This is a genomic window from Rhodoferax sp. (genome assembly GCF_034519335.1).
Taxonomy (GTDB): Bacteria; Pseudomonadota; Gammaproteobacteria; order Burkholderiales; family Burkholderiaceae_C; genus Allorhodoferax.
The window spans coordinates 1-55,344 of sequence record NZ_JAXHOL010000021.1; the positions used below are offsets into that span (position 1 = coordinate 1).

General features: G+C 62.0%; 56 protein-coding genes (1 of these 56 only partly in view). 34 read left to right on the plus strand and 22 right to left on the minus strand.

Features of this window, described 5'->3' with window-relative positions; all coding sequences use genetic code 11:
• Positions 1-88 precede the first annotated feature (88 nt).
• Both trmB and U5O12_RS08645 read left to right on the plus strand, forming a co-directional pair.
• A complete protein-coding gene (gene trmB, locus U5O12_RS08640; protein ID WP_416221470.1) occupies positions 89-880 on the plus strand; it encodes a tRNA (guanosine(46)-N7)-methyltransferase TrmB in 792 nt (263 codons plus the stop codon).
• 10 nt (positions 881-890) lie between these two features.
• Positions 891-1,805 (plus strand): pseudouridine synthase, encoded by a 915-nt coding sequence (locus tag U5O12_RS08645; protein WP_322578243.1) that lies wholly within the window; start codon positions 891-893, stop codon positions 1,803-1,805.
• 75 nt (positions 1,806-1,880) lie between these two features.
• Here U5O12_RS08645 and U5O12_RS08650 read toward each other — a convergent pair whose 3' ends face one another.
• Positions 1,881-2,936 (minus strand): rhomboid family intramembrane serine protease, encoded by a 1,056-nt coding sequence (locus U5O12_RS08650; protein WP_322578244.1) that lies wholly within the window; start codon positions 2,934-2,936, stop codon positions 1,881-1,883.
• A gap of 191 nt (positions 2,937-3,127) precedes the next feature.
• Between U5O12_RS08650 and U5O12_RS08655 the strand changes: the two genes are divergently transcribed.
• On the plus strand, positions 3,128-3,661 hold the full coding sequence (locus U5O12_RS08655) for a PEP-CTERM sorting domain-containing protein (RefSeq protein ID WP_322578245.1): 534 nt from the start codon (positions 3,128-3,130) through the stop codon (positions 3,659-3,661).
• 54 nt (positions 3,662-3,715) lie between these two features.
• Here the strand turns inward: U5O12_RS08655 and U5O12_RS08660 are convergent, their stop codons facing one another.
• Genes U5O12_RS08660 through U5O12_RS08670 form a run of 3 tightly spaced genes read right to left on the minus strand, consistent with a single transcriptional unit; the run spans position 3,716 to position 7,664 of the window.
• Positions 3,716-4,762, minus strand: a complete 1,047-nt coding sequence (locus U5O12_RS08660; protein WP_322578246.1) for a TIGR03790 family protein — start codon at positions 4,760-4,762, stop codon at positions 3,716-3,718.
• The gene (gene pabB, locus U5O12_RS08665) at positions 4,740-6,482 is read right to left on the minus strand and encodes an aminodeoxychorismate synthase component I (RefSeq protein ID WP_322578247.1); all 1,743 of its coding nucleotides are present in this window, start codon (positions 6,480-6,482) and stop codon (positions 4,740-4,742) included. Before pabB ends, U5O12_RS08660 begins: the two co-directional genes overlap by 23 nt.
• A 30-nt stretch (positions 6,483-6,512) precedes the next feature.
• Entirely contained in the window at positions 6,513-7,664 is a 1,152-nt protein-coding gene (locus tag U5O12_RS08670; RefSeq protein ID WP_322578248.1) for a transglutaminase domain-containing protein, read from the minus strand.
• Positions 7,665-7,792: 128 nt separating this feature from the next.
• On the opposite strand from U5O12_RS08670, the gene dinG reads away from it, so the two are divergent.
• Positions 7,793-9,952 (plus strand): ATP-dependent DNA helicase DinG, encoded by a 2,160-nt coding sequence (dinG, locus tag U5O12_RS08675; RefSeq protein WP_416221468.1) that lies wholly within the window; start codon positions 7,793-7,795, stop codon positions 9,950-9,952.
• Positions 9,953-10,139: 187 nt separating this feature from the next.
• On the opposite strand, the gene U5O12_RS08680 is transcribed toward dinG, so the two are convergent.
• Together U5O12_RS08680 and U5O12_RS08685 are read right to left on the minus strand one after the other, a co-directional pair.
• Positions 10,140-11,585 (minus strand): IS1182 family transposase, encoded by a 1,446-nt coding sequence (locus U5O12_RS08680; RefSeq protein ID WP_322576666.1) that lies wholly within the window; start codon positions 11,583-11,585, stop codon positions 10,140-10,142.
• 222 nt (positions 11,586-11,807) lie between these two features.
• Complete coding sequence (locus tag U5O12_RS08685) at positions 11,808-12,551, minus strand: hypothetical protein (protein ID WP_322578249.1); 744 nt, start codon at positions 12,549-12,551, stop codon at positions 11,808-11,810.
• Positions 12,552-13,106: 555 nt separating this feature from the next.
• On the opposite strand from U5O12_RS08685, the gene U5O12_RS08690 reads away from it, so the two are divergent.
• On the plus strand, positions 13,107-13,322 hold the full coding sequence (locus tag U5O12_RS08690) for a hypothetical protein (protein ID WP_322578250.1): 216 nt from the start codon (positions 13,107-13,109) through the stop codon (positions 13,320-13,322).
• Here U5O12_RS08690 and U5O12_RS08695 read toward each other — a convergent pair.
• Genes U5O12_RS08695 through U5O12_RS08705 form a run of 3 tightly spaced genes read right to left on the minus strand, consistent with a single transcriptional unit; the run spans position 13,312 to position 14,624 of the window.
• Positions 13,312-13,662 (minus strand): single-stranded DNA-binding protein, encoded by a 351-nt coding sequence (locus U5O12_RS08695; protein ID WP_322578251.1) that lies wholly within the window; start codon positions 13,660-13,662, stop codon positions 13,312-13,314. The genes U5O12_RS08690 and U5O12_RS08695 overlap by 11 nt on opposite strands.
• A gap of 2 nt (positions 13,663-13,664) precedes the next feature.
• On the minus strand, positions 13,665-14,213 hold the full coding sequence (locus U5O12_RS08700; protein WP_322578252.1) for a lipocalin family protein: 549 nt from the start codon (positions 14,211-14,213) through the stop codon (positions 13,665-13,667).
• 51 nt (positions 14,214-14,264) lie between these two features.
• Positions 14,265-14,624, minus strand: a complete 360-nt coding sequence (locus U5O12_RS08705; RefSeq protein WP_322578253.1) for a DUF2237 domain-containing protein — start codon at positions 14,622-14,624, stop codon at positions 14,265-14,267.
• Positions 14,625-14,757: 133 nt separating this feature from the next.
• On the opposite strand from U5O12_RS08705, the gene U5O12_RS08710 reads away from it, so the two are divergent.
• From U5O12_RS08710 to U5O12_RS08720, 3 genes are read left to right on the plus strand one after another with little or no spacing between them, the layout of a single operon-like run.
• Entirely contained in the window at positions 14,758-14,934 is a 177-nt protein-coding gene (locus U5O12_RS08710) for a hypothetical protein (protein ID WP_322578254.1), read from the plus strand.
• Positions 14,931-15,377, plus strand: coding sequence for a DUF3429 domain-containing protein (locus U5O12_RS08715; protein ID WP_322578255.1), 447 nt, complete (start codon positions 14,931-14,933; stop codon positions 15,375-15,377). Before U5O12_RS08710 ends, U5O12_RS08715 begins: the two co-directional genes overlap by 4 nt.
• Positions 15,374-15,637, plus strand: a complete 264-nt coding sequence (locus U5O12_RS08720) for a TIGR03643 family protein (RefSeq protein ID WP_322578256.1) — start codon at positions 15,374-15,376, stop codon at positions 15,635-15,637. Before U5O12_RS08715 ends, U5O12_RS08720 begins: the two co-directional genes overlap by 4 nt.
• A 56-nt stretch (positions 15,638-15,693) precedes the next feature.
• On the opposite strand, the gene U5O12_RS08725 is transcribed toward U5O12_RS08720, so the two are convergent.
• A complete protein-coding gene (locus U5O12_RS08725) occupies positions 15,694-16,470 on the minus strand; it encodes a ferredoxin--NADP reductase (protein WP_322578257.1) in 777 nt (258 codons plus the stop codon).
• Between the two features lie 134 nt (positions 16,471-16,604).
• Here U5O12_RS08725 and U5O12_RS08730 point away from each other — a divergent pair, with 134 nt between their 5' ends.
• A complete protein-coding gene (locus U5O12_RS08730) occupies positions 16,605-16,970 on the plus strand; it encodes a thioredoxin family protein (RefSeq protein ID WP_322578258.1) in 366 nt (121 codons plus the stop codon).
• Here U5O12_RS08730 and U5O12_RS08735 read toward each other — a convergent pair.
• Entirely contained in the window at positions 16,949-17,494 is a 546-nt protein-coding gene (locus U5O12_RS08735; protein ID WP_322578259.1) for a TlpA disulfide reductase family protein, read from the minus strand. The two genes, U5O12_RS08730 and U5O12_RS08735, sit on opposite strands and share 22 nt — an antisense overlap.
• A 76-nt stretch (positions 17,495-17,570) precedes the next feature.
• Complete coding sequence (gene alaS / locus U5O12_RS08740) at positions 17,571-20,228, minus strand: alanine--tRNA ligase (RefSeq protein WP_322578260.1); 2,658 nt, start codon at positions 20,226-20,228, stop codon at positions 17,571-17,573.
• Positions 20,229-20,361: 133 nt separating this feature from the next.
• Between alaS and U5O12_RS08745 the strand changes: the two genes are divergently transcribed.
• The 6 genes from U5O12_RS08745 to U5O12_RS08770 are packed head-to-tail and all read left to right on the plus strand — an operon-like array spanning position 20,362 to position 26,035.
• Positions 20,362-21,111, plus strand: coding sequence for a GntR family transcriptional regulator (locus tag U5O12_RS08745; protein ID WP_322578261.1), 750 nt, complete (start codon positions 20,362-20,364; stop codon positions 21,109-21,111).
• Entirely contained in the window at positions 21,108-22,025 is a 918-nt protein-coding gene (locus U5O12_RS08750; RefSeq protein WP_322578262.1) for a dihydrodipicolinate synthase family protein, read from the plus strand. Before U5O12_RS08745 ends, U5O12_RS08750 begins: the two co-directional genes overlap by 4 nt.
• A 44-nt stretch (positions 22,026-22,069) precedes the next feature.
• Positions 22,070-23,071, plus strand: a complete 1,002-nt coding sequence (locus U5O12_RS08755; RefSeq protein ID WP_322578263.1) for a sialic acid TRAP transporter substrate-binding protein SiaP — start codon at positions 22,070-22,072, stop codon at positions 23,069-23,071.
• Positions 23,072-23,083: 12 nt separating this feature from the next.
• Positions 23,084-23,563, plus strand: coding sequence for a TRAP transporter small permease (locus U5O12_RS08760; protein ID WP_322578264.1), 480 nt, complete (start codon positions 23,084-23,086; stop codon positions 23,561-23,563).
• Entirely contained in the window at positions 23,560-24,858 is a 1,299-nt protein-coding gene (locus tag U5O12_RS08765) for a TRAP transporter large permease (protein ID WP_322578265.1), read from the plus strand. Before U5O12_RS08760 ends, U5O12_RS08765 begins: the two co-directional genes overlap by 4 nt.
• 7 nt (positions 24,859-24,865) lie before the next feature.
• Complete coding sequence (locus U5O12_RS08770) at positions 24,866-26,035, plus strand: fumarylacetoacetate hydrolase family protein (protein ID WP_322578266.1); 1,170 nt, start codon at positions 24,866-24,868, stop codon at positions 26,033-26,035.
• 6 nt (positions 26,036-26,041) lie between these two features.
• Here the strand turns inward: U5O12_RS08770 and U5O12_RS08775 are convergent, their stop codons facing one another.
• On the minus strand, positions 26,042-27,463 hold the full coding sequence (locus tag U5O12_RS08775; RefSeq protein ID WP_322578267.1) for a PLP-dependent aminotransferase family protein: 1,422 nt from the start codon (positions 27,461-27,463) through the stop codon (positions 26,042-26,044).
• A 171-nt stretch (positions 27,464-27,634) separates the two neighbouring features.
• Here U5O12_RS08775 and gabT point away from each other — a divergent pair, with 171 nt between their 5' ends.
• The 7 genes from gabT (at position 27,635) to U5O12_RS08810 (ending at position 35,767) form a co-directional block, all read left to right on the plus strand.
• Complete coding sequence (gabT, locus tag U5O12_RS08780; RefSeq protein ID WP_322578268.1) at positions 27,635-28,927, plus strand: 4-aminobutyrate--2-oxoglutarate transaminase; 1,293 nt, start codon at positions 27,635-27,637, stop codon at positions 28,925-28,927.
• A 33-nt stretch (positions 28,928-28,960) separates the two neighbouring features.
• On the plus strand, positions 28,961-30,055 hold the full coding sequence (locus U5O12_RS08785; RefSeq protein WP_322578269.1) for an ABC transporter ATP-binding protein: 1,095 nt from the start codon (positions 28,961-28,963) through the stop codon (positions 30,053-30,055).
• Positions 30,056-30,099: 44 nt separating this feature from the next.
• Entirely contained in the window at positions 30,100-31,131 is a 1,032-nt protein-coding gene (locus U5O12_RS08790) for an ABC transporter substrate-binding protein (protein ID WP_322578270.1), read from the plus strand.
• A 27-nt stretch (positions 31,132-31,158) separates the two neighbouring features.
• On the plus strand, positions 31,159-32,400 hold the full coding sequence (locus tag U5O12_RS08795) for an ABC transporter permease (protein ID WP_416221469.1): 1,242 nt from the start codon (positions 31,159-31,161) through the stop codon (positions 32,398-32,400).
• 11 nt (positions 32,401-32,411) lie between these two features.
• Positions 32,412-33,230: an ABC transporter permease gene (locus tag U5O12_RS08800; protein ID WP_322578271.1), complete on the plus strand. Its 819-nt coding sequence runs from the start codon at positions 32,412-32,414 to the stop codon at positions 33,228-33,230.
• Between the two features lie 19 nt (positions 33,231-33,249).
• On the plus strand, positions 33,250-34,194 hold the full coding sequence (gene speB, locus U5O12_RS08805; RefSeq protein ID WP_322578272.1) for an agmatinase: 945 nt from the start codon (positions 33,250-33,252) through the stop codon (positions 34,192-34,194).
• Between the two features lie 100 nt (positions 34,195-34,294).
• The gene (locus U5O12_RS08810; protein WP_322578273.1) at positions 34,295-35,767 is read left to right on the plus strand and encodes an NAD-dependent succinate-semialdehyde dehydrogenase; all 1,473 of its coding nucleotides are present in this window, start codon (positions 34,295-34,297) and stop codon (positions 35,765-35,767) included.
• 118 nt (positions 35,768-35,885) lie between these two features.
• Here U5O12_RS08810 and U5O12_RS08815 read toward each other — a convergent pair whose 3' ends face one another.
• Genes U5O12_RS08815 through U5O12_RS08825 form a run of 3 tightly spaced genes read right to left on the minus strand, consistent with a single transcriptional unit; the run spans position 35,886 to position 37,779 of the window.
• Positions 35,886-36,377 carry a hypothetical protein gene (locus U5O12_RS08815; RefSeq protein ID WP_322578274.1) on the minus strand — a complete coding sequence of 164 codons (492 nt, stop codon included), beginning with the start codon at positions 36,375-36,377 and terminating at the stop codon, positions 35,886-35,888.
• Positions 36,378-36,430: 53 nt separating this feature from the next.
• Positions 36,431-37,069, minus strand: coding sequence for a CoA transferase subunit B (locus U5O12_RS08820; RefSeq protein ID WP_315480087.1), 639 nt, complete (start codon positions 37,067-37,069; stop codon positions 36,431-36,433).
• A 2-nt stretch (positions 37,070-37,071) separates the two neighbouring features.
• Positions 37,072-37,779, minus strand: a complete 708-nt coding sequence (locus U5O12_RS08825) for a CoA transferase subunit A (RefSeq protein ID WP_322578275.1) — start codon at positions 37,777-37,779, stop codon at positions 37,072-37,074.
• Between the two features lie 80 nt (positions 37,780-37,859).
• On the opposite strand from U5O12_RS08825, the gene U5O12_RS08830 reads away from it, so the two are divergent.
• Positions 37,860-38,417 (plus strand): PAS and helix-turn-helix domain-containing protein, encoded by a 558-nt coding sequence (locus U5O12_RS08830; RefSeq protein ID WP_322578276.1) that lies wholly within the window; start codon positions 37,860-37,862, stop codon positions 38,415-38,417.
• A 7-nt stretch (positions 38,418-38,424) separates the two neighbouring features.
• On the opposite strand, the gene U5O12_RS08835 is transcribed toward U5O12_RS08830, so the two are convergent.
• Positions 38,425-39,057 (minus strand): LysE/ArgO family amino acid transporter, encoded by a 633-nt coding sequence (locus U5O12_RS08835; protein WP_322578277.1) that lies wholly within the window; start codon positions 39,055-39,057, stop codon positions 38,425-38,427.
• Between the two features lie 81 nt (positions 39,058-39,138).
• On the opposite strand from U5O12_RS08835, the gene U5O12_RS08840 reads away from it, so the two are divergent.
• The gene (locus U5O12_RS08840) at positions 39,139-40,038 is read left to right on the plus strand and encodes a LysR family transcriptional regulator ArgP (protein WP_322578278.1); all 900 of its coding nucleotides are present in this window, start codon (positions 39,139-39,141) and stop codon (positions 40,036-40,038) included.
• Between the two features lie 482 nt (positions 40,039-40,520).
• Here the strand turns inward: U5O12_RS08840 and U5O12_RS08845 are convergent, their stop codons facing one another.
• Positions 40,521-40,826 carry a DUF1330 domain-containing protein gene (locus U5O12_RS08845; RefSeq protein WP_322578279.1) on the minus strand — a complete coding sequence of 102 codons (306 nt, stop codon included), beginning with the start codon at positions 40,824-40,826 and terminating at the stop codon, positions 40,521-40,523.
• 17 nt (positions 40,827-40,843) lie between these two features.
• Positions 40,844-41,650 carry an IclR family transcriptional regulator domain-containing protein gene (locus U5O12_RS08850; protein ID WP_322578280.1) on the minus strand — a complete coding sequence of 269 codons (807 nt, stop codon included), beginning with the start codon at positions 41,648-41,650 and terminating at the stop codon, positions 40,844-40,846.
• 179 nt (positions 41,651-41,829) lie between these two features.
• Between U5O12_RS08850 and U5O12_RS08855 the strand changes: the two genes are divergently transcribed.
• The 10 genes from U5O12_RS08855 to U5O12_RS08900 all read left to right on the plus strand — a co-directional run bounded on the left by U5O12_RS08855 (position 41,830) and on the right by U5O12_RS08900 (position 50,228).
• Complete coding sequence (locus U5O12_RS08855) at positions 41,830-42,513, plus strand: shikimate dehydrogenase (RefSeq protein ID WP_322578281.1); 684 nt, start codon at positions 41,830-41,832, stop codon at positions 42,511-42,513.
• An 11-nt stretch (positions 42,514-42,524) separates the two neighbouring features.
• Entirely contained in the window at positions 42,525-42,764 is a 240-nt protein-coding gene (locus tag U5O12_RS08860; protein ID WP_322578282.1) for a hypothetical protein, read from the plus strand.
• A 59-nt stretch (positions 42,765-42,823) separates the two neighbouring features.
• On the plus strand, positions 42,824-44,029 hold the full coding sequence (locus U5O12_RS08865; protein ID WP_322578283.1) for an ABC transporter substrate-binding protein: 1,206 nt from the start codon (positions 42,824-42,826) through the stop codon (positions 44,027-44,029).
• A 69-nt stretch (positions 44,030-44,098) separates the two neighbouring features.
• Complete coding sequence (locus U5O12_RS08870; protein WP_322578284.1) at positions 44,099-44,974, plus strand: branched-chain amino acid ABC transporter permease; 876 nt, start codon at positions 44,099-44,101, stop codon at positions 44,972-44,974.
• A gap of 18 nt (positions 44,975-44,992) precedes the next feature.
• Complete coding sequence (locus tag U5O12_RS08875; RefSeq protein WP_322578285.1) at positions 44,993-45,976, plus strand: branched-chain amino acid ABC transporter permease; 984 nt, start codon at positions 44,993-44,995, stop codon at positions 45,974-45,976.
• The gene (locus U5O12_RS08880) at positions 45,977-46,735 is read left to right on the plus strand and encodes an ABC transporter ATP-binding protein (protein ID WP_322578286.1); all 759 of its coding nucleotides are present in this window, start codon (positions 45,977-45,979) and stop codon (positions 46,733-46,735) included.
• A 3-nt stretch (positions 46,736-46,738) separates the two neighbouring features.
• The gene (locus U5O12_RS08885; RefSeq protein WP_322578287.1) at positions 46,739-47,491 is read left to right on the plus strand and encodes an ABC transporter ATP-binding protein; all 753 of its coding nucleotides are present in this window, start codon (positions 46,739-46,741) and stop codon (positions 47,489-47,491) included.
• A gap of 23 nt (positions 47,492-47,514) precedes the next feature.
• A complete protein-coding gene (locus U5O12_RS08890) occupies positions 47,515-48,402 on the plus strand; it encodes a 4-hydroxyphenylpyruvate dioxygenase (RefSeq protein ID WP_322578288.1) in 888 nt (295 codons plus the stop codon).
• A 5-nt stretch (positions 48,403-48,407) separates the two neighbouring features.
• Positions 48,408-49,310 carry a sugar phosphate isomerase/epimerase family protein gene (locus U5O12_RS08895; RefSeq protein ID WP_322578289.1) on the plus strand — a complete coding sequence of 301 codons (903 nt, stop codon included), beginning with the start codon at positions 48,408-48,410 and terminating at the stop codon, positions 49,308-49,310.
• Positions 49,311-49,316: 6 nt separating this feature from the next.
• Positions 49,317-50,228, plus strand: a complete 912-nt coding sequence (locus U5O12_RS08900) for a 3-carboxy-cis,cis-muconate cycloisomerase (protein ID WP_322578290.1) — start codon at positions 49,317-49,319, stop codon at positions 50,226-50,228.
• Positions 50,229-50,420: 192 nt separating this feature from the next.
• Here the strand turns inward: U5O12_RS08900 and U5O12_RS08905 are convergent, their stop codons facing one another.
• The 3 genes in view from U5O12_RS08905 to U5O12_RS08915 are tightly spaced (at most 16 nt apart) and all read right to left on the minus strand, a layout consistent with a single transcriptional unit that may run on beyond the window.
• Entirely contained in the window at positions 50,421-51,581 is a 1,161-nt protein-coding gene (locus U5O12_RS08905) for a two-component system response regulator (protein ID WP_322578291.1), read from the minus strand.
• Between the two features lie 16 nt (positions 51,582-51,597).
• Positions 51,598-54,573, minus strand: coding sequence for a PAS domain-containing hybrid sensor histidine kinase/response regulator (locus U5O12_RS08910; RefSeq protein ID WP_322578292.1), 2,976 nt, complete (start codon positions 54,571-54,573; stop codon positions 51,598-51,600).
• A gap of 10 nt (positions 54,574-54,583) precedes the next feature.
• Positions 54,584-55,344 carry the 3' portion of a hypothetical protein gene (locus tag U5O12_RS08915; RefSeq protein WP_322578293.1) on the minus strand. Its footprint extends 424 nt past the window's final position, so 761 of the gene's 1,185 nt are visible here — the last part of the coding sequence; its start codon lies beyond the right edge, outside the window; its stop codon occupies positions 54,584-54,586.

Here is a 55,344-nt window from a genome sequence, read left to right on the forward strand (position 1 = left end):
CCAACCCGCCCTTCCCGGCCCCAAAACCGCCCGCCCATCGCCCCTGCCTACAATGCAGGCCCTGGCCTTTTTGCCGCGACTGCTGACCATGACTACCTCCACGCCCGACACCACCCCGCCCCAGAACCCTGCCGAAGAAGGCGCCAAGCCCTTCATGCGCACCGTGAAAAGCTTTGTGAAGCGCGCGGGCCGCATGGGCAGCGGGCAGATCAAGGCTCGGGAGGAGTTGGGGCCCAAGTTCTTGCTGCCTTACCAGCCAGGCGCTATCAATTTCGAAGCTGCTTTCGCAGGTGTGGCGGGGGCTAGTGGCCAAAATGATGCAAATACTGCAGCCCAGCGCCCGGTGGTGCTGGAGATTGGTTTTGGCATGGGCGAGGCCACGGCGCAAATTGCGCTGACGTTGCCGGGCACCAATTTCTTGTGCTGCGAGGTGCATGAGGCCGGTGTGGGCGCGCTGCTCAAGCGCATTGGCGAGCACCACATTCCCAACATCCGCATCTGCAACCACGACGCGGTGGAAGTCATTGACCACATGCTGCCAATGGGCAGCCTGGACGGCGTGCACATCTTTTTCCCCGACCCCTGGCACAAGACCAAGCACAACAAGCGCCGCCTGATCCAGAGCCCGCTGGTGGCCAAGCTCGCCGCGCGCCTGAAGGTGGGGGGCTACCTGCACGCCGCCACCGACTGGCAACCCTACGCCGAGCAGATTCTGGAAGTGCTGAGCGCCGAGCCCAAGCTCAAGAACCGCGCCCTGCCTGACCACCCCGAGCTGGCCGGCTACGCACCCAAGCCGCACTACCGCCCGCTCACCAAGTTTGAGAACCGCGGTATCAAGCTCGGCCACGGCGTGTGGGACGTGGTGTTCGAGCGCGTCTAAACCCGCTGGCATGGCCCGCCCCCGGCCCAACGCCCCGCCCGCGCGCCATGGGGTGAGCCCCAGCTGTGTGGTGCTGCCCGCCGGGCCGTGGCCCACGCTGCTGGATTTTTTGCTGGAGCGCTTCCCCTCCGTGCCCGCAGCAGACTGGCAGGCCCGCCTGGACGCGGGTGAGGTGGTGGACGCCGAGGGCCACGCCGCCAGCGCCCACGACGCGCCCACGCCGGGGCGGCGCCTCTACTACTACCGCGGCGTGCCCGCTGAGCCGCGCATTCCCTTCGAGGCCACGGTACTGTGGCAAGACGAACACCTGCTGGTGGTGGACAAACCGCACTTTCTGCCAGTCATTCCCTCGGGCAAATACGTGCAAGAGACTTTGCTGGTGCGGCTCAAGGCGCAGCTGGGACTCGACGCCCTCTCGCCCATCCACCGCATTGACCGTGATACGGCCGGGCTGGTGCTGTTTTCGGTCAACCCCGCCACGCGCAATGCCTACCAGGCGCTGTTTCGGGATCGGGTGGTGGACAAAACCTACCAGTGCATTGCCCCCAGCAACCCCGCCCTGCCCTGGCCTCTTCACCGCGAGAGCCGCATTGGCCAAGGCGCCCACTTCATGCAGCAGGCCGAGGTGCCGGGCCCCGTGAACGCGATCACCGACATCGACGTGCTGGAGACCCACGGCGCCTGGGCCCGCTACCAGCTGCGCCCCCTGACCGGCCAGCGCCACCAGCTGCGCGTGCACATGGCCGCACTGGGCCTGCCGCTGCTGTTTGACGGCATTTACCCCACCCTGACCCCCGAAGACGCCACCGACTACCGCCGCCCGCTGCAGCTGCTGGCGCAGCAAATTGCCTTCACCGACCCGATCACGGGCGAAGCCCGCAGCTTTGCCAGCGAGCGCAACCTGCTGGCACTCCAGAATTTATAAAGAAAATGGCCATTTAGGCCGTGGATACTGCGCGAGCAGCTCCTAATTCAATAGCAATATTGCGCCCCAAGCGGGCTAAGGTGCGCTCGCCGGGGCTGATGCGGCGGGCTGGGCGGGCTGCAGCGCGGTGGCATCGCCCCGGCGCAGCCCCTCTGACTGGGCGCGGGCCGCCTCGGCACGCTGCACGGCATAGGCCTGCAAGGCCTCCAGGGTTGCGGCCGATGGTGCCTGGCCGGCTGGGGTGGCGGCGGCCAGCTGGTCGAAGCTGCGTTCGTAAACCGCCGCCACTTCTGCGTCAATGCGCCCCGCCAGTTGTTCAAAACTTTGGCCACCCTGCTGGCCACTCTGCACCAAGCTACCCCAGCGTTGGCTGATACGCTGATCATCTTGCAGAAACTGGGCAATGCCGGCCCGCGCCTTGAGTTCTTCGCCCATCAGGTAGGGCGGCGCAGGCAAGGTACGCCACAGCACCACCCCCAGTGCCACCAAACCTGCGGCACTGACGCGCCGCCAAGTGCGCACGGGCGGGCTCTGGGCTGTCCACGGCTGGGCCAGCAGGCCACCCAGCAGCGCGCCGGCCAGCAGGCCACCCGCGTGGGCCGCGTTGTCAATGCCGGGCAGCACCAGACCCAGCCCCAGCATCAAAGCGGTAAACACCAGCGCTCCACCAAACAACCAGCGGAACTCAGACCGGTCCACCTGCCGCCGCTCACGCCACAAGAACACCAGCAAGGCGCCATACAGGCTAAACACCGCGCCAGACGCCCCACCCGACACCGCCTGGTTACCCTGCACCACCAGCGACACGCCGTTGCCCAGCACACCGCTGCCCAGGTACAGCGCCGCAAAGCGCCAACGGCCCAGCAGGCCCTCCATCAGGCGGCCCACATCCCACAGCGCCCACATGTTCAGCGCCAGGTGCATCACCCCAAAGTGCACAAACATGGCAGTAATCAAACGCCACCACTGCCCGTCTTGTGTGGCGGGCCCAAAGTTAGCGCCCCAAGCCAGCGGCACACCTTGCGCCGCATGCCACCAGCCAGCACCTGCCAGCAGCATGGCCAAGAACACCGCCACATTGAGCGCGATGACCACGCACAGCACCGGCGCGGCAGACGCCGGGGCGCGCATCAGATCTAGCAGACTGGAATGTGTTGTTACAGGTGGTGACACAAAATTGCCGGGAGAGGAAATGGGCTATTACACACGTACACGCTTGGAAAATGGGCCCGCATGCAGCGAAGGCTAGTCCGATTGGACCATTGGTTGCTCAAAAAGGCTGATCTACAGTCCTCCCGCTTTAACTAACCTTAGGGAGACACATGAAACTGCACAAAATCATTCTCGGCGCCGTACTGGGCCTCGCCGCGACGCTGGCCAGCGCGCAAACCTACGTTGGATCATTCACGACCAACGGCAACACTATTACGTTTGCCAATGGCACCACCACCAGCCTTACTGCGCCCCGATGGGAAACCAACCCTGCCGTGTTTTCAGGCCTGGATGCAGCGGCATTGATTTTTGGCGGCAGCGCCAACCAGTACGCAGTTTCCACAGATCGCCAAAGCATCAACAACATGGCTTGGTATGACGGCTGGGGAGATCACGCCGGACGCCAATACGCAAGCAATTACAAGCTGGACAACACGGGGCTGGGTTACAACGGTTGCGCCACCGCCGGTACAGCATGTACCAACTCTGCCTACTCTGCCTACATCACCGACGGCTTTTCCAGCACCAACTATGTCTTCCTGACTGCGGCTGTGCCCGAACCAGAGACTTACGCCTTGATGTTGGTGGGCCTCGGATTTTTGGGTGCTGCAGTTCGCCGCCACAAACTGGCTGCCCGCGCCTGAAAACTTCTGCTTTGCAGTCGAAAAAGGGAGCCTTTGGCTCCCTTTTTAATTTGCTCAGCGGCCAAACGGCGCCGCCAGCGGTTCGCCTACAAACACGCCTTGAGCGGGCCAGGCTACGCTGCGCCAGTAGGCCTCCAACGCACTGGCGCCCTGCGCGTAGTGGGCCAGCAGCAGGGCTGGATGTGGAAACTTCTGCAGGTGGTTGCAAGGTTCGCTCACTGTGCCGTAGCTCGCAGTGGCACCAGCCTCCAGCCAGTCCAGCACGCTCATCTGACCCTGGCTGTTGAGCAGCTGCCCACCAAACGAGGTCAGGTGGTCTGCCAGCGCTCCGGGCACCCATGCGATACGCGCCATCTGCTCCTCGCGCACGCTGCCGGTTTGGTAGAGCACCACACGTGGCAGCGGCTCAGCTTGGTTGCTGTCCACGCGGTCAATCTGCACGCCCAGCGCGGGCACAGCGGCCGCGGCGGGAAACAGTGGCGCGCGCACGTTGCGTGCCTTGTCGGGGGTGGACACAAACACGGCGTGGGCCAGCGGCACACCGCGCTTGCCCAGTTGCTGGTCTGCAGCAACGCCGCGGTCAATCAGCGCCTTGGCACTCTCCAGGCTGCGGGCGGCCAGCAGCATGGAGGGGCGCAAGCCTTCTTCCGTGTGGGCTTGGGTGAGTATCCGGTTGAACAAGGGCGAGGGTTTACTGGGTGCACAGGTATTGCTGCACACCTCCGGGGCAAAGCCCAGGGTCACGGCGGCGGTAATGCCATTGCACTCCACCGCATAGGGCTGGGCCCACGCAAGTGCCAAGGCGCGGACCTTGCCACCCAACGCCGTTTTCAGTTGCGCCTGCAAAGGCTCAAACTCCGCTGCGCTGAGCACGGGTTTCACGGGTATGTCCACATACAGCACGAGGCTCGCATCCAGGCCCCGCTGGCGCGCGTAGTAGTCGCCCACTTGCACCGAGTAGGGATCGGCCAGATTGATGACGACCCCCATGTCGGCTGCTACCAAGCGCTTGGGGTTGTGAACCGCGACCTGCGCGCCTACACCTGCACTGAGCCAAATCAGCAGCGCACCCAGCGCCTTACGTGGCCAGCAACTCGGCATCCAGCCACCCTCGCAAACTATTGATAAACGCCAGCCCTAGGGCACGCTGCAGGTCTTCCACCCGCACCACGGCCTCGGTCAGGCGGCCGCTTTGCAGATGCACCGCGCGGCCTATGCCGGGCAGCAGGCCACACGCCAGCGGTGGCGTCACCCAACGGCCGTCCAGCAGCACGGCAATGTTGCCGCGGGTGCACTCGGTCAGCTCGCCTTGCGCGTTGAACAGCACGGTATCAAACACTGCCGCATCGTCGGGTGTGAAGGCGTCGTAGTGGGCGCGGCGTGTGGTCTTAAAGCGCACAAACTCGCTGTGCGCCTCGGCAATCGGCGCCTTCGCCAGCTGCAGGCGCACGGGCTGTGGCGTGTCCGCCAGCGCAAAGGCTTGGGCCTGAAAGTGCCCGTTGGCGGGCAACAGCAGACGCACGCGGTACGCGCCCTGGGGGTGCGCTGCCGCCAGGGTCTGCAGAGCCTGCAGCGCGCGGGCGCGGTCCCACTGTGTGCCGAAGTGCTGGGCTGCTGTGGCCATGCGGTCCAGGTGCAGATCGACGTGCGGCAACACGCCGTCGTGCAGCGCCAGCGTTTCCAGCAGCGCAAAGGGCTGGCTGGCGCGTTCCAGAAACATGCGTTTGCTGCGCCATTCGTTCCACTCGCCTTCGGCCTGTGCATCAAAGGTAATGCCACTGCCAATGCCACAGCGCGCGGTGTCGCCCTGCACGGTGACGGTGCGAATCGCCACATTGAAGGTGGCATGTCCACCGGGCCGCACCACGCCCACGGCGCCGCAGTAAACGCCGCGCGCTTCGGGCTCCAGGGTTTTGATCATGCGCATGGCTTGCACCTTGGGCGCGCCGGTGATGGAGCCGCAAGGAAACAGCGCTGTGAATACATCCAGCAGCGTGGTACCGGGGCGCGTGCTCGCTTCCACGTCCGAGGTCATTTGCCACACGGTGGGCAACGCCTCCAGATGAAACAGGCGCGGCACTTTCACGCTGTGCGGCTGGGCAATGCGCGAGAGGTCGTTGCGGATCAGGTCCACGATCATGACGTTCTCGGCACGCTCTTTGGGGGTGTTGCGCAGGTTCGCGGCGTTGGCGGCGTCCTCCACCGGCGTGGCACCGCGCGCGGCCGTGCCCTTCATGGGGCGACTCACAATCCGCGCGCCATCCCAGTCAAAAAACAATTCGGGCGAGACCGACAGCACCTGCTCCACACCCGCATCGATAAATACGCTGTAGGCCCGTGGCTGGGCACGGCGCAGTGCCCCAAAGTACGCCAGCGCACTACCCGCAAACCCAGCCTGCAGTGGCGCCGTGTAGTTGACCTGGTAAAGCTCACCAGCGGCAATGGCGCGGTGGATCTCGGCCATGTTTTGGTCAAACACTGCGCGCTCCACACCGCCATCCCAGATGACAGTGGGCTCGGGGGTGCTTTCTGCGGTGGCTTGCAGCAAGGGCTGCGTATGCACCCCAAACCATACCAATGGCCCATCGGCCGCATGCACCTGCAGCGCGGCATCAAACGCAGGCGCCGCCTCGTATCGCACATAGCCCACACACCAGCACCCCTGGCGGCTCAGCGCATCCACCTGCGCCAGCACGGCGGCCACCTCGTCCACCGCATGCGCAACCAACACCTGATCGGGCGGCCCAAACGCCAGCCGCAGCGGGGCTGCACCGGCATTGAGCGGAATACCAAAATCAATCAGGGCATGGGGCTGGGGCATAGGCAGAGTGTGGGCCAGTGGTCAGGCGCTTCAGGCCGCAATTTCCCTGGCGCTAATTTGGTACTTGAAGTCGTCCGGCGCGTACGAGTCCAAGCGGCCCGCAGCCGTCTCGGCGGCGGGGTACATAAAGAAGCCCAGCTTGGGGCCGGTGGACTGGGGCAGCGTCACATCGTGCGCCACGTTGTAGGCCATCCAGTTGCCTTCCCAGCCGCCAAACAGACCCTTGTTGACCGGGGCCACCAGCGGGTTGCTGGCGGACTTGATCCACTCGGGGGTTTCCTGGCGCATGACCTTGGCCACATCGGCCGGGTCCATGCCCACCCAACCGTGGCCCTTGAGATAAACCTCGGCACGGCAGTGCTGTGCGCCTTTGAGGCTGGCGGAGTTGCCGCCCAGCTCGCGGTAACCAAAGGCACTGGGCGCCACGCGCAGGCCATACACATCGCGCGCAGGCACACCCACGGCGCGGCATAGGCCCACAAACAGCGCGTTCAGGTCGGCACACTTGCCGCCCAGGTTGTTGGTCTCCAGCATGGTCTTGATGTCGCCTTCGCCGCAGCCGCGCACCTTGGGCTCGCGGAAGGTATTGGTGACGATCCAGTCGTACAACTTCTGCACCTTCTCCACATCGGTCTTGGCGCCACGGGTGGCTTCCAGCGCTGTGGTGCGCACAATGCCGTCGGTGGGCAGCAGGTCGGTGGGCTGGGTCCAGTACTTGAGGCTGGCGGCGTCTTCGGTGGGGGCAGACTTTTGGGTCCAGTCCTGCGCGCGGTTTTGCGTCTGGATGCGGCTGGTCAGCTCCACAAAGGGCTTGGCCTGATCGGCCGCAAACTCGACGAACAACATACGTGCGCCGTAGGTGTTGTCGTCTTCCATGCGGGCTGTGCCATTGGTCTGGTAGCTGCTCTCCAGTGACTTTTGCCAGTCGCTGTTGACCGAGGGAATCGGCAGCCACAGGCGCGTGGCGCCCTGGGGTTTGGCAATGTCTACGCGGGTGGTGACTTCAAAGGTGCGCCAGGCACCCGGCTTGGGGCTGAACTGGCGCTCGGGGGTGCTGGCCGATTGTGCAAAATTGATAGCAGGTAGCGCAGTACCTACGAGGGCTATAGCCGAATTGGCCATAAATTTACGGCGCGAAGCCACGCGGGCAGCCACGGGGGCAGAAGAGGTAACGGGGGTCATACAGAGATCTCCGGGTGGATGAACAGGCGGCGCGTACGGCGTAACACAAAGTACCCCGGGGTGGCGCAGGCCCGATTATCCCTGCTGCCTGTATATTCAGCCCTCCCCCGCGCCCAAGGTCCTTCCGTTTGTCCGACTTTTCTTCCCTGCCACCTGCCAGCGCCGCCCTGGCCCAGCACGCCCTGCATGCATTTGAGCGGGTGGTGGGCAGTACGTCCGGCTTTCGCCGCCGCCCCGGCCAGCACCAGATGGCCGAGACGGTGGCCGCCACGCTGGCCCAGGCAGACATTGGCGAGCACCCTACCCCTACCAAGGCCATTGCCGTCATCCAGGCCGGCACCGGCGTGGGCAAAAGCGCAGCCTATGCCAGCACTGCCATTGCCATGGCGCTGGAGCGCAAGACGCGCGTGATCATCAGCACCGCCACCGTGGCCTTGCAAGAGCAGCTGATGACCAAGGACCTGCCCGCCCTGGCGCGCAGCATGGACCAGCCCTTTGCCTACGCGCTGGCCAAGGGCCGCGGGCGCTATGTGTGCAAGGTAAAGCTGGAGCGCTTGGTAGGCAGCGGCGCGGCCGAAGACGACATGTTTGACGACGACCTACCGCAGCCCAAGGTGAGTGCCTTATCGCAAGAGGCCATCGAGGAACGCCGCCAGTCCCTCTACGAAAGCATGGCCCACAAGCTGGCGGTGGCCAGCTGGGACGGCGACCGCGACAACCTGCCCGACACGCCCGACCCGCGTGACTGGTCGGTCGTCGCCGCCGAGCGCCACACCTGCACGGCGCGCCACTGCCCACGCTACAAGGAGTGCAGCTACTACAACGCGCGCACCAAGCTGGCCGAGGCCAATGTCATCGTTGCCAACCATGACCTGGTGCTGGCCAGCCTGGGCATGAAGACCCTGCCCGACCTGGACAACTGCCTGGTGGTGTTTGACGAAGGCCACCACCTGCCCGCGGTGGCGCTGGACCAGTTTTCCAACGCCATGGACCTGAGCAACCTGCGCTGGCTGGACAAGCTGCCCAAGGCCATGAATGAGGTAGCCGGCAAGCTGGCCCTGCATGTGGGCGAAGACGTGCAGACGGTGACCAGCCAGCTCAAGGGTGCGCTGACCACGCTGGCCCGTATGGCCATGGACCTGGTGTGGGCCCACACCGGCCAGAACGCGCGTGGCGAAGGCAACGACGGCACGCTGCGCTTTGCCATGGGCGTGCTGCCCGAGGCCCTGCACGAGCCGGTGACGCAGATCCACGCGCAGGCCAATGGCCTGTCCAAAGCGTTGGAAGCGCTGGGTGTGGACGTGAAAGCCATTGCCAAGGACGATCCGTCGCAAGCCGTGCTGTGCGCCCAGCTCTATGCGCAGTTAGGTGGTATTGCGCCACGCCTTGGCAGTTTGGTCAGTACCGCGCAGCTGCTGCTGGAGCATGGCGAACAACCGCTGGCCAAGTGGCTGCAGGCCGAGAGCGAAAACGGCTACCTGACCATGACCGCGCACGCATGCCCCATCGTGCCGGGCGACCTGCTGCGCCAGTTCTTGTGGAGCCAGGTGCGTGGAGCCATCGTCACCAGCGCATCCCTCACGAGTTGCGGCAGCTTTGACTACTTTTTGAAAGAAGCTGGCCTGTCCAACAAGCCCTACGTGACAGCGTTGGAAGTGGCAAGCCCTTTCAACTACGCCGCCCAGGGCAGCCTGACCGTGGTGCACACGCGCGCCGACCCCAAGCAGGCCGACGCGTACACCGCCGAAATGGTGCGCGCGCTGATGGAAGACATTGAGGGCGTAAAACGTGGCGCGCTGGTGCTTTTCACCAGCCGCGCCCAAATGCGCGCCGCCACCGACGCCCTGCCCGGCCATTTGATGGACATGGTGCTGGTGCAAGGCACGCAGTCCCGCACGCGCCTGCTGGCAGCGCACGCCGAGCGCGTGGAAAGCGGCATGCCTTCGGTGTTGTTTGGGCTGCAAAGCTTTGGTGAAGGCTTGGACTTGCCTGGCGCGCTGTGCGAAACCGTGTTCATCGCCAAGCTGCCGTTTGCCCCCCCCAGCGACCCGGTGGACGAAGCGCGCGCCGAATGGCTACGCAGCGTGGGCCGCGACCCGTTCAACGAACTGGTGATCCCAGCCACCGGTGTGAAGTTGCTGCAATGGACCGGTCGCGCCATCCGCACCGAGGAAGACCGGGCGCAGGTGATCTGCTACGACAAGCGGCTGACCCATACGAGTTATGGCAAGCGCATGTTGGCGGGATTGCCGGCGTATAAGCTGGGGACGCGGGTGGTCAGCGATTGACTTGCTGCGGCGAGGTTGGCGGGCCGAAAACGACCGAGGCTGTGTGGAAACTCATGTTGGCGTCCAGGAAGGAGCTGCTTTGCGTTAACCCAACAGGTTTGCGCGATGAACACCGTACCGATGCCGCTTGAGCGGTCTTATGGCGCTCCTGGGGCCCCATATGAAGCAGCAAACTCCAACAAAGGACTCATGCCCCTGCCAGTTTCATCGCCTTCATCATTCCCTCAAAGCCCAAGATACTCAACACACGCTTGAAGTTGTACGCCAGTACATTCAAGCCCATCTCTGCGCTGACGTTGGGCAGCCGCTTGGTGAGGAAGTGCGTGTAGCCCATCCAGCTCTTGAGCGTGCCGAACACATGCTCAACGGTTCGTCGTCTGACGGTCATGGAGTCAGGAGAACGATCAAGGCGACGTTGCACAGCCTCCAACACATCCTCATGTTCCCAGCGGGAGATTCGCCGATTGCCGCTGGGTGTGCATTGCGACTTCAATGGGCATTGGGGGCAGGCGCTGCTCCAGTAGCGGCGAGTCATCATTCCGCGCTCATCTCTGGCCATTCTGAACTTCGCCCGTTGTCCGGCAGGACACTCGTATTCGTCATCTTTCTTGATGTAGATGAAGTCTGCCTTGTCGAAGCGACCTTCGGCCTTGGCGTTCGATGTCGTGGGCTTGGGAAGGACTGCATCAATACCTGCATCGGCACATGCCTTGATTTGCGGACCACTAAAGTAGCCACGGTCTGCGATTGCGCGCAACCTCTTCTTACCCATAGCTTCACGCGCAGCTTGCGCCATGGGACTGAGTTGGGCTCTATCACTACCCGCATTGGTGACTTCATGCGCGACGATCAGATGGTGTTTGGCGTCCACAGCCACCTGTACGTTGTAGGCCACCATACCCGATCCCTTGCCACTGGTGGCCATGGACCGTGCATCGGGATCGGTCCTAGATATTTGACCGTCGGGCTGCGTCTTGAGCTGTTCTTTGATTGCGTCGAGCTCACGCATTTGCTGGCGCAACCGTGCAATTTTGTCTGTCAAACGCAAAGTCTTGGCTTCAAGCTCAACAGTCTGTGTGCGATCGGCGGTCTCCAGTGCACTCAGATAGCGTTGGATGCTTTCTTCAATCTGCTCCTGGCGCTTGTCGATCTTTCCGGTGGTGAAGTTGCAATCACGCGAGTTAACTGCCTTGAACTTGCTGCCATCGATGGCTACTACTGCCTGGCTGAAGAGTTTGAGGTCGCGGCACAGCATGACGAAGCGACGGCATACGTTGCGGATGCCAGTGCTGTTGGCACGGCGAAAGTCTGCAATGGTTTTGAAGTCTGGGGCAAGCCTGCCTGTGAGCCACATGAGCTCCACGTTGCGCTGGCATTCACGCTCCAAGCGCCGACTGGATTGAATACGGTTGAGATACCCATAGAGGTAGAGCTTCAACATGACAGCAGGATGATAGGCCGGACGTCCCGTTGCAGCTGGATTGGCACCTTCAAAGCCCAGAGCGTTCATGTCCAGCTCACTGACGAAGGCATCGACCACCCGGACCGTGTTGTCTTCAGTGATGAAGTCGTCCAGGCACTCTGGCAACAAAGTCACTTGATGCCTGTCTTCTCCCACAATGAATCTGGACATACTCAAACCTCCAAACAGCTTGATAGGTCATAGCAAACACTGCGCCAGATTCAAAGGGTTTTCACACAGCCTCGACCCATAGCGGGCGGTCACGTACCAGGAAAGCGGACGTTCAACGTTTGCGTTGAACCGCGCGCGGAGGCAGGCCGGGTTTGAGCAAAAATGAAATGGAGGCCAAACCCGGCTTACCGGAGCGCGTCGGCTCGAACGCTGGGTTAGGCGTCACCTGGGCAGCGCCGCAAGTAGCTTCGCGAGTTCTTCAAGTGACTCGGCGAGCTGATTGCACATCTCTGCGAAATCCCTCGAGTAGCTCCGCATTTCGGTTTCTACCCCCAACACTTTATGGTCTGCTGCCACCCGAAGTTGCGACAGCGGTCGAAGCAGTTTGGTAAGTCGCCCAGCAGCCTTAAGCTTCTCTTCCAGAAGGGCAAGGAGTTGCAGACTACTCAGTGGTCGTCCCGACTCGGCGTGCTTCAGGTCATCATGCTCCGCGCCGAAGTCTTCTATCAGAAGATTCTTCAGTGTTGATTGTGAAAGATTGTCAGGCCCGACGATCTTGTATAACTCGCTGGCGGCGTCGCAGTACGACTTGTATGTCTGCTCAACGGGCAAGCGAAGGTGGATGTTTTCCGCTATGGCAAAGAGGCTACCCGGTTCGAGCGACTTGTTTATCCCTTTTACGCCATCAAGAAGTCGTGTTATCGGGTCCTCGAAGTCAACGAATCGCTTGCGCGATTCAACCACGGTGGGAAAGTGTTTGACAAATGTGGGGAAGCCCTTGTAGTAGAGCAAACCGGCGCTGCGCGGTTTTGTCGCGCAACGTCCAGCGACTAAAAGGAGCGAGGTTGAGCGCCATGTTAGGCCGTTGGTTGAAGAAGAGTGGTTTGTGCACCTGTGATACGTCTCGGCAAACCGAAAACCGAACGAACAATATTCTCGTGCACGTTTGAACTGGTAGTCGTCCAAGTTAAGTTTGCGATTGAGCCATCGTCGAAGTAGAACTCTGTCAAGAACGAGAGGCTCGTTGAGGCTGTGAAAATAGATGATGGAACTGTTGTAGTTGCAATTACCCCTACCGATGGCGGTGGCTCGTGAACGATGACTGTTGCGGCAAAATTGGACGGCAACCCGGACAGAAACTCGTTGAAGTCGACATCGATGTGAGCCTCATAGTTTGTGGATATTCCATCTCGCCCACTGGGAACCGCTTCCGGCCCAGAATTGCGTGCCGCTTGCCTTCCTCGGACTGTGCTTAGCAATCGTTGCAGCATAGACATTGAACAGAGGCCTAACGTTGAACATTAGCGTCGCCGTAAGGCGTCCGCTCGTTGGAAGGGTTAGGCATAGCTATCAGCATGCATGTAGTTTAGGCTTACAAGGGGGCCACGAATATCCCCCATTCGAGTGAATCAATGTTCGCTTTGGACTCAAAAGTCGGATGTCTACTCCTGGCCCTTTGCAGAAATCAGCGTCAAACCGCAAGCGACCGGAGAAAATGCCACTCTCACCCAGAAGGTACTTGTGAACCCATCCCCCTCCAACGCCCACGCCGATCTCATCGCCACCTACCGCCGTGCTGAGGCCGAGGCTGCGCACAAGTTTGGCTTGATCAAGGCAGCAGCCAACAAAGGGCCCAAGGCGATTCAGGCGGCTACCGACACCGCCACCAAGGCGGCCAAGCGCCGGGATTCGTATGCCAAGAAACTGCAGGCGCTGGGGGTGGAGCTCAAGGACTGAGGGGCGCCTCGGCCAATCCACCCAGAGCGTGCTGCTTGCGCGCCACGTGGTAGGTGGTGAGCACTTGGGTGGCCACCATGTCCAGCGCAGGGCGGGTGTTGCCTTGTTTGTCGGTCCACACCTTGGGCGTCAGTGCGCCGGCCAGTGCCACCGCATCGCCATCGTCCAATGCCATCAGTGCAGCGCTGGCTTCTGCTGCGAACGTAATCACGTTGACGATCAGGCTCTCTCCATCGCCCGCCATAGCTTTGACCTTGGCTAGCGCAAACGTGCTGCCGTTTTTGCCTTGGCGGGTTTCGGCCAGACCGACCAGGTGGCCGGCAATCAATCCGTCAATCATGCTCACTCCTGCGGGCTCAGTTCCAAACGTGTCATGTCAAAACCGCTCTGGGCCAGGCGAGCCAACAAGGCCTGGTAGGCGGCGGGCTCCACCTTGGGGGTGCGTGAGAGCACCCACAGGTAGTCGCGCTCTGGCTCGCTCACGGCGACCAGTTGGTACTGTGGGTCCAGGTCGATGACCCAGTAGTTGCCCCACACCATGGGCAAGAACGACAGCCACGCGGGCGCAAAACGCACTTGCAGTTTGGGGGAGTCCGCAGGGCCTATCTGGCGGGCGGCGCCCAACGCTTCGGTGGTTTGGCCATCGGCCATGACACAGCGGTTGCGCACCTGCAAGGTTCCGTCCGGCTGGGCCTGGTAGTCGGCACGCGTGTTGCGGGCACATTTCTTCTGGAAGCTGTTGGGGTATTTGGCAATTTCATACCAGGTGCCCACGTAGCGCGCCACATCCAGCGATGCAATGGGTTGCAAGGGCGGCTGAGCCGTTTGGGCCACTGCAGCGCCGCTGGCGAGGGTGGCAGCAAGTGCCCACAGGAGAAAGTGTTGTTTCATGGATTCAGTATGCATGTGCGCCAGGGTTCATCGGTGCGGCAGCGAACGTTTTTACAAAGCATGGGCCTTCAGTTGCTCCAGAGTCACACGCTCCAAGGCTTTGATGTGGGTCGCCTCCAGGTGCACAGGTGGGGCCACGCCTGCCTGCAGTGCCTCTAGCCAGCGGTTGACGCACAGACACCAGCGGTCGCCGGGACGCAGCCCCACAAAACGGTATTCGGGCCGGGGGGTGCTCAGGTCATTGCCTTGTTGCAATGAATACGCCAAAAAATCAGCCGTCACTTTGGCGCACACCACGTGGGTGCCGTGGTCGTGGGCATCGGTATTGCAACAGCCGTCGCGATAAAACCCGGTAAGCGGGTCAAACGAGCAGGCTTGCAAGGCGGTGCCTAAAACATTCAGGGCGGACATTCTCAACTCGCTTTCAGACACACAACAAAGGCCCCCAAGGACACGCGGGGCGGGGTTTCCCACAAAATACGGGCACCGAATGCTGCCACAGTGGCCAGCAACCTTTGTACGTACGGCTTTTCAGGACGCAACCATGGACAACGACGACGAGCGCTGCTGCGGAACCGGCACTTGCATCATCAATGACGAGGGCCTGTGCTGGTGTGGGCAACAATGGAACGGCACCACCATGTGCCACCCGCAAACCGCGTCCCCCGCCTCGCCCACCATCAGCGGCAGCGACACCTTGGAACAAGGCGAGGCGCCATGACCGCAGCCCCTCAGCCCCTGCCTTTGCCACGCTGGGCTGCCCGGCTGGGTTATGCCGGTGCACTGCCATTTGTGGTGCTGGCTGCAGCCACTTGGTGGGCGCCAGCCGCCTACCGCAGCCAAGCGGTGCTGGCCCTGCTGGCCTATGGCGCAACCATTGCCAGTTTCATGGGGGCCATCCACTGGGGCTTGGCCATGCGCGGGCCGCTCACACCGCAACCTGGGCCGTTTGTGTGGGGCGTATTCCCCAGCCTGGTCGCGTGGGTGGCGTTGCTGATGCCCCAGGCACAAGGCCTGGTCACGCTGGCCTTGCTACTGGGCATCTGCCTGGCGGTGGACCGGCGCAGTTACCCGGCGTACGGCCTGACAGCGTGGCTGCCCATGCGCCTGCACCTGACGCTCGCTGCGGCACTGAGCCTGCTAGCCGGGAGTCTGGCCGCATGACACGGGCGCATGTTGCCCTGACGGAGTCTGACGTTTCGCGCATTGTGGAAATGGCGTGGGAAGACCGCACGGCATTTGAAGCGATTGAAGCCCAATTCGGCTTGAATGAATCGGCCGTAGTGGATGTGATGCGCCGACACATGAAGCCCAGCTCGTTTCGCATGTGGCGCAAACGCATGGCCGGGCGGGTCACCAAACATCTGGCGCTGCGATCGCCCGCGGTACAGCGGCACCGCGCAAGCCATACCCGGCAGGCATAAAAAAGGCCTGCAAGCAGGCCTTTCAGGTGAAACGCAGGCCGCCAAGGCCGCTGCGTTTATTGCTCCACAAACGCGCGTTCGACCACGTAGTCGCCGGGCGTCGTGGTGTTGCCTTCTTTGAAACCCTTGGCATCCAGAATTTCGCGCATGTCTTTGTTCAGGCCGGGGCTGCCGCAGATCATGATGCGGTCGGTAGCTGGGTCCAGCGGAGGCAGGCCCAAGTCAGCGGGCAGTTTGTTGCTCTCGATCAGCGTGGTGATGCGGCCTTGGTGCTCAAAGGCTTCGCGGGTCACCGTGGGGTAGTACAGCATCTGCTTGCTGACCATCTCACCCAGGAATTCATGCTGGGGCAGCTCGGTCTTGAAGTAGTCGTAGTAGGCCAGCTCTTTGACCTCGCGCACGCCATGCACCACGATGACCTTCTCGTACTTCTCGTAGGTCTCAGGATCGCGGGCCACGCTCAAGAACGGTGCCAAGCCCGTGCCACTGCCCAGCAGGTACAGGTTTTTGCCGGGCAAGAGGTAATCAATCAACAGGGTGCCCGTGGGCTTGCGGCCCACCACAATCTTGTCGCCCACTTTGATGTGCTGCAGCTTGGAGGTGAGCGGACCGTCCTGCACCTTGATGCTCAGGAACTCCAGATGCTCTTCGTAGTTAGCACTGACGATGGAATAGGCGCGCAGCAAGGGCTTGCCGTTCTCCTGGCGCAGGCCAATCATGGTGAAGTGGCCGTTGGAAAAACGCAGGGCCGGGTCCCGAGTGGTGGTGAAGCTGAACAAACGGTCGGTCCAGTGGTGTACGCTTAAAACTGTTTCTTCCAGAAATGCACTCATGGGGGCCTTGGTGAAGGTCAATCGGTAGGAGTTACCCGCGGCTACTTTGGGCTAGGGCGAAACCCTATATTGTAAAACTCCATACCCCCGCGACTTGTTATATCGATATTGATTTGAGTCATTAGCCGACCACCATGCACCACGCCCCGACCCTGCCCGAAACCGCCCTCCCCAGCCTGCTGGTGGCCTGCCTGTGTGCCCAATGGTGCGGCACCTGCACGGAGTACCAGCCGCTGTTTGCGCAGTTGCAGGCCGACTTTCCAAATGCACGTTTTGAGTGGGTGGACATTGAGGACCAGGCCGATCTGGTGGACCCGGTTGAGGTGGAAAACTTTCCGACCATCCTGATTGCGCAAGGTGCGCAGCCCCAGTTCTTTGGCACCGTGATGCCCCACCTCGAAACCCTGCGCCGGCTCATCCAGTCCAGCAGCGCGGCAGACGCCCGCCCTGTGCAGGCGCCTGAGGTGGTGGCCTTGGCTCAGCGCTTGCGCGCGCGCTGAGGCTGCAACAGGGGCTGCCAAAGGCGGTCGCCCTCGGGCCCAGCCCAGTCCAGCGCGCCGCGCACGATGCTGCGCACCTGGCCTTCGGTGTCGATCAACACGGTGGATGGGTAAATGCGGATGCCCCAGGCTTTGGCGATGTCGCCTTGCACATCGCGTACCACGGGCAACATCAAACCCGTGCTTTGGACAAAGCGGGCGATCGCATCAAACGACTCTTTGAGGTTGATGGCCAGCACCACCATGCGCTGCGACTCCCGGGCAGCTAGGGTTTGCAGCGCCGGCATCTCGGCACGGCATGGCTCACACCAGCCAGCCCAGAAGTTCAGCAGCACCACACGGCCCCGCAGGTCGGGCAAGCTCCAGTGCTGCCCCTCCAGATCCACCAAGTCGCCCACCGGCACGGCCTGCTTGGGGGCCCAAGGCTGCACGTCGTAGCCAGGGTTGGCTACGGCAGGCGCCATCACAGGCCCCAAACTGGCGGCGCCCAGCAGGCCCAACACCTGCCGGCGCTTCATTCGCATTTATGCATGAAATACGGCCCTAGCCCTCGTGGAATATGCGCGAGCAGCTTCTCTTTTTATAGCACCTTGTGCCGAATCACAACTTGGCAGTCACCCAAGCCTGCACGCTGGCCAGCGCGCCGGCCAGCTTGGCGGGCTCGGTACCACCCGCCATGGCCATGTCGGCCTTGCCGCCGCCCTTGCCGCCCACCTGGCCCGCCACAAAGTTGGCCAGCTCGCCAGCCTTGACCTTGGCCGTGGTGTCGTTGGTCACGCCTGCGGCGATCTGCACCTTGTCGCCGTCCACCGCACCCAGCACGATGACGGCAGTCTTGAGCTTATCTTTGAGCTTGTCCATGGTGTCGCGCAGGGTCTTGGCGTCGGCGCCTTCGAGCTTGGCGGCCAACACCTTGACGCCATTCACATCTACCGCACTGCCCACCAGTTCATCGCCCTGGGCGGAAGCCAGCTTGCCCTTGAGGGCAGCCACTTCTTTTTCCAGTGAGCGTTTCTCAGCCAAGAGATTCTCTACAGCACCAAACACTGCGCCACCACCAGCATTCACGCGCAATGACTTTGCAACAGCTTGGAGTTCACCAATCTGGTTGTCCAACATAGCCAAGGCGAAACCACCAGTAACCGCTTCGATACGCCGCACGCCAGCAGCAACACCAGACTCCGAAAACACCTTGAACACGCCAATGTCTCCAGTGCGTTGAACATGGGTGCCACCACATAGTTCACGGCTGGAGCCTATGTCGAGCACACGCACCGACTCGCCATACTTTTCGCCAAACAACATCATGGCGCCGGTCGCTTTTGCAGATTCGATGTCCATAACGCGCGCACTTGCAGCCGAATTGGCAATGATTTCTGAGTTAACACGTGCCTCGATATCACGAATCTGCGCGTCAGTCACGGGTGCGTTGTGCGCAAAGTCAAAACGGGTCCGCTCGGCATTCACCAATGAGCCCTTTTGCTGCACATGTTCACCCAGCACTTCGCGCAGGGCTTTGTGCATCAGGTGGGTAGCGCTGTGGTTACGCACGGTGGCGGCGCGCTTGGCGGCGTCCACATGGGCGGTGACGCTGTCACCCACTTTGAGGCTGCCGGTCTTGAGCGTGCCGTGGTGGCCAAACACATCGGCCTTGATCTTCTGCGTGTCACCCACTTCAAACAGGCCAGCGTCCGAGAACACCGCGCCCTCGTCACCCACCTGCCCGCCGCTTTCGGCGTAGAAGGGGGTGGTGTCCAGCACCACCACGCCATCTTGACCCGCTTTTAGCTCGTTGACCGGCGTACCGTCTGCGTAGAGCGCTACGATTTTGCTAGCTTGGGTCAGGTGCTCGTAGCCCACAAAGGTGTTGCCCGCGCCGCTGTACTCCAGCGCCTTGTCCATCTTGAACTTGCCAGCCGCACGGCCCTTGGCCTTTTGCTGCTCCATGGCAGCCTTGAAGCCGGCTTCGTCCACTTCGACGCCGTTTTCGCGGCACACGTCCGCCGACAGGTCGAGCGGGAAGCCGTAGGTGTCGTGCAACTTGAAGGCTACTTCACCAGGCAGCACCTTCACGCCACCCGCCAAGGCTTCGTCCAAGATCTGCATACCGGTGGCCAGGGTTTCGAAGAAGCGTTCTTCTTCCACCCGCAGCACTTCGGTAATACGCGCCTCTTGCGAAGCCATGTGGGGGTATGCGGCGCCCATGACCTGCACCAGGTCTTTCACCAGCTTGTGGAAGAACGGGGTCTTCTGGCCCAGCTTGTAGCCGTGGCGGATGGCGCGGCGCACGATGCGGCGCTGCACGTAGCCGCGGCCTTCGTTACTGGGGATCACACCGTCGCTCACCAAGAAGGCGGTGGCGCGGATGTGGTCGGCAATCACGCGCAGGCTCTTGTTGTTCAGGTCGGTGCAGCCAGTTTCACGGGATGCGGCCTTGATGAGCGCGTCGAACAGGTCGATCTCGTAGTTGCTGTGGACGTGCTGCAGGATGGCGGCCAAGCGCTCCAGGCCCATGCCGGTGTCCACGCAAGGCGCGGGCAGCGGGGTGACGGCACCGGTTTCGTCCATGTTGAACTGCATGAACACGTTGTTCCAGATCTCGATGAAGCGGTCACCATCTTCGTCAGGGCTGCCGGGAGGGCCGCCTGGGATGTGAGCGCCGTGGTCGTAGAAGATTTCAGAGCAAGGGCCGCAGGGGCCGGTGTCGGCCATCATCCAGAAGTTGTCGCTCTTGTAGCGGCCACCCTTGTTGTCGCCAATGCGGATGATGCGCCCCTCTTGCTTCACGCGTTCGGGCGTCCAGCCCGCCTTGACGAAGATGTCTTCCCAGATGGCGTAGGCCTCGTCGTCTTCCTGGTACACCGTGGCATAGAGCTTGTCGGCAGGCAGCTTGTACACGGTGGTCAACAGCTCCCAGGCCCAGTTCAGGCTTTCTTTCTTGAAGTAGTCACCAAAGCTCCAGTTGCCCAGCATCTCGAAGAAGGTGTGGTGGCGCGCGGTGTAGCCCACGTTTTCCAGGTCGTTGTGTTTGCCGCCCGCGCGCAGGCAGGCTTGCACAGACACCGCCCGGTTGTAAGAGCGCTTGTCGCTTCCCAAAAACACGTCCTTGAACTGCACCATGCCGGAGTTGGTGAACATCAGCGTGGGGTCGTTGCCCGGTACCAGCGGGCTGCTTGCCACCACGGTGTGGCCCTTGGAGGCAAAGAAGTCGAGGAAGGATTTGCGAATGTCGGCAACACTCATTACGGGCTGGGTCATGTCTGGGTTTCTTCGCACGTGGGGGTCAATAGAGCCCTCTATTATCGCCGCCTCGCGCCAGCTGCCGCGCCGCGCCCTGCATGGCCCCATCCAAGGGTAAACACCATCATGCGTGGATTGAAGTTTGACTAACATGTCAGTCATGACACAGGCTGCAGCCACCGCCCCCGACGACACCACCAGCCAGCGCGCGCGGGCTTACCAAGGCTTTACGCAGCAGATTTTTACCGGTGGCATCCGGGCCGGGCAATTCATCTCGCAGCGCGAGCTGATGGCTTTGCTGGACATGCCCCTGGGCGCGGTGCGCGAGATGATTCCGCGCCTGGAGGCTGCCGGGCTGGTGAAAACCGTGCCCCAGCGCGGCCTGCAGGTGGCGCATGTGGACCTCAAACTGATCCGCAATGCCTTCCAGGTGCGATCGATGATTGAGCGCGAGGCGGTGCTGAACTTTGTGCGCAGCGCCAGCGAGGCCGAGTTGGCCGCCATTGAGGCCAGCCACCGCGACATCCTGCAACGCGCCGAAGCCCCCGATGCCTTGAACGACGCAGCCCTGCTGGACGATGCCCAAGCCGTGGACTGGGGCTTGCACGACCGCATGGTCGACGCGCTGGGCAACGACATCATTTCCGAACAGTACCGCGTGAACAGCCTGCGCGTGCGCCTGATCAAACTGGAGCACAGCGTGATCACGCCCAGCCGCCTGATCCCGGCGATGCAGGAGCACCTGCGCTTTATTGAAGCCCTGCGGCAGCGCAATGCCGCACTGGCCGTGGAGCTGCTGGAAGACCACATCAGCAGCGCCCGCAGCCGCGTGATGAATGCACCGCTGGAGCAAGTGCGCAGCGAATGGAATACCCCCCACACCCCAAGGAGAAACGTTTGAACCCCGACATCCACGGCCTCTGGCCTGCCCTGCTTTTGCCCCTGACCGCCCAAGGCACACTCGACACCCCACGCGCCATTGCCCATGCCCAGCGCATGCTGGCTGCAGGTTGCGACGGCGTCACCCTGTTTGGCACCACCGGCGAAGGCCCGGCTTTCACGATGGCCGAACGCACGGGCCTGCTTGAATCCATGCTGGGCGCCGGCATCCGCGCCGACCAGATCATCGTCACCACCACCGCCCTGGCGCTGGGGGAAGCGATTGAACTGGGCCAACACGCCAGCCGACTGGGTGTGCACCGCCAGATGCTGATGCCGCCCTTCTTCTTTAACCAACCGCGCGATGCGGGCATCATTGAAGCCGTGTCGCAGGTGGTGCGTGGCATTGGGGACGACGGCCTCAAGCTCTTGCTCTACCACTTCCCTGCGATGAGCACCTTTGGCTTCTCGCACGCTGCCATTGCGGAACTGGTGCGTCGCCACCCCGGTCAGGTAGTGGGCGTGAAAGACAGCAGCGGCGACCGCGCGCACTCCTTGGCGCTGGCGCATGCCTTCCCGCAGCTGGCCATTCTGGTGGGGGCTGAGCCTGATGTGGCCCCCGTGATGTGCGAAGGCGGCTCCGGCTCCATCAATGGGTTGGCCAATATTGCACCGCGCCTGATGAAGCGTGTGATGAGCGCACCGGATAAAGTGGCGCCCGCCGATGCCCAACTGATTTTGGACTTGCTCAAGCTGTTGTCCATCAAGCGCGGCATGCCTTTTGTAGGCGTGTACAAGGCCATGCTGGCGGAGCAAACCGGCGATGATGCATGGTTGACCATGCGCGCGCCGCTGAGCCCCTTGGATAACACCGAGCTGGAAACCGTGCGCAGCGGTTATCGTGCCATCAGTGACGCTTTGAAGGTAGCGCTTTGAGCCACGCGTGAGTTGACATTGACATAACTAAAGGAGACACAACCATGACCATTTCCCACCTGAACCGTCGCACCCTGCTGGGTGCCGCTGCCGCCCTGGGCGCCAGCGCCCTGCCCGCCATGGCGCAGACCAAAACCGTGCTGCGCATCTCCACGCCCGCAGTGCCAGACGACTGGCACGCCAAGATGTGGACCGTGTTCAAAGAGCAGCTGGAAAAAAACGCGCCCGGCGAATTCGATGTGCAGATCAACTTGAATGCCACGCTGTTCAAGCAAGGTACCGAGCCCGCTGCCATGGCGCGCGGCAACCTGGAGCTGTCCAGCATCTCCGCCTTTGACATTGCCAAGCTGGTGCCCGAGTTCTCTATCTTCACCGCGGGCTACGTGGTGCGTGACCCTGACCAGCAGCAAAAGATTTTCAACGGCCCCATCGGTGCCGAGCTGTTCAAGCTGGTCTCTGAAAAAATGGAAGTCACGCCGCTGGCCACCGTCTACCTGGGCACCCGCCAGGTCAATATGCGCGAGGCCAAACCGGTCAAAACACCGGCAGACCTGAAAGGCGTGAAGCTGCGCATGCCCGGCTCCAAAGAATGGCTGTTCCTGGGCGAAGCCTTAGGCGCCACCGCAACTCCGCTGGCCTTTGGCGAGGTCTACATGGGCCTGAAAACCGGCACCATCGATGGCCAGGATAACCCCCTGCCCTCGGTGCGCGCAGCAAAGTTCTACGAAGTGACCAAGCAAATCGTGTTGACCAGTCACCTGGTGGACGGCATTTTTATTGCCATCTCCAACAAGAGTTTTAACGCACTCACTGCGGCCCAAAAGCAAAAGGTGACTGCGGCTGCCCAAGCCGCTGCGGCCTACAACAACGAAAACCGCATCAAGGAAGAAGGCCAGTTGGTGGAGTTCTTCAAAAAAGAAGGCCTGCAGGTCATCACGCCGGATGTGGACGCTTTCCGCAAATCGGTGCAAACCACTTACCAAGCCTCCGACTACGCCAAGGTGTGGCCCAAGGGTCTGCTGGACCGCATCAACGCGACCAAGTAAGACGCTCCCAGCATGCTGCGTCGACTGCAACAGGCCGCCAACCTTCTGGGCGGCGGCCTTTTTCTGACCCTGTTTGTCGTCTTCATCATCCAGATCGTGGCGCGCTTTGGCTTCCACAAGCCGCTGCCCTGGACCGATGAAGCGGCGGTGATTTTGTACGTGTGGGTAATTCTGTGGGCCGCTGCTGCGGTGGTACCGGAGCGCGAACACGTGATGTTTGACCTGGTGTGGAACAGCGTGAATACCCGCACCCGCCAAGTTATGCGCATCGTGGGCAACCTGATGCTGGGAGGGTTGGCACTGGTCGCCATTCCCGCCAGTTGGGATTACGTGCGCTTCATGGCTCGCGAAGGTTCGCCCGTACTGGGCCTGCCATTTATGTGGATTTTCTTGCCGTTTGTGCTGCTCTTGATCGCTTTGGTGATTCGTAGCGCCTGGGCCATCTGGAACGCCGTGCGTGGCATAGGCCTGGAAGCGGAACTACGACTATGACCTCTGGAATCTGGACTCTCGTTGCCGTGATGGCGGCGGGCCTGCTGCTGCGTTTGCCGATAGGTTTTTCGATGTTAGCCTCTGGCGTGGCCTATCTCCTGGTCAAGGGCCAAGACTTGGGCTTGGTGGCGGAGCAGGTGGGCAACGGCCTGTACAACAGCTATGTGCTGCTGGCTGTGCCACTGTTTGTGTTTGCCGCCAACATCATGAACGCTGGCACTGTGAGCGAACGCATTTTTGACTTCTGCCGGATTCTGGTGGGGCGCATGCGTGGCGGCTTGGCGCAGGTGGACATTCTGGTGAGTGTGATCTTCTCGGGCATGAGCGGCAGCGCGATTGCCGATGCGGCAGGCCCCGGTCTGGTCACCATACGCCAAATGCTCAAGAAGCCCGAATACACGCGTGGCTTTGCGGGTGCTGTGGTGGTGGCCAGCGCTACGCTGGGCCCCATCATTCCACCCAGCATACCCATGGTGATTTATGCGCTGGTGTCCGGCGCGTCGGTTGGCGCACTGTTTCTGGGTGGCGTGGTACCAGGCCTGCTGATGGCGGGTGCCATGATGGGCGTGGTGCACATCATCGCCGTCAAACGCAACATGCCGCGCGACGAGCCGGTGCCGCGCTCCGAGTGGGCAGGCCTGATTTTCCGTGGCGCCTTGCCCCTGTCCATGCCCATCGTTTTGCTCGGTGGCATTTACTCTGGCGCCTTCACCCCCACCGAAGCAGCCGCCGTTGCGGCCTTACACGCCTTGATCCTGTCGACGGTTTTCTTCCGGGCGCTCACCTGGCGCAGCTTCTGGGGTGTGGTGCTGGAGTCCACCCGTGGCAGCGCGGTGATCACCATCATCCTGGCCGGCTCCTTCGTGCTGAACTACGCCTTCACCGCCGAAGGAGTGCCGCAAAGCATGGCCATGTGGGTAGACAGCATGGACCTCACCAAAATCCAGTTTCTGCTGCTGGTGAATGTCATGTTTCTGGTGTTGGGCTGCTTTCTGGACGTATCGGTACTGTTGCTGGTGTTTGTTCCCATGCTGCTGCCCGCAGCCAAGCTGCTGGGTGTGGACCTGGTGCACTTTGGCGTGTTGGTGGTGCTCAACATGATGATTGGCCTGATCCACCCGCCGTTTGGCATGCTGCTGTTTGTGACCAAGGCGCTCACCGGCATTCCGATTGGCGAAATGATGAAAGAAGGCTGGCCCTTCCTGGTCATGCTGCTGTGCCTGCTGCTGGCCATCACCTGCTTCCCCCAAATCGTGCTCTGGCTGCCCCAGACCATGGGCTATGTCACCGGATAAACCCACCATGCAACTTACTCCTGACAACACCCTCCCCCTTGACGGCACCCACGGTGCATTGGTCGGCCGCATCTGGCGCCCCGACGTGCAAGGCCCCAGCGTGGTCGCCCTGCGCGACGGCATGGTGGTGGACATCAGTACCAGCTACCCCACGGTGCGCGATCTGTGTGAGACACCAGACCCTGCAGCAGCTCTGCGTACGGCGAAGGGAGAACCCGTCTGCAGCGTGCAAGCATTACTGGCCAACAGCAATGCCACGAAGCAACAGCCCACTCAGCCATGGCTGCTTGCACCCTGCGACCTGCAATCCGTCAAAGCCGCAGGCGTGACTTTTGCCACCTCCATGTTGGAGCGGGTGATTGAAGAAAAGGCGCGCGGTAATCCGGCCGCTGCTGTCGCGATCCGCACTGAAATTCTGGCACTGATTGGCGACGACCTCTCCAAACTGAAGCCCGGTTCTGAACCGGCGATGGCACTGAAACAAGTGCTGATTGCCCAAGGTGCCTGGAGCCAGTATCTGGAAGTGGGTATTGGGCCGGATGCAGAAATATTCACCAAGGCACCGGTACTGGCAGCCGTAGGCTGTGGTGCCGATGCGGGTCTACACCCCGCCTCCCACTGGAACAACCCGGAGCCCGAAGTGGTACTCGCCATCAACTCGCACGGCAAAGTGGTAGGTGCCACGCTGGGCAACGACGTGAATCTGCGCGATGTGGAAGGTCGCTCTGCGCTGCTACTGGGAAAAGCCAAAGACAACAACGCCTCGGCAGCCATCGGCCCGTTCATTCGCCTGTTCGATGCCAGCTTCAGCATCGACGATGTGCGCCAGGCTGAACTGAACCTGCGCGTGGAGGGTGAAGATGGTTTTGTCATGGACGGGTATTCGTCCATGGCCCGTATCAGCCGCGACCCGCTGGCTCTGGCAGGCCAACTGATGGGCCCGCACCACCAGTACCCGGACGGCGCCATGTTGTTCCTGGGCACGTTGTTCGCACCGGTGCAAGACCGCGATGCCCCTGGCAGTGGCTTTACCCACAAGTTGGGCGATGTGGTGACCATCACCAGCCCCAAACTGGGAACGCTGCGCAACCGCATGCAGGCTACGGATCACTGCCCGCCTTGGACCATTGGTATTTCGCACCTGATGCGTAACTTGGCCAAGAGGCGATTGATCTAGGGCCACTTAGTCCTGAGCGACGCGCTGACCCATTTCGATACGCTGCAAAAGAAACCGCCATAGTCGCTCGTCGGAACAAAAAGCCACGTTAAAGCGCAACCAGCCCGTCGTGCGGGGGTCAACCAAGAACAATTGGCCGGGCCCCAACATGATGCCCTCGCCGGCTCCGTCCTGGGACAGTACAGCGCTGTCAGGCAAATCAGGGTGGCGGGCCCACAAATACATGCCTGCTTCGGGCTCATGAAAGAGCTCAAAGCCCAAGCTGTCCAGTCGCCGTCCCACCTGCCTTTGGGCTTCCCCTAGCCGGTCTCGCAAGGACTTCAAGTGTTTGCGCCAGCGCCCATCTGTTATCACTCCAAAAGTCAAGCGCTCAGCGATCTCTGACGAGGTAAGGCCGGCAATCATCTTCAGCTGAACGAAATCTGCCAACAGGTCTGAGCGGGCCAAGAGGTAACCCACACGCAAGTTGGGCGAAATGGTTTTGGAATAACTGCCCACATACACCACCCGTCGCAACTGATCCAGACTGGCAAGCGTTGAGCGCGCAGACACGTCCATGTCAGCGTAGATATCGTTTTCCACCAGCACAAAGTCATGCTGATCGGCCAGCTGCAGCAAACGATGGATCTGCGCCGTGGACGCAACGGAGCAGGTGGGGCTCTGCAAACGGGGTTGCGTGAAAAATGCCTTCGGCTTATGCGTCACCAGCAAGGACTCCAACGCTGGCAAGTCATAGCCCGTAGGAGTCCGTGGCACACCCAAAAGCTGCACCCCCAAAAAGCGCAGCATGTATATCAGATTGGGATAACCGGGATCGTCCACGAGCACGGCATCACCTGGCTTCAATAGACATCGTGCCACCAGATCCAGGGCCTGGCTAGAACCATGGGTCAGCAACACCTGACCAGCCTCCACGCTGATGTGCTGTTCACCCAGAGACTCCGCGATGATCATGCGCAGGGCCATGTGCCCATACGGTAGGCCATACCCATCAAGTTCAGGGCCATCGGTGGATAGTTGCCGCATGCTGCGTCGCACCGCGTCTCCGAACAGCCAATCGTGCGGCAGCCAACCGCAGCCAGGTTTGAGCGGCAAATTGCGATTCTCGAATATCTGCTTCAGGTACCAACGTGCATCAAAACGGGGCGCATCAGGTGTTGTGGCCCGCACACCAGCGCTAGCCAAACCGTCATCGCGGCGCTTCACAAAGAAACCCGCATGCGCACGAGACACTAGCCAGCCTTGTGCCACCAAACGGTCATACGCTTCGACAACCGTAAATACACTGACGTTATGGGAGGCCGCAAACGCCCGAATTGAGGGCAACTTGCTACCCGGCTTCAAAACCTGCCCAGCAATCAAGCCGCGCAACCCATCCACGATCTGACTGACCAAAGGTGTTGAAATTTCCGTACTGAGTGTGAGCATCGGGGGACAAAACGACGAACTGGCTATGCGGCTTGCGCACCAAACTAGGGAAACCCTGTACAGGATTCTAGACCTGCACAGTGTTTCGAAACTTTCGCTTCACTGTACATGGCGTATCGAGTAAAGCGTTTTTATAGTTCCGTCACCTGTTCAACCACACCGGAACTCTCTATGCAAGCCGATCGCAAACTTCTCAACGCCGCCCTGTATGCCCGCCGCCAAACGGCAGTCGCCCGCGGAGTCGGTCAGGCCCATGAAATCTTTATCAAAAATGCAAAGAACGCCGAGTTCTGGGATGTCGAGGGCCGCCGCTTCATCGACTTTGCCGGCGGTATCGCGGTGCTCAACACCGGCCACCTGCACCCCCAGGTGATTGAAGCCGTCAAGGCCCAGCTCGACCTGTACACCCACACCTGCTTCCAGGTGGTGGCTTACGAACCCTACGTGGAAGTGTGCGAGCGCCTCAACGCCATGGCACCCGGCAACTTTGCCAAAAAGAGCCTGCTGTTGACCACCGGCGCTGAAGCCGTGGAAAACGCCATCAAGATTGCCCGCGCCTACACCAAGCGCCCCGGCGTGATCGCCTTCACTGGCGGCTACCACGGCCGCACCAACTTCACCCTGGGCCTGACCGGCAAGGTCGCCCCTTACAAGATTGGCTTTGGCCCCTTCCCCGGCGAAGTGTTCCACGCCCTGTTCCCCAATGAACTGCATGGTGTGAGCGTGTCAGATGCACTGCACTCGGTCGAACTGATCTTTAAGAACGACATCGAAGCAGAACGTGTCGCTGCCTTCATCGTCGAGCCGGTGCAGGGAGAGGGCGGTTTTTATGTGGCCCCTCCCGAGTTCATCGCCGGCCTCAAGGCCATGGCCGACAAGTACGGCATTTTGTTGATTGCCGACGAAGTGCAAACCGGCGCGGGCCGCACCGGCACCTGGTTTGCCTGCGAGCAGTGGCCTGTAGCGCCTGATTTGATTACCACGGCCAAATCGTTGGCAGGTGGATTCCCCTTGTCCGGTGTGGTCGGTCGTGCCGACGTGATTGACGCACCGGCCGCAGGCGGCTTGGGTGGCACGTATGCGGGCAGCCCGGTGGCTTGCGCGGCGGCACTGGCCGTGATGAAGGCCTTTGAAGAAGAAAAACTCCTGCAACGCAGCCAAGACATGGGCGCCTTCCTGGTCGAGAAGCTCAAGGCCATCGCCACCAAGGTGCCTGCCATCGGTGATGTGCGTGGCATGGGCGCCATGGTTGCTATCGAGTTGTTTGAAGATGGCGATGTGCACCGTCCTGACGCCGTGTTGACTAAGAAAGTGGTCACCGAGGCTGCACGACGCGGGCTGATCCTGCTGTCTTGTGGTACCTACGGCAACGTCATCCGCATTCTGGTGCCCCTGACCGCGCCCGACGCGCTGCTCGAAGAAGGCTTGACCATTCTGGCTGACAGCTTTGCAGCTGTGGCCTGATCGCCTCTTTTGAATCTGCCCCTCAAAAAACACATGTCCTCTACAGAACCCTTGGTGCGCTTTAGCGGCGTACAAAAAACGTACGACGGCGAACAGCTGGTGGTGCGGGAGCTGAACCTCGATATCCAGCGCGGCGAGTTCCTGAGCCTGCTTGGTCCCTCGGGCTCCGGCAAGACCACCACCCTGATGATGCTGGCCGGGTTCGAATCTCCCACGGCGGGCGACATCCTGCTCGACGGCAAGCAGATCACCCGCACCCCGCCGCACAAGCGCAACTTCGGCATGGTGTTTCAGAACTACGCGTTGTTCCCCCACATGACGGTGGCGCAAAACGTGGCCTACCCGCTGACCGTGCGCAAGGTACCCAAAGACGAGCAAGCCCGCCGCGTGCAAAAAGCACTGGACATGGTGCGCCTCACCGGTATGGGCGGGCGGCTGCCCACCCGCCTTTCTGGCGGCCAGCAGCAGCGCGTAGCGCTGGCACGCGCACTGGTGTTCGAGCCCCAACTGGTGCTCATGGACGAGCCCTTGGGCGCGCTGGACAAGCAGTTGCGCGAACACATGCAGCTCGAACTCAAAGAGCTGCACCGCCAGCTGGGTGTGACCTTTGTGTACGTCACGCACGACCAAGGTGAAGCCCTCACCATGAGCGACCGGGTGGCGGTGTTCAATGAAGGAGTCATCCAGCAACTAGCCAATGCCCAAAGCCTCTACGAGGCTCCCAGCAACCGTTTTGTGGCCGGTTTTGTGGGCGACAGCACGGTGCTGCGCGGCACCTTGGGGGGTAGCGCTGACGCTCCCTGCATCGAACTGGGCAGTGGACAAAAACTGCACGGCGTCAATGTGAACCAGGCCGCTACCGGTGCCAACGTGGAAGCCTGTGTGCGCCCTGAGCGCATTGGCCTGCACTTGCAGGCTCCCGCCGCACCCAATACTGTGGCGGCTCAAGTGGCCGGCATCGTGTACTACGGTGACCATGTGCGCCTGCAGTGCGAGTTGGGTGCCGGCCAGGCGCAGGCCACCGTCAAATTGCCGCTCACCCATGCATGTGCACTGACGCCACCCGCCATGGGCAGCACGGTGCACCTGGAGTTTCCAACCCCGTTTACGCGCATCTACGCGCTCTGAAGTTCTCCCCTGTCCCTTCCTCAACTTACCAAGGAAATTTCTCCATGAAAAAAAGCCTGATCGCGTTGGCCTCTGTAGCTGCGTGCTTCGCGATGAATGTTCAAGCCCAAGACGCCATCACCGTGGTGAACTTCGGCGGCGCCAACGCCAATGCCCAAAAGGCCGCTTACTACGAGCCTGTTGCCAAAGAAGGCATCAAGGTCACTGCGGTGGAATACAACGGCGAGCAAGCCAAGATCAAGGCCATGGTGGAAACCAAGAATGTGACCTGGGACCTGGTGGAAGTGGAGTCTCCTGATGTCGCCCGCGGCTGCGACGAAGGTCTGTTTGAAAAATTGGATTACAGCAAGATCGCCCCCAAAGCCGACCTGCTGCCGTCTGCCGTGACAGAGTGCGGTGTCGGCCTGTTTGTCTGGTCCACCGTGATGGCTTACAACGGCGACAAGCTCAAAAAAGCCCCCACCAGCTGGGCAGACTTCTTTGACACCACCAAGATCCCCGGCAAGCGCGGCATGCGCAAGGGCGCTCGCTACAACCTCGAATTCGCCTTGTTGGCCGACGGTGTGAAGCCCGCAGACGTCTACAAGGTGTTGGCCACCAAAGACGGCGCAGAGCGCGCCTTCAAGAAGTTGACCGCCCTCAAGCCCAACATCCAATGGTGGGAAGCCGGCGCCCAAGCGCCCCAGTTCCTGGTGGCTGGTGACGTGGTCTTGTCCACGGTGTACAACGGCCGTATTGACGCTGCCAACCGCGAAGGCCGCAACCTGCAGATCTACTGGCCCGGTGGCATCTATGACCTGGACTACTGGGTCATCCCCAAAGGTACTGCCAAGAAAGACGCCGTCTACAAGTTCCTGAATTTCGCCATGAAGCCAGAGAACCAAGCCGTGTACGCCCAGAACATCGCCTACGGCCCGACCAACAAGAAGGCATTGGCCAAGCTGAACGCCAAGGTACTGGCCGACTTGCCCACATCGGACAAGAACGCCAAGGAAGCCTTGCAGTTCAACACTACCTTCTGGGCTGACCAGGGCGAAGCTCTGGAAAAGCGCTTTGCTGCCTGGGCTACCCAGTAATCCGCAGACCGTCAGGAGCCTGAACCCATGTCCATGCAAGCCAGTGCCATCCAGCCACCGGGCGATCTCCGCGCGGCACTCTCCCGTGCGGAGTCCCGCCGCAAATGGCGGGCTTTCAGCCTGACACTGCCCTTGCTGGTGTTTTTGCTCCTGACCCTGCTGGTTCCCATTGCCGCGCTGTTGATGCGCGCGGTGGAAAACCCCGAAGTCGCCAAGGCCCTGCCCACCACGGTGGAAGCCTTGGCCGGCTGGGACCGCGTGTCCCAACCCCAAGCGCCTGCTTACGCCGCCTTGGTCAAAGATTTGTCGCAGCTGCCGGACACGGCAGACGCGGGTGCCTTGGCACGCCGTTTGAACTCCGAGGTGCCGGGCGCGCGCTCACTGATCATGGGCGCCTACAGGGCCCTGCCCATCGAGGGCGATGCAGAATCCGTCCGCCAGCAATTGCTGGACAAAGACCCGCGCTGGGCAGAGCCCGAGTTCTGGCAAGCGATTGCCAAAAACGGCTCCCGCTGGACGCCAGACTACCTGCTGGCCTCGGTGGACCTCAAGCGTGATGCCAAGGGCCACATCGAACGCATGCCCGAAGACCAACGCGCCTATGGCGGCATTCTGGCGCGCACCTTCCAGATCAGTTTTGTGGTCACCCTGTTGTGCCTGTTGCTGGCCTACCCGCTCGCCTACTGGCTCTCGACGCTGCCCGAGCGCAAAGCCAATGTGCTGATGATTCTGGTGCTGGTGCCTTTCTGGACCTCCATCCTGGTGCGGGTGGCAGCGTGGATTGTGCTGTTGCAGTCCGAAGGGCTGGTCAACGGTGCGCTGCTGGGCATGGGCGTCATCAGCGAGCCGTTGGCGCTGCTGTTCAACCGCACCGGCGTGATCATCTCCATGGTGCACATCCTGCTGCCCTTCATGATCTTGCCGCTGTACAGCGTGATGAAAAGCGTGCCGCCCACCTATGTGCGTGCTGCCGTCTCGCTGGGCAGTGGGCCGCTGGCTGCGTTCATGCGGGTCTACGTGCCGCAAACCTTTCCCGGAGTGGGTGCCGGCGCGCTGCTGGTGTTTATCTTGTCCATTGGTTACTACATCACGCCCGCCCTCTTGGGTGGCGCGGATGACCAGATGCTGAGCTACTACATCGCCCGCTACACCAACGTGGAAGTCAACTGGGGCATGGCCTGCGCCTTGGGTGCCTTGTTGCTGGCCACCACGCTGGTGCTCTATGGCGTTTACCGCCGCATCGGCAAAGCCGACCTGGCCTTGGCATAAGAAAGACACCCATGTTCAAACTGCCTGAATTCCCCCTCTATTTCACGCTGGCCGACAAGGCCGGTTGGTGGCTGATGCGCGTGGTGTGTGTGCTGGTGCTGGGTTACTTGCTCGCGCCCATTCTGGCCATCATTCCGCTGTCGTTTTCCAGTAGCTCCTTCCTGACTTACCCCATCCCTGGCTGGTCCACCAAGTGGTACAGCCATTTGTTCACCGCGCCCGAGTGGTCCAACGCCATGCGCAACAGCTTCATCGTGGCGCCCGCCGCTACGGTGATTGCGACGGTGCTGGGCACATTGGCAGCCGTGGGCCTGACCCGCACCGAGTTCCGCTTCAAGGGCCTGCTGATGGCTTTCCTGATTGCCCCCATGGTGGTGCCGGTGATCGTGATTGGTGTGGCCACTTACCTGTATTTCGCCCCCTTGGGTCTGAGCGACAGCTATGTGGGCCTGATTGCGGTGCACGCCGCCATGGGCGCGCCTTTTGTGTTGACCACGGTGCTGGCCACCCTGGCCAACTTCAACCACAACCTGGTGCGCGCCTCGCTGAGCCTGGGCGAAACACCGTTCAACACCTTCATGCGCGTCACCCTGCCGGTGATTGCACCGGGTGTGATTTCGGGCGCGCTGTTCGCCTTTGCCACCTCGTTTGACGAAGTGGTGGTGACCCTGTTCCTGGCGGGCGCTGAGCAAACCACCCTGCCACGCCAGATGTTTACCGGCATCCGCGAAAACATCTCGCCCACGATTGCAGCGGTGGCCACCTTGCTGATCCTGTTCACCACCGCCATGTTGCTGGTGCTGGAGTGGCTGCGCGGCCGCAAAGCCTGACCCTGAACACCGCTCCCCTATGGATTTGAACCAACCTCTTTCCGGCAATGCCATGCCACGCTTCGGCGGCATCGCCAGCATGATGCGCCTGCCGGTCGCCACATCCGCCCAGGGGCTGAATGCAGCCTTCGTGGGTGTGCCGCTGGACATAGGCACCAGCCACCGCCCCGGCGCGCGCTTCGGCCCGCGCCAGATACGTGCCGAGAGCTGCCTGCTGCGCCCCTACAACATGGCCACCGGTGCAGCGCCGTTTGATGCCCTGCAGGTGGCGGACCTGGGCGATGTGCCCATCAACACCTACTCGTTGTTGAAGTCGGTCGACATCATCACCGCCTATTACGCCGAAGTGCTGGGTCACGGCTGCATCCCGCTCACGCTGGGTGGGGACCACACCATTGCACTGCCCATTCTGCGGGCCATGGCCGCCAAGCATGGCCCGGTGGCGATGGTGCATGTCGATGCGCATGCCGACGTGAATGAAGACATGTTCGGCGAGCGCATTGCGCACGGCACCCCCTTCCGCCGCGCTGTGGAAGAAGGCCTGCTCGATTGCCACAAGGTCACCCAGATCGGTTTGCGCGGCACCGGCTATGCAGCCGACGACTTTGACTGGCCACGCCGCCAGGGCTTTACGTTGGTACCCGCTCACGAGGTGTGGCACCAGTCCTTGGCCCCCGTGATGGAGCAGGTGCGCCAGCGCGTGGGCAACACCCCGTGCTACCTGAGCTTTGACATTGATGGCATCGACCCCGCCTATGCGGGCGGCACCGGAACGCCGGAGATCGGCGGGCTCACCGTGCCGCAGGCGCTGGAGATCATCCGGGGTTGCCGTGGGCTTAATATCGTTGGGGCAGACTTGGTGGAGGTTTCACCGCCCTACGACACCACGGGCAACACCGCCTTGCTAGGGGCCAACCTGTTGTACGAGATGCTGTGTGTGCTGCCCGGGGTGCCGGTGCGCTGACTGCCGGCTACACACCTGAATTCGCTACGTTTTTCATAGCTGCTTGCGCATATTCCACGGGCGCTGGCAGCCAATTTTGTTTGTATATTGAGGAGACACCATGTCCACATCGCCGCTTTCCCTCTTGAAAGACCCCAGCCTGCTCAAGACAGACGCACTCATCAATGGCCAGTGGGTGACTGGCGCCAGCCGCTTTGCGGTGACAGATCCGTCCAACGGCCAGCACTTGGCCGATGTGGCCAACCTCGGTGCCGCAGACGCGGAAGCTGCCATCGCCGCTGCCAACGCCGCCTGGCCCGCCTGGAAAAGCAAGACCGCCAAAGAGCGCAGCATCATCCTGCGCAAGTGGTTTGACCTGCTCATGGCCAACCAGGAAGACCTGGCCCGCATCATGACCGCCGAGCAAGGCAAGCCCTTTACTGAGGCCAAGGGCGAGATTGCCTATGGCGCGAGTTTTGTGGAGTGGTTTGCCGAAGAAGCCAAGCGCGTCAACGGCGAGACCCTGCCCCAGTTCGACAACAACCGCCGCCTGATGGTCATCAAGCAGCCCATCGGCGTGTGCGCAGCCATCACGCCCTGGAACTTCCCGCTGGCCATGATCACCCGCAAGGTGGCGCCTGCGCTGGCCGCCGGTTGCCCGGTCATCATCAAACCCGCCGAGCTGACGCCCCTGACGGCGCTGGCTGCCGCCGAGCTGGCCATCCGCGCCGGTATTCCCGCCGGTGTACTCAACATGATCACCGCGGACAGCGAGCAGTCCATTGCCGTGGGCAAGGTCATTTGCGCCAGCGATGTGGTGCGCCACCTGAGCTTTACCGGCTCCACCGAAGTGGGCCGCATCCTGATGGCGCAAAGCGCGCCAACAGTCAAAAAGCTGTCATTGGAGCTGGGCGGCAATGCCCCCTTCATCGTGTTTGACGACGCCGATGTGGACTCTGCGGTTGAAGGTGCATTGGCCAGCAAGTACCGCAACGCCGGCCAGACCTGCGTGTGTGCCAACCGCTTCTACGTGCAAGCCGGCGTGTATGACCAATTCGTCGCCAAGTTCAGTGCGAAGGTCAAAGCCATGAAGGTCGGCAACGGCTTTGAAGACGGCGTACTGCAAGGTCCGCTGATCGAGGATGCAGCCGTCGAGAAGGTCAAGCGCCATGTGGCCGACGCCGTAGCCAAAGGCGGCAAGGTGGAAACCGGTGGCCACGCGCTGCAAGGCCAGTTCTTCGAGCCCACCGTGGTCTCCGGCGCCACCGCCGACATGCTATGCGCCCGCGAAGAAACCTTCGGACCCTTTGCACCGGTGTTCAAGTTCACCACCGAACAAGAAGCGATTGACGCGGCCAACGCCACCGAATTTGGCCTGGCCAGCTATTTCTACAGCCGCGACATTGGCCGCATCTACCGCGTAGGCGAAGCGCTGGAGTACGGCATGGTGGGCGTGAACGTGGGCATTCTGGCCACCGAGCATGTGCCCTTTGGTGGCGTCAAACAATCCGGCCTCGGCCGCGAGGGCTCGCACTTCGGCATGGACGACTACATCGAAGTCAAATACCTCTGCCTGGGTGACATACTGAAGTGAGTTTCGGCAGCAATCAAATCTGGCTCCAGAGCCCATAGATGCAGCGCGAGCAGCTACTTATTTGGTAGCAAAAACAAACGGGGCCAAAGGCCCCGTTTGTCATTGGAAGAGAAGCCGCTTAGCTCAGCTCAGGTCCATTGGAGGTTGCCGCGGCACGGTTGGCGCGGTTGGCTCCGTTGTTGACCGACCACGGGATGCTGGCGGGCTTGTCCAGCGGAGCGACCTTGGCCAGCAAAGCCTGCCAGAAGAACCCGCTCTGGATCGCAATCACTGCAAACAACATGTAACTCTGCGAGCTGGAGGCCAGCCATAGGTTGTAGGTGGGCATAAAGACAAAAGGCGACACCAATAGTGGCAGCACAATGCGCAACACCTGCATGGACTCAATGCCCTTGCCCATGTTGAACAGGTCCCAGTAGTAGTTGGTGAACATGCCCAGAATCATCCAGCACACCAGATGCCATGCGTACACGATGCTGTGGTTGCGCACCAGCAGCGTGATCCAGGGTTGCGAGCCCTCGTCCGCATTAACGATCAGGACCATGAAAGTCCCCGTGGTGAGGAACACCACGAAGTAGATGAACATCAGGAATTTGAGCGCTCTGGACATGTTTTCCCCGGGTTTGAAATAGCGAAAGTATCTTACCCGCTGTCAGGCACCGCTCAGAGCAGGGGAACCCCTGTTTTCTCCTGCAATTCCTCACGCGTCACACCGGGCGCCAGCTCCACCACCTTCAGGCCTTCGGGCGTCACATCCATCACAGCCAGGTCAGTGATGATGCGGTCCACCACCCCCACGCCGGTCAGCGGCAGGGTGCACTGGGGCAGTATCTTCAGGTCGGTGGTGCCGTCCTTCTTCTTGGCCACATGCTCCATGAGCACGATCACGCGCTTCACGCCGGCCACCAGGTCCATAGCGCCGCCCATGCCCTTGACCATCTTGCCGGGGATCATCCAGTTGGCCAGGTCGCCCTTGGCACTGACCTGCATGGCCCCCAAGATGGACAGGTTGATCTTGCCGCCGCGGATCATGGCAAAACTCTCGTGGCTGCCAAAAATGCTGCTGCCCTTGATGGTGGTGACGGTTTGTTTGCCCGCGTTGATGAGGTCTGCGTCCACTTCGTCTTCGGTGGGAAACGGGCCAATGCCCAGCATGCCGTTCTCACTCTGCAGCCACACTTCTTTGTCGGCCGGCACATGGTTGGCCACCAGCGTGGGGATGCCGATGCCCAGGTTCACATAAAAGCCGTCTTCCAGCTCGTGGGCCGCGCGGGCCGCCATTTGGTCTTGGTTCCAGGCCATGATTACACCCCCGCCTTTTCAGTGATGGTTCGTTTCTCGATGCGTTTTTCCGGTGTGGCGTTCAGCACAATGCGGTGCACATAAATGCCGGGCAGATGGACTTGGTCAGGCGCAATTTCGCCGGTCTCCACAATCTCTTCCACTTCCACCACCGTGATCTTGCCGGCCATGGCCACCGCAGGGTTGAAGTTGCGCGCCGTAAAGCGGAACTGCAGGTTGCCGGATTTGTCGGCGCGGTGCGCCTTCACCAGTGCCACGTCGGGCACCAGGGCACGCTCCATCACATAGGTCTCCCCGTCAAACTCGCGCAGCTCTTTGCCATCGGCCACGATGGTGCCCACACCAGTCTTGGTGAAAAAGGCCGGAATGCCGGCACCACCAGCGCGCAGCTTCTCGGCCAGCGTGCCCTGGGGGGTGAATTCCAGTTCCAGCTCGCCCGCCAGGTACTGGCGCTCAAACTCCTTGTTCTCGCCCACATAGGAAGAAATCATCTTCTTGATCTGGCGTGTCTCCAGCAGCTTGCCCAGGCCGAAACCGTCTACACCGGCATTGTTCGAAATGGCGGTCAAGTTCTTGGCGCCACTGTCTTTCAGCGCATCAATCAGCGCCTCGGGAATGCCGCACAGGCCAAAGCCGCCCACGGCCAGCAGCTGGCCGTCTTTCACGATGCCTTCAAGTGCCTTGGCAGCACTAGGGTAGATTTTGTTCACAGCAGGGTCTCCATAAATAGAAGCGACTGCCGTACGATACTACGTATGACCCTACGTAGTTCCCCGTAAAGCCCAACCCTATGGACTTTGACTACCGACTCGCTTTCGATCTGGCGCCTGTGGGGCTGGCTTTGTCACGCAACCGCACCATGGTGGACTGCAACCAACGCCTGTGCGAGATGTTCGGGGCTGACCGGACCCAACTCATCGGCCAGTCGTTCCAGGTGCTCTACCCCAGCGCCGATGAATACGAACGCACCGGCGCGCGCATCAGCCCCATCATCAACCGCAACGGCACCTATGCCGACGACCGCATCATGAAGCGGCTGGACGGTCGTTTCAAGGGAGAGACCTTCTGGTGCCACGTGACTGGGCGTGCGCTGAACCGCGATGCCCCCCACGAAGCCGGTATCTGGAGCTTCGAAGACCTCAGTGCCAACCGGCCCGTCAAAGCCGAACTGACCCCGCGCGAGCGCGAGGTGGCGGCCCACCTGATGCAGGGCCTGACCTCCAAACACATTGGAAAAACGCTGGAGATCAGCCACCGCACCGTAGAAATCTATCGCGCCCGCTTGATGCGCAAGTACAAGGCATCGACCACTGCGGATCTGGTGCACAAGTTGATGTCGGGCGGCTAGGGTCTACTCACAGGTGCAGGCTGCGTTGCACCAGACCGGCAGCGATCGTCCACATCATGGCCGTCACCAGCAAGTCCAGCATGCGCCAGGCTATGGGCTTGGCAAACAGGGGCGTCAGCACACGCGCGCCATAACCCAGCGCCACAAACCACAGCGCGCTGGCACTGCCCGCCCCGAGCAAAAAGGCCACCTGCGAACCGGCAGGCTGCTTGGCCCCCACCGCCCCGACCAGGATGACGGTGTCGAGGTAGACATGCGGATTGAGCAGACTGAGACTGAGTGTCTGCGCCACCATGCGCCCGGCCGACACCGGTGCGCCGCCGTGTGCCGCTTGCAGCGTGGAGGGCTGCAAAGCGCGACGCAGCGCCTGCGCGCCGTACACCACCAAGACCAAGGCGCCCACAAAACCCAAGGCATCCAGCGCGCGCGGGTACTCGCCCAGGGACGCAGCCAAACCGCTGACACCCAGGGTCATGAGCGCCATGTCCAGCAGCGCGCACACCGCCACCACGGCGGCCACGTGCTCGCGGCGCAAGCCCTGGCGCAACACATGGGTGTTTTGGGCACCAATGGCCATGATGAGCGACAGGCTGAGCGTCAACCCGGTGAGAAATACAGAGACATTGAATGAAGAAGACATGTTCGCAGTATCGCCACGAGGGAACCCAGACGCTACTGAAATCTGCTAATGTTGAAACAGCAATACTTAACCAATACCACGATGCTCGATACCACCCTGCTCGCTACTGTGGCCGCCGTGGTGCGCGAAGGCAGCTTTGAGCGCGCCGCCCGCACCCTGCACATCACGCCCTCTGCCGTGTCCCAGCGCATACGCTTGGCTGAGGAGCGGGTGGGCACAGTGCTGGTGGTGCGCGGCCTGCCCTGCACCCCCACCGAAGCCGGGGCCCGCCTGTGCCGCCACGCCGATACCGTGGCCCTGCTGGAAAGCGATTTGCGCCGCGACATGCCCATACTGCGCAACGACGGCGCGGCTGCGCCAGCCGCCACCATCCGCATTGCCATCAACGCCGACAGCATGGCCACCTGGTTTGTGGACGCCATGCAGGCGTTCTGCGCCGACAGCACGACCCTGTTGGACGTGACGCTGGACGACCAAGACAAAACCAGCGAGTGGCTGCGTCGCGGTCAGGTGCTGGCTGCCATCACCTCGCTGGCCAAGGCTGTGCAGGGCTGCCGCAGCCGCAAGCTCGGGGTACTGCGCTACTGCGCCACGGCGTCGCCAGCTTTTGTCGAACGCTGGTTTGCCAATGGAGTGAACGCCGAGAGCTTGGCCCGCGCGCCCAGCCTGGTGTTTGACCGCAATGACCGCCTGCAGGAGCAATGGGTACGCCGTGTGACGCGCAAGGACATGGTGTTACCCGCGCATCGCCTGCCTTCCTCGCAGGCGTTCATTGACGGGGCGCTGGCCGGCATTGGCTGGGGCATGAACCCGCTAGCCTTGGTGCAAGACCACCTGGCCGCTGGCCGCTTGGTGGAACTGGTGCCTGAGCGGCGGTTGGATGTGCCCCTGTATTGGCAAGTGGCCAAGCTGCCTCTGCCGGAGCTGGCGCGCTTGAGTCAGTGTGTGCAGTTGGCGGCTGGGCAGGCGCTGGTGGGCTGACTGCTTTTTTTCTGCCCACGCATCTGGTTCTGCGTTGGTTAGGGTTGGTGGGGCTGCACTGCTTTTTTTGACACCCACTCCCCCAGCCCCTCGCCCCGTCGGCGAGGGGAGCCTTTCAACAGCCATATCTTGCTTTTGCGCGCCGGACGCAGGCTAAGGGCGGGAGGTTGCCACCGTGAGCTCGCGCCACGGCACTGGGCAGCGGTTGTAGATACCTCGGAGATGTCTTTGCAGCACGGCTGGCGGCTGCGTCCGCCAGTGGTTCCGCGCCACCATGTTGGCAATGACTACAACCGTTGGCGCGGGCCATCGCGTACCCACCCAGTGGCCACGCTACTACTGCGGCCCCATAGCCGGAGCGTTACAAAAAAATATGGCTGTTAAAAGCTCCCCTCGCCGACGGGGCGAGGGGCTGGGGGAGTGGGTGTCTAAAAAAAAGCGATACAGGCAAACAGAAACCCCAGCAAAAAACACAAAGAAGGTCAGCCCGGCTGCCCCCCGTCATACCCCTCAATCACAATCACATCCGCCGTCGCCGCCCCCACCCGGCAATCCCGCGCCGCTTGGTACTCAGCAGAATTCCAGCACTCCAGCGCCGCCTGGTAGCTCGGAAACTCAATCACCACATTGCGACTGCGCGCCGTGCCCTCCACCGCCTCGTACGCGCCGGAGCGCACCAAAAAGCGCGCCCCGTATTTGGCAAAAGCCGCCGCATTGGCGGTGATGTAGGTCTTGTACTTCTCGGGGTCCGTCACATCCACACGTGCCACCCAATAGCCTTTGCTCATTCGCGGGTCTCCTTGTTTCAAATCAGATTGCGCATGGCGCGCGCGGTTTCCTGCAGCACCGGCAACACGCGGGCCACCGCGTCGTCGGTGGACTCATTGCCCATGGGCATGGTCACATTCAGCGCGCCCACCAGCACACTATGGCGGTCCATCAGCGGCACGGCCACGCCACGGTGGTTGAGCTCCAGTTGCTGCTCCGAGATGGCCCACCCTTGCTGGCGAATGCGCGCCAATTCCACCCGCAGGCGGTCTTTGCTGGCGATGGTGTGCGAGGTGTAGGCGCGCAGTTCGCGGGTGGTGAGCCAGCGCTCCAGCCACTCCGGTTCGCGCATGGACAGCAGCAGCATGCCGGCTGCGGTGACCTGTGCCGGCACCCGTGCGCCCAGCACATAACCGGTATTCATGGTGCGGTTGGTGCCATTGCGCGCGATGTAGACGATGTCGTCACCGTCCATCACACACACGTAGGCAATCTCTTGCGTGCCCGCCGTCACCCGCTGCAAAAACGGCTGCACGATGCGCGGCAGCCGTGCCGACTCCAGGTAAGACTGGCCCAGACGCAGCACGCGCGGCGTAAGCCAAAACAGTTTGCCATCGGTGGCCACATAACCCAGGTACTGCAGGGTCAGCAGGTAACGGCGCGCGGCGGTGCGTGTCATGCCACAGCGCTCGCCCGCCTGGCTGGCGGTCATGCGGGGGTGGGCGTCATCAAAGGCCTCAATGATGGACAGGCCCTTTTCCAGCCCCGCGATCCAGTCTTTCTTGTCCAACCCAGGCGCTTCGGGTTCGGTCAGGGCAAAAGGAGGAATGGAGGTGGGCGGCATACGCAAATTCTGGCGGCAAGGGGCGGCACAAGGCCTAGTGATAACCCGCATTACGATCGATCATCGAACAATATCGTTCGCTGATCGATCAAATTTACACAATTATCCTTTTGGAATAGATGGTGCATGGCTAAAGTTCGCTTCGAAATCGCGATATTGATCGACAAACGAACAACTCCATGCACACCGCCGCCGCCCCCACCCTTTCGGGTACCACCGACGTTTACCTGATCGTCGGCTACCCGGTGGCCCAGGTGCAGGCGCCGGCCCTGTTCAATGCCGTCTTCGCCCGCGCAGGCGTGAACGCCGTGATGGTGCCGGTGGAAATCGCCCCGCAGCACCTGCTGGAGTTTGTGAAATCGGCCTTCCTGGCACCCAATGTGCGGGGCCTGTGCGCCACCGTCCCCCACAAAAATGCGCTGGCCGACGCGATGCACACCTGCAGCCCCAGCGCCCGCATGGCGGGTGCCGTGAATGCCGTGCGCCGCCACAGGGACGGACACCTCGAAGGTGCGCTGTTTGACGGCCAAGGCCTGCGCGCCGCGCTGGATTACTGTGGCATGGCCTACTGTGGCAAACGCGTGCTGGTGCTGGGCGCAGGCGGGGCAGCCGCCGCCATTGCCGCCGAATTGGCCAGCGCAACGCCTCAGACAGCAGCCCAGGTCAGCCTCTATGACCCCGCACCCGGCAAAGCCCAGGCTTTGGCCCAGCGCCTTGCCGCCCACACCCCCGTAGCGCTTGAGGCCGTCCATACCAATGACCCGGCCGGTTTCGACCTGGTGATCAACGCCAGCCCGCTGGGGCTGAACCCCGACGATGCCCTGCCCTGCGATGTGCAGCGCCTGGAGCCCCCGCGGCGGTGATGGACATTGTGATGAAGCACCAGCCCAGCCGCTGGGTGCGTGCGGCGCGGGCCCGTGGCCTGCAGGCCCAGCCCGGGTTTGAGATGCTGATCCAGCAAACTGCGCCCTACCTCGACTTTTTTGGCCTGCACCCCGCAGCCGAACTGGTGCGCAGCGATGCCACCTTTCTGCGCGAGCAGATCTACCCCGGCACGCTGCGCGGCGAGATCCGTGGGCGTGAGCCCCACCAGCTCATCCCCGCGCTGCTGTGACAGCGCCGCGCTGCCCCATCACCCTGGCTTTTCATTTTTTCAACCAAGGAGACAACGACATGCAAAAACGAAATACTCTTAAATTGATAGCTGCTTGCGCAGCATTGGTGTGCTCTACAGCCACTTTTGCCCAAGAAACCATCAAGATTGCCAACATTGTGGAACTCTCCGGCGGCGGCGCCACTGCGGGCACCAACTTCAAAAACGGCGTGGAACTGGCCGTGAAAGAGATCAACGCCGCTGGCGGCATCTTGGGCAAGAAGATCCAGACCATCACCTCTGACACACAAAGCAACCCTGGCGTGGCCAAGGGCCTGACCCAGAAGGCGGTGGACGACGAGGTGTTTGCCATCTTTGGCCCAGTGTTCTCGGGCTCCATCATGGTGTCCATGGCTGAGAGCCGCAAAGCCGAGATCCCCAACTTCACGGGTGGCGAGGCAGCCAGCATCACCATGCAGGGCAACCCCTACATCTTCCGCACCAGCTTCACCCAGGCCACCGCCATGCCCAAGGTGGCGCGCTACATCAGCGACACCGCCAAGCTCAAAACTCTGGCCGTGGTCTACGTGAACAACGACTTTGGCAAGGGCGGCCTGGACATGATCAAGAAGGCGCTGGACAAGTCGCCAACCAAAATCGTCACCGAAATTTCGACCGACGCCGGCCAAGTGGACTTCTCAGCCGCTGTGCTCAAGGCCAAACAAAGCGGCGCCGATGGCGTGTTTGTCTACTCCAACGAAGAAGAGTCCGCCCGCATGCTGCGCGAACTGCGCAAGCAGGGTTGGAACAAACCCATCATTGGCGAAACCACCCTCACCGGCCAAAAAGTGATTGAACTGGCCGGCGAAGCCGCCAACGGCGCCGTGGCCCACGTGGGCCTGACGGTGGACGCCCCGCTGCCCGCCATCCGCGCCTTCCGCGCCAAGTTTGAACGCGATTACAAATACGTCTCGGACCACAACGGCATGAAAGGCTACTCCGGCGTCTACGTGTTGAAGGCCGCCATCGAGAAAGTAGGCAAGCTCGACCGCAAGGCCGTAGCCAACGCCTTGCACAGCCTGGTGGTGACCACCGACAAAGAGCCCGGCATCCTGATGAACGTGGCCTTTGACCAGAACGGCGATCTGGACCGTGAGAGCTTCCTGGTGGAAGTGAAGAACGGCCAGCAAGTCGTGGTGGCGACCCTGCCTCCGCTCAACCCCATCGCGGTGAACAAGCCCGCGGCAGCGCCCGCAGCCAAGCCTGCGGCGCCTGCCAAGAAGTAAGCCTGCCCGGTCCGGCTGCCGCCCACGGCTGCCGGACCTGCGTTTTCCACGTCACTCCGCGGGATCCCCATGACCGACTTTCTCCAACTGCTCTTCAGTGGCATGGCCACCGGGGCCATCTACGGCCTGGCAGCGCTTGGCTTTACCTTGCTGTGGCAAGCCAGCGGCACCATCAACTTCGCCCAGGGCGAGTTTGTGATGCTGCCGGCCTTCATGATGTTGGGCTTTCTGAGCCTGGGCGCGCCCATGGCCGTGAGCTTCAGCATGACCGTGGTGCTGGCGGTTTTTCTGTTGGGCTGGGTGTTCAAGCGCGGTCTGGTCGACCCGCTGTTCAAGTACGGGATGATGCCCATCGTCGTGGCCACCATTGGCCTCTCCATTGCCATGCGCAACGGCCTGCGCGCCGGCTACAGCGCCGAGGCGCACCCCTTCCCCAGCCTGTTTGCCGACAAGCTGTTCAACATTGCTGGCGTGACCATCACGCTGGCCGATGTGGGCACTTTCACTATCGCGCTGGTGCTGGTGTTTGCCACCCAGGCCTTCATGACCAAAACCGTGACCGGCCGCGCCATGCAGGCCGTGGCGCAGAACACCGAGAGTGCCAGCGTGCTGGGCATCAACGTGCCGCGCATGATCTTCTACGCCTTTGCCATCAACGCTGTGCTGGCCGTGGCCGCTGCCCTGCTGGTGACGCCCACCTACCTGGCCAAGTTCGACATGGGTGAGAGCTTGGGCAACAAGGCTTTCTTCGCGGCCATCATCGGCGGCTTCAACAATTCGCGCGGAGCGCTCTTGGGCGGGCTCATCGTGGGCGTGTGCGAAAACCTGGCTGCGGCCTACATCTCCCCGGCCTACAAAGACGCCGTGGCCCTGGTCATCTTCATGGTGGTGATTTTGTTCAAGCCCCAAGGGCTGCTGGGCAAAAAAGTGGAACGCAAGGTTTGAGCCCGGAGAGACACCATCATGAAAAAACTCACTCTCATTTTGATAGCTGCTTGCGCATTACTACTGCTGGCTGCACCGCCTTTTCTTAAAAATTACGGCATCTATCTGTTGTCCTACTGGCTGGTGTTTGTTATCGCCACCATGGGGCTGAACCTGACCGTGGGCTACGCCGGGCAGAAGTCCCTGGGCCACGCCGCCTTCTTCGGCATCGGCGCCTATACCGTGGCCATCCTCATGAAGGCCGGCATCAGCTTCTGGCTGGGCCTGCCAGCGGCAGCGTTCATCTGCTTCTTCGTGGGTATTGCGCTGGGCTTTCCGGCCCTGCGGGTGCAGACCATTTACCTGGCCTTTGCCACCCTGGGCTTCAACACAGCGGTGTGGCTGGTCATGCGCAACGAGGAATGGCTGACTGGCGGCACCTTCGGCATCAACAACATCTCCCGCCCCAGCCTCTTCGGCTTTTCGCTGGAAGGCAATCTGCCCTATTACTACTTTGTGCTGGCCACGGCCGTGCTGCTGGGGGCCCTGCAATGGGGCCTGCTGCGAAGCCCCTGGGGCAAAGCCTTCACCGCCCTGCGAGACAACCCCATCCGCGCCGAAAGCCTGGGTATCAACACCCGCAGTTACACGCTGCTGAGCTTCGCCATTGGCGCCGTGTACGCGGGCATTGCCGGTGCCTTGTTCGCCTCGCTGGTGCAGTTCATCGAACCCGCCCCGTTCACCGTGGGTGCCTCCATCATGATGTACCTGATGGTGGTGGTGGGTGGCCCGGGTTACTTCTTGGGCCCGCTGCTGGGCTCGGCGGTGGGCGTGATCCTGCCCGAATGGCTGCGTTTTGCGCAGGCTTGGTACCTGTTCGTCTTTGGCGCCGCCGTGGTGGTGCTGATGATCTGGCTGCCCGATGGCCTGCTGAGCATCCCCGATCGCATCAAGGCCAAGCGCCAGGCGCGCGAAGCCAGCGCCGCACGCGCCGCTGCCGCACAACAACAGGGAGCCAAGTAAATGAGCCAACCCGTTCTTAAAGTCACTAACATCAAAAAGGCCTATGGCGCCATCCAGGCCGTGGGTGGTGTGTCCTTCGAAGTCATGCCCGGAGAAATCTTTGGCGTGATCGGACCCAACGGTTCAGGCAAGACCACGCTGTTCAACAGCATGCTGGGCCAGATCACCCCCGACGAAGGCAAGATCGAACTCAATGGCCGTGACGTCACACAGGCCGCCCCGCTGGAACTCAACCGCCTCGGCGTGGGCCGCACCTTCCAGACCCTGCAGGTGTTTGGCAAGATGACTGTGCGCGACAACCTCATCGTGGCCGCGCAAGAACACCAGGGCACCATGCTCAGCCGCATGTTCGCCCCCAGCGACTCGGGCCTGGGTGCCAAGGCCGACGCGCTGATCGACCAGTTCCGCATCCGCCATGTAGCCGACAAGAAAGCCGGCGAGTTGTCTTACGGCCAGCAAAAGCTGGTGGACATTGCCATGGCCTTCATGAGCGAGCCCGACCTGGTGCTGCTGGACGAACCCTGCGCTGGCGTGAACCCCAGCCTGGTGGGAGGCATCAGCACCCTGCTCAAGGAACTCAACCAAAATCCGAAGTTCGGCAAGAAGAGCTCCTTCGTGGTGATTGAACACAACATGGACTTTGTGATGGACCTGTGCCACCGCATTATGGTGATGGTGGAAGGCCAGGTGCTGGCCATCGGCACGCCCGATGAAATCCGCAGCAACAAACAGGTGCTGGACGCCTACCTGGGGAGCTGAAGCATGACCACTGACACCTGCATTGAATTCAAAGACGTGGTGGCGGGCTACAAGGATTTCATGATCCTGAACAACCTGTCATTCAAAGCCAAGCGCGGCACCATCACCTTGCTGCTGGGGCCCAACGGGGCGGGCAAGTCCACGGTGCTCAAGGCGCTGTTCGGTTTGCTTAAACCCCGTCAGGGTGACATCTTGCTCGACGGCGTGAGCGTGGCTGGCGCCACGCAGAAGCAATTGCTGGCGCAAGGCATTGCCTTTGTGCCGCAGGGGCGCAACCTGTTTGGCCAGCTCAGCGTGTTTGAGAACCTGGAGCTGGGTGGCATCACGCTGGGCATGAAGACCACGCACGAGCGCATTCCCGAAGTGCTGGAATTCTTTCCGCGCGTGAAAGAGCGCCTGCACTCCGCAGCGTCCGCCTTGTCCGGCGGCGAGCAAAAGCAGCTGGAAATTGGCCGCGCCCTGCTGCTGCGCCCCAAGGTCATCCTGATCGACGAGCCCTCCATCGGCCTCTCGCCCATGGTGGTGGCTGACGTGTTCAAACTCTTGCGCAAGCTGGCCGACCAGGGCACCACGGTGCTGATGGTGGAGCAGAACGTGAAGAGCGCACTCAAGATTTCGGACGAAGCCATCGCGCTGGAGTCGGGCCGCCTGGTGCTGCAAAAGCCGGCGTCGGAATTGCTGGCCGACCCGAATATCGAACGCCTGTTTTTGGGCGGCGCCCACCAAGCCAGCGCAGCCCCGGCAGCGACGGCCTAATTACTTGCCCCTCGGGAGATCCCATGAACGGCAGCAACACCCGCCCCAGTGGCGCAGACCGCGAACACATTGACGAAGGCCCCAACCCGCTGGGGCTCGAAGGTATCGAGTTCATCGAATACGCCACCTCCAAGCCGCAGGCGCTGGGCCAGGTGCTCGAAGCTATGGGCTTTCGCCCGATTGCCCGCCACCGCTCGCGCGAGGTGCTGCTGTACCGCCAGGGCGATGTGAACGTCATCGTCAATGCGCACGGCCGGGGTGCTGCGCTGACCGAGAAGCCCGAGATCGCCGCGATTGCCCTGCGCGTGCAGGATGCATCGGCCGCCTACCAGCGCGCACTGGACCGCGGCGCCTGGGCGGTACCGGTGCAGGTGGAGGTGATGGAGCTGCACATCCCCGCCATCCACGGCGTGGGCAACAGCCGCATCTACTTTGTGGACCGCCACCGCGAGTTCTCCATCTACGACGTGGACTTCACGCAGGTGCCTGCGGTGGACAAATTCCCGCCCGCCATCACCGGCCTGCACTTCTTTGGCGTGGTGCAGTACATCGGTAACGACCGCGTGGACGACTGGACCGAGTTCTACAGCGCCTTGTTCGGCTTCACCGCGCTGGAGCCCGAAACCCGCTTTGGCATCCTGCCCAAGGGCCGCATTCTGCAAAGCCCGTGCAAGACCTTTTACCTGCAGCTGATTGAGCCCGAACCTGGCGTGCTGGACGTGGAAGACGACGAATGCTTCCAGCGCGTGGGCCTGGGCACCCCCGATGTGCAGGCCACGGTGGCGGCGTTGCGCCAGCGCGGCGTGGACTTTGTGCCGAGCAAGGACCCGACGCAGGACAGCAAGGGCGCGCTGACCCGCCCCACCATGGGCAACGCCATGTTTGAGCTGGTTCACCACACACGAGGCTGAACACCATGAGCCAATTCGACGGCAAGTTTGACGACTTCGGCATGGACACCATCACCCTGGCTGGGCCGCTCAAGGCCAAGCTGGCGGCCATGAAAGAGGCCGGCTTCAGCCAGGTGATGCTGCTGGCCCGCGACCTGGTGGGCCACCCCGACGGCTGGCAGGCCGCCGTGCAAGAGGTGAAAGACAGCGGCCTGCGCGTCACCGGCTTCCAGGTGCTACGCGACTTTGAAGGCCTGAGCGGCCACCTGCACGAATACAAGGTGGACATTGCCAAGAGCATGATGGAAATGTGCGCGGCGCTGGACTGCCGCGTCATGCTGGCCTGCTCCAGCACCTCCACCCATGCCACCGGCGACACCGCCACGTTGGTGAAAGACCTGCGCAAGCTGGCCATGTTGGCCATCCCCATGAACATCAAGATCGCTTTCGAGGCGCTGTCTTGGGGCCGCAGCATCAATGAGTTCCCGCAAGCCTGGGACCTCATCATGGAAGCCGACATGCCCAACCTGGGCCTGGGTTTTGACTCCTTCCACATGTTCGCCACCAAGACCCCGCTGGACGACCTGGAGATCCTGGACCCCAGCAAAATCTTTCTGGTGCAACTGGCGGACTTCATGTGGAACGAGATCAAGACCGTGGAGGAGCGCATCAGCACGGCGCGCACCTTCCGCGTGTTCCCGGGCGAAGGCGTGCACAGCGAGGCCCTGGCTGAACTGGTGCTCAAGCTGCACCAGCTGGGCTACCGCGGCGACTACAGCTTTGAGGTGTTTAACGACGATTACCAGCAGATGCCTCTGGAAACCGTGGCCCAGCGCGCGCGCCGCGCGGCCCTGTGGCTGGGTGAAGACGTATTGCGCCGCTCTGTGCCGCTGCCCAACCAGCTGCGCCTGAAACAAGCCGTGCGCTGAGCTGCCATGAGCAGTGTGTTTGACGATTTTCTGCACCCGCCCGAGGTGCTGGAGTCCTTTGGCGCCCAGCGCTTTGTGGCGGCCATGCTGCGCGTGGAAGCCGCGCTGGCCCAGGCCCAGGCCCAGTGCGGCGTGATTCCGGCCTCGGCAGCCCTCTCCATCGTCGGCACCTGCAAGGTGGATTTGTTCGATGCACCCAAGATCGTGCGCGACAGCGGGCGCGCGGGCAGCCTGGCCATCCCGCTGGTGAAAAGCCTGAAGGAAACCGTCGGCCTCTTCAACCCCGACGCTGTGCCCTATGTGCACTTGGGCTGCACCAAACAAGACTTGGTGGACACAGCCACCGTGCTCATCACCCGCGATGTGCTGGAGCGGCTGCGCAGCGACGTGCAAGGGTGTGCGCACAGGCTGCAGACACTGGGTGCCTCTGAATCTGCCACCCCTCTGTTGCGCGGACTGCAAAGGCTTTCCCACAGCGCCAGCGATGCGCTGGCTGTTCAGGTCGGCGGTACGCTGGCGCAAAGCCCGGAACACGGTGCCAAGGTCGTGGCCATGGTGGCCCAGCAACTGAGTCTGGCCGTGCCCACCGCACCCTGGCATACCCAGCGCGACGCCTGGGTGGCACTGGGCTGCGATGTGGCTCTGCTGATTGGCAGCCTGGGCACTCTGGCCAAAGGCATCGCCCGGGATGCCGGCGCAGACGATATGCCCGCCGGGTGCCTGGTGGCCCTGGCCATGGCCAAACGTGCGCCACAGCGGGTCGCGAGCCTGCTAGCCTCCATGCCAGAGGCGTTTGAGCGCGGCCTCGGGGTGTGGCAGGCCGAGCAAGCCGAGTGGGCGCAGCTGCTGATGTCGGCACATGCGAGTGCGAGTGGAATTTGGCAGGCGTTGCAAGTGGATACGAGGCTGCAGGTTTAGCGGGGCAGACACGCGTCTCTCAGATTGCTGAGGCTGTGGGCGAGATGGACCAGGTCACCCAGCGGAACACAGCCTTGGTAAAACAAATGACCGCAGCAAAACCGCTATTGAATTAGGAGCTGCTCACGCATAATCTACGAGGGCTAGAGGCCGAAAACACCAAAAATGCACCGCGACGAGACGGTGCGCGTCTTATGTGGTCCCGTCCCCGGTAGCTGCCTGAACGTAGCTGGCCTTTTGCTCCAGGTCGTTGTCCGAATCGGCATAGCGCTGGGCAATGCCACGGAACACCTCTTGCACGTGCAGGAAACCGTCCACGATGTCCGGGTCAAAGTGGCTGCCACTGCCCTCCACAATGATGGCCACCGCCTCCTCGTGCGACATGCCCTCCTTGTAGACGCGTCGGCTGATGAGCGCGTCGTACACATCGGCCAGCGCCATCATGCGGGCCGAGATGGGGATGGCATCGCCGGCCAGCCCCTCGGGGTAGCCAGAGCCATTCCACTTCTCTTGGTGCGAAAGTGCAATTTCTTTGGACATGCTCAAAAACTCCACCCGCGTGCCCAGCGCTTCTTCGGCGTGGGCAATGGCATCACGGCCCAGCGTGGTGTGGGTTTTCATGATCTCGAACTCTTCGGGCGTCAGGCGGCCGGGTTTGAGCAGAATGCGGTCGGGTATGCCCACCTTGCCAATGTCGTGCAGGGGCGCGGAGCGAAACAGCATCTGGATGTTGTAGGGCGTCAAAAACGCCGAGAAGCGCGGGTGCAACTGCAGGTGCTCCGCCAGCGCCTGCATGTAGTGCTGGGTGCGGCGGATGTGGTTGCCGGTGTCGGAGTCGCGGGTTTCGGCCAGCGAGGCCATGGCCAGAATGGTCACCTCCTGGATGGCCATGACCTCCTGGGTGCGCTTGGCTACTTCTTGCTCCAGAAAATCGTTTTTGTCGCGCAAAAAATCAGCACTGGCCTTGAGGGAGAGCTGGGTGGCCACGCGGGCCATGACGATGGGCGGACTGATGGGTTTGGTGATGTAGTCCACCGCCCCCAGCTCCAGGCCCTTCTTTTCGTCCTCAATTTCGGATTTGGCCGTCAAAAAGATGACAGGAATCTCGCGGGTGGCGGGGTGTTCTTTCAGGCGGCGGCAGACCTCGTAGCCGTCCATGTCCGGCATCATGATGTCGAGCAAGATCAGGTCGGGCGGGTTGTCCGACTGGGCGATCTTCAGGCCCTTCTCGCCATGGTTGGCTACCTTTACCTTGTAGGTATCCTTCAGCAGGGCGGCCATCAGGCTCAGGTTTTCGGGGGTGTCATCCACCACCAGCACGGTGGATTTTTCGGTGAAGTCGAGTGAGTTCATAACCTGGGATTCCGGTTCATGTGTCCATGGCAGCCTGCGCCACCGCCTTATTCAGGGCTTGCAAGGCCGCTTCAAAATCAAAGCCGTCCACCGCCGCTTCCACCGCGTGAAAGCCAGGCCCCCATGCGGCGCGCAACAGTGCCGCGTGCTCGCGCAGCACGTCCGCCGCTTCGGAATCGTCATCGGCCAGCAGGGCTGCCAGCTTGCGACTGGCCTCGGCCAGTTGTGCGGGGTCTACCGCCGCGCTCGCAGTAGCAACGGCTTCTGGCGGCAGAGCAGTCGCCAGAGCAGTCAGCAACTGGGCCAGCAGGTGCCGGGGGTGGTCCATCAAGGCCTGTACTTGTGCAGTCGGTTCCTGGTCGTGCAGGGCGCGCTCCACCTGGGCCATGGCGGCCTGCAGGTCGCTGGCGCCTATGTTGCCGGCCACGCCCTTCAGGGTGTGGGCCAGGCGTTCGGCCGTGGCTGTGTCGCCCGCCTCCAGCGCATGGGCAATCGGCTCCAGTCCGTTCTGGTTGCCGGCTACAAACTTGCGCAACAGGCGGATGTACAGCGTCTCCTTGCCCATCACGCGGCGCAGGCCCAGCTGGGTGTCCAGGCCCGGGATATCACGCGGAATGGCCATACTCTCCGCCCCAAAAGGCATGGGCGGCAAGGGCGCCACCAGTGCCTGCGGCGGCCCTGCTGCGTCACCCTCTGGCACCAGGCCCAGCCCGGCGCGCGGGCGGATCCAGCGCGCCAGCGCCTGCCACAGCGCATCGGGGTCTATCGGCTTGGTCACAAAGTCGTTCATGCCCGCAGCCAGGCACCGGTCCTTGTCCACCTGCATGGCATTCGCGGTCATGGCCACAATGGGCAGCTCGGCATGGCGCGCATCCTGGCGAATCTCTTCAGTCGCGCTCACCCCGTCCATCACCGGCATCTGCATGTCCATGAAGACCAAGTCGTAGGGCACCTGGGCCGCCAAGGCAGCCACCACCTTGTCCACCGCAATGCGGCCGTTGTCGGCCACGTCCACCACAAAGCCGGCATCGCCCAGCAGCTCCTGGGCAATTTGCTGGTTCAGGTCGTTGTCCTCCACCACCAGCACCCGCGCACCACGCAAAGGTGCCAGCAGGCCCAGGTCCGATGCGGAGTGCATCGGATACGGCGCGATGGCCTTCGCGCTGGCATGGCCCAGCACACGCAGCATGGTGTCAAACAGCACCGACGCGTTAACCGGCTTGATCAGCACATCATCAATGCCGGTTTCCTGCGCACTCTTGATGACTTCTTCGCGGCCATAGGCCGTCACCATAATGGGATGTGGCGCAGGCGTGAGCCCCAGGGCCCGGATGCGTTGCGCGGTCTCAATGCCGTCCATCTCGGGCATCTGCCAGTCCAGCATAAGGATGTCAAAGCCTTGGCCGCGCGCAGCGGCCTGGCGCACCTTCTCGATAGCCTCGCGCCCCGAATAGGCCGACTCCACGGCAAAACCAATGGTGCCGAGAAGGTGCGCCAGCACCGCAGCGGCGCGCTCGCTGTCGTCCACCACCAGCACGCGGCGGCTCTGGATGTCGTGGCGCGAGAGGTGCAGCTGGGCCTGCGCCTCACCCAACCCCAGCCGCGCCGTAAACCAGAAGGTGGAGCCCTTGCCATGTTCGCTCTCCACACCCACGGCGCCGCCCATCAGCTCGGCCAGGCTCTTGCTGATGGCCAGGCCCAGGCCGGTGCCGCCGTATTTGCGGGTGGTGGAGGTGTCAGCTTGCTGGAAGCTCTGGAACAGGCGGTCCATCTGCTCCTGGGTGAGGCCAATGCCGGTGTCGCGCACCTCAAAGCGCAGCAAGGCTTCGTTGTCCGAGCCTTCTTTCAGGCGCACTGCGATGCTGATCTCGCCTTTTTCGGTGAACTTGATGGCGTTGTTGGCGTAGTTGATGAGCACCTGCCCCAGGCGTAGCGGGTCACCAATCAGGCTTTGCGGCACCTCAGGCGCCACGTCGCAAATCAGCTCCAGCCCCTTGGCACTGGCCTTGTCCACAATCACGGTGGCCACGTTCTGAAGCACCTTGTCCAGCTCAAACGGAATGCGTTCCATCGACAGCTTGCCCGCCTCCACCTTGGAGAAGTCAAGAATGTCGTTGATGATGCCCAGCAGGTGCTGGCCCGACTGCTGGATCTTGCTGATGTAGTCGTGCTGGCGCGGCGTGAGCTCGGTTTTGAGGGCCAGGTGCGACATGCCGATGATGGCGTTCATCGGCGTGCGGATCTCGTGGCTCATGTTGGCCAAAAAGTCTCCTTTGGCCTGGCTGGCGGCATCGGCCGCCTCCTTCGCACGCTGCAGTTCTGCCGCAGCTTCGCGGTCCGCCGTGATGTCTTCGAACACCCACACCGTGCCCCACTCAGGGTGCTCCGTGTTCAGTGCGCGCCCATGGACGCTGGCCCAGAACAGGCTGCCATCGAGCCGCTGGTACTGTTGCTGTGCCTCGTAAAGCTCACCCTTGGAAATCTTGGGATAGGCCTCTTCACCGGCACGCGCGTAGGCCTCGGGACTGGCAAACAGCACTTCGGTGGACTGCCCCAACAAGGCATCGCCACCAAAACCGAACATGATTTCAATGGCGCTGTTGAAGCGCTTGATCTTGCGGTCCACCGTGAGCAACACGCCCAGGCTCACCGCCTCGAAAATCACACGCTGCTCCTGCGCGGCCTCGGCAATGGCGCGCTCAGCCGCTTTTTGCTCGGCCACATCCACAAAGGTGCCCACCAGCCCGGCAGGCGCCCCGTCAGCCCCCGCAAAACCGGACACGAAGTACAGCGTTTCGTGCAAGCGCCCGTCGGCAAAGGGCATCACCATTTCGCGCTGGACCTGCCCGATGGTGGCGATGATGGCTTCGTCCTCAGCCTGGTAGGCCTGCCGGTCTTCGGGTGGCAGGTACTCCAGGTCCAGCACCCGTTTGCCCAGCAAACTTTCCCGGTGCACACCAAACACACGCTCGTAGGCCCGGTTCACCCCCAAGAGGCGCGCGTCAGCCCCTTTGTAGAAACACGGGATACGGAATGGTGTCCACCAGCGCGCTCTGGAAACTGGCCTGGGCAGCCAGGTGGGCTTCCATGGCCTTGCGCTCCTCGTCGCGTTGCTTGAGCTCGTCAATGCTGCGCACAAAGCCGGTCCACAGGGTGCTGCCATCCACCTCGCGCTTGGGCGTGGCGGCCAGGTTGACCCAGTGCGGGGTGCCGCCCGGCTCGCCCACCCGCATGTCCAGGTTGCAGGGCTCCAGCGTCTGGGCGGCGGCCGCTCCGAAGGCCTGCAGCTGGCGGCTGTCATCCACATGCACGCGGCTGAAGAAGGCCGCCGTGTCAGCCACGATGGCTTGCGGCACCACGCCCCACAGGGCTTCGATCTGGTGGCTGAAGTAGGTGAAGCTCAGGCGCCCATCGGTACCGCGACGGGCCCGAAAAATCGCCAGCGGCAAGGCCTCGGTGATTTCGCGCAGCTGCTCCTCGGCCGCGCGCAAGGCCGCATCTTTTTCCAGTCGGGCAGCAGCACCGGCCAACTCCATCTGGCTGCGCATGGACTCGGCCTGCGCCGCAATGCGCTGGCGGTTCTGGCGCCAGGTGGCCAAGGCGAACAGGAGGGTGAGTCCACACAGGAATCCCGTCAGCGCCGCATTGGTGGTGAGATGCGTCTGGACCTCCGCGGTGCGCGCATCCACCGTCAGGGCCGAAGACTGCCCGGCCTCCACCGTCAGGTCCCGGATGGGGTCTTTCAGGGCGTCCAGCCGTTCTT

Coding starts and splice junctions, on each gene's coding strand:
- trmB (WP_416221470.1), top strand. CDS start 89: ATGACTACCTCCACGCCCGACACCACCCCGCCCCAGAACCCTGCCGAA.
- U5O12_RS08645 (WP_322578243.1), top strand. CDS start 891: ATGGCCCGCCCCCGGCCCAACGCCCCGCCCGCGCGCCATGGGGTGAGC.
- U5O12_RS08650 (WP_322578244.1), bottom strand. CDS start 2,936: ATGCGCGCCCCGGCGTCTGCCGCGCCGGTGCTGTGCGTGGTCATCGCG.
- U5O12_RS08655 (WP_322578245.1), top strand. CDS start 3,128: ATGAAACTGCACAAAATCATTCTCGGCGCCGTACTGGGCCTCGCCGCG.
- U5O12_RS08660 (WP_322578246.1), bottom strand. CDS start 4,762: ATGCCGAGTTGCTGGCCACGTAAGGCGCTGGGTGCGCTGCTGATTTGG.
- pabB (WP_322578247.1), bottom strand. CDS start 6,482: ATGCCCCAGCCCCATGCCCTGATTGATTTTGGTATTCCGCTCAATGCC.
- U5O12_RS08670 (WP_322578248.1), bottom strand. CDS start 7,664: ATGACCCCCGTTACCTCTTCTGCCCCCGTGGCTGCCCGCGTGGCTTCG.
- U5O12_RS08680 (WP_322576666.1), bottom strand. CDS start 11,585: ATGTCCAGATTCATTGTGGGAGAAGACAGGCATCAAGTGACTTTGTTG.
- U5O12_RS08695 (WP_322578251.1), bottom strand. CDS start 13,662: ATGATTGACGGATTGATTGCCGGCCACCTGGTCGGTCTGGCCGAAACC.
- U5O12_RS08700 (WP_322578252.1), bottom strand. CDS start 14,213: ATGAAACAACACTTTCTCCTGTGGGCACTTGCTGCCACCCTCGCCAGC.
- U5O12_RS08705 (WP_322578253.1), bottom strand. CDS start 14,624: ATGTCCGCCCTGAATGTTTTAGGCACCGCCTTGCAAGCCTGCTCGTTT.
- U5O12_RS08710 (WP_322578254.1), top strand. CDS start 14,758: ATGGACAACGACGACGAGCGCTGCTGCGGAACCGGCACTTGCATCATC.
- U5O12_RS08715 (WP_322578255.1), top strand. CDS start 14,931: ATGACCGCAGCCCCTCAGCCCCTGCCTTTGCCACGCTGGGCTGCCCGG.
- U5O12_RS08720 (WP_322578256.1), top strand. CDS start 15,374: ATGACACGGGCGCATGTTGCCCTGACGGAGTCTGACGTTTCGCGCATT.
- U5O12_RS08725 (WP_322578257.1), bottom strand. CDS start 16,470: ATGAGTGCATTTCTGGAAGAAACAGTTTTAAGCGTACACCACTGGACC.
- U5O12_RS08730 (WP_322578258.1), top strand. CDS start 16,605: ATGCACCACGCCCCGACCCTGCCCGAAACCGCCCTCCCCAGCCTGCTG.
- U5O12_RS08735 (WP_322578259.1), bottom strand. CDS start 17,494: ATGCGAATGAAGCGCCGGCAGGTGTTGGGCCTGCTGGGCGCCGCCAGT.
- alaS (WP_322578260.1), bottom strand. CDS start 20,228: ATGACCCAGCCCGTAATGAGTGTTGCCGACATTCGCAAATCCTTCCTC.
- U5O12_RS08745 (WP_322578261.1), top strand. CDS start 20,362: ATGTCAGTCATGACACAGGCTGCAGCCACCGCCCCCGACGACACCACC.
- U5O12_RS08755 (WP_322578263.1), top strand. CDS start 22,070: ATGACCATTTCCCACCTGAACCGTCGCACCCTGCTGGGTGCCGCTGCC.
- U5O12_RS08760 (WP_322578264.1), top strand. CDS start 23,084: ATGCTGCGTCGACTGCAACAGGCCGCCAACCTTCTGGGCGGCGGCCTT.
- U5O12_RS08765 (WP_322578265.1), top strand. CDS start 23,560: ATGACCTCTGGAATCTGGACTCTCGTTGCCGTGATGGCGGCGGGCCTG.
- U5O12_RS08770 (WP_322578266.1), top strand. CDS start 24,866: ATGCAACTTACTCCTGACAACACCCTCCCCCTTGACGGCACCCACGGT.
- U5O12_RS08775 (WP_322578267.1), bottom strand. CDS start 27,463: ATGCTCACACTCAGTACGGAAATTTCAACACCTTTGGTCAGTCAGATC.
- gabT (WP_322578268.1), top strand. CDS start 27,635: ATGCAAGCCGATCGCAAACTTCTCAACGCCGCCCTGTATGCCCGCCGC.
- U5O12_RS08785 (WP_322578269.1), top strand. CDS start 28,961: ATGTCCTCTACAGAACCCTTGGTGCGCTTTAGCGGCGTACAAAAAACG.
- U5O12_RS08790 (WP_322578270.1), top strand. CDS start 30,100: ATGAAAAAAAGCCTGATCGCGTTGGCCTCTGTAGCTGCGTGCTTCGCG.
- U5O12_RS08795 (WP_416221469.1), top strand. CDS start 31,159: ATGTCCATGCAAGCCAGTGCCATCCAGCCACCGGGCGATCTCCGCGCG.
- U5O12_RS08800 (WP_322578271.1), top strand. CDS start 32,412: ATGTTCAAACTGCCTGAATTCCCCCTCTATTTCACGCTGGCCGACAAG.
- speB (WP_322578272.1), top strand. CDS start 33,250: ATGGATTTGAACCAACCTCTTTCCGGCAATGCCATGCCACGCTTCGGC.
- U5O12_RS08810 (WP_322578273.1), top strand. CDS start 34,295: ATGTCCACATCGCCGCTTTCCCTCTTGAAAGACCCCAGCCTGCTCAAG.
- U5O12_RS08815 (WP_322578274.1), bottom strand. CDS start 36,377: ATGTCCAGAGCGCTCAAATTCCTGATGTTCATCTACTTCGTGGTGTTC.
- U5O12_RS08820 (WP_315480087.1), bottom strand. CDS start 37,069: ATGGCCTGGAACCAAGACCAAATGGCGGCCCGCGCGGCCCACGAGCTG.
- U5O12_RS08830 (WP_322578276.1), top strand. CDS start 37,860: ATGGACTTTGACTACCGACTCGCTTTCGATCTGGCGCCTGTGGGGCTG.
- U5O12_RS08835 (WP_322578277.1), bottom strand. CDS start 39,057: ATGTCTTCTTCATTCAATGTCTCTGTATTTCTCACCGGGTTGACGCTC.
- U5O12_RS08840 (WP_322578278.1), top strand. CDS start 39,139: ATGCTCGATACCACCCTGCTCGCTACTGTGGCCGCCGTGGTGCGCGAA.
- U5O12_RS08845 (WP_322578279.1), bottom strand. CDS start 40,826: ATGAGCAAAGGCTATTGGGTGGCACGTGTGGATGTGACGGACCCCGAG.
- U5O12_RS08850 (WP_322578280.1), bottom strand. CDS start 41,650: ATGCCGCCCACCTCCATTCCTCCTTTTGCCCTGACCGAACCCGAAGCG.
- U5O12_RS08855 (WP_322578281.1), top strand. CDS start 41,830: ATGCACACCGCCGCCGCCCCCACCCTTTCGGGTACCACCGACGTTTAC.
- U5O12_RS08860 (WP_322578282.1), top strand. CDS start 42,525: ATGAAGCACCAGCCCAGCCGCTGGGTGCGTGCGGCGCGGGCCCGTGGC.
- U5O12_RS08865 (WP_322578283.1), top strand. CDS start 42,824: ATGCAAAAACGAAATACTCTTAAATTGATAGCTGCTTGCGCAGCATTG.
- U5O12_RS08870 (WP_322578284.1), top strand. CDS start 44,099: ATGACCGACTTTCTCCAACTGCTCTTCAGTGGCATGGCCACCGGGGCC.
- U5O12_RS08875 (WP_322578285.1), top strand. CDS start 44,993: ATGAAAAAACTCACTCTCATTTTGATAGCTGCTTGCGCATTACTACTG.
- U5O12_RS08880 (WP_322578286.1), top strand. CDS start 45,977: ATGAGCCAACCCGTTCTTAAAGTCACTAACATCAAAAAGGCCTATGGC.
- U5O12_RS08885 (WP_322578287.1), top strand. CDS start 46,739: ATGACCACTGACACCTGCATTGAATTCAAAGACGTGGTGGCGGGCTAC.
- U5O12_RS08890 (WP_322578288.1), top strand. CDS start 47,515: ATGAACGGCAGCAACACCCGCCCCAGTGGCGCAGACCGCGAACACATT.
- U5O12_RS08895 (WP_322578289.1), top strand. CDS start 48,408: ATGAGCCAATTCGACGGCAAGTTTGACGACTTCGGCATGGACACCATC.
- U5O12_RS08900 (WP_322578290.1), top strand. CDS start 49,317: ATGAGCAGTGTGTTTGACGATTTTCTGCACCCGCCCGAGGTGCTGGAG.
- U5O12_RS08905 (WP_322578291.1), bottom strand. CDS start 51,581: ATGAACTCACTCGACTTCACCGAAAAATCCACCGTGCTGGTGGTGGAT.